The 41802-nt window shown below is 69.5% G+C and carries 28 protein-coding genes and 1 pseudogene; 11 read left to right on the top strand and 18 right to left on the bottom strand.

Annotated elements, in window-relative coordinates; all coding sequences use genetic code 11:
• Nucleotides 1-62 precede the first annotated feature (62 nt).
• Both PMI01_RS08005 and PMI01_RS08000 read right to left on the bottom strand, forming a co-directional pair.
• A complete protein-coding gene (locus PMI01_RS08005) occupies nt 63-275 on the bottom strand; it encodes a hypothetical protein (protein ID WP_007666547.1) in 213 nt (70 codons plus the stop codon).
• A gap of 103 nt (nt 276-378) precedes the next feature.
• On the bottom strand, nt 379-1863 hold the full coding sequence (locus PMI01_RS08000) for an amidohydrolase (protein WP_007666546.1): 1485 nt from the start codon (nt 1861-1863) through the stop codon (nt 379-381).
• Nucleotides 1864-2075: 212 nt separating this feature from the next.
• On the opposite strand from PMI01_RS08000, the gene PMI01_RS07995 reads away from it, so the two are divergent.
• A complete protein-coding gene (locus tag PMI01_RS07995; protein ID WP_007666545.1) occupies nt 2076-4883 on the top strand; it encodes a M14 family metallopeptidase in 2808 nt (935 codons plus the stop codon).
• 9 nt (nt 4884-4892) lie between these two features.
• Here the strand turns inward: PMI01_RS07995 and PMI01_RS27795 are convergent.
• The 3 genes and pseudogenes from PMI01_RS27795 to PMI01_RS07985 form a co-directional block, all read right to left on the bottom strand.
• Nucleotides 4893-5013: pseudogene (locus tag PMI01_RS27795) on the bottom strand (hypothetical protein).
• A gap of 58 nt (nt 5014-5071) precedes the next feature.
• Nucleotides 5072-6100 (bottom strand): FecR family protein, encoded by a 1029-nt coding sequence (locus PMI01_RS07990; RefSeq protein WP_007666544.1) that lies wholly within the window; start codon nt 6098-6100, stop codon nt 5072-5074.
• A complete protein-coding gene (locus PMI01_RS07985; RefSeq protein WP_238537023.1) occupies nt 6054-6629 on the bottom strand; it encodes an RNA polymerase sigma factor in 576 nt (191 codons plus the stop codon). Before PMI01_RS07985 ends, PMI01_RS07990 begins: the two co-directional genes overlap by 47 nt.
• Nucleotides 6630-6897: 268 nt before the next feature.
• Here PMI01_RS07985 and PMI01_RS07980 point away from each other — a divergent pair, with 268 nt between their 5' ends.
• The 3 genes from PMI01_RS07980 (at nt 6898) to PMI01_RS07970 (ending at nt 13375) form a co-directional block, all read left to right on the top strand.
• Complete coding sequence (locus tag PMI01_RS07980; RefSeq protein ID WP_007666538.1) at nt 6898-9450, top strand: TonB-dependent receptor plug domain-containing protein; 2553 nt, start codon at nt 6898-6900, stop codon at nt 9448-9450.
• A 408-nt stretch (nt 9451-9858) separates the two neighbouring features.
• Complete coding sequence (locus PMI01_RS07975) at nt 9859-10908, top strand: aspartate-semialdehyde dehydrogenase (RefSeq protein WP_007666536.1); 1050 nt, start codon at nt 9859-9861, stop codon at nt 10906-10908.
• A 145-nt stretch (nt 10909-11053) separates the two neighbouring features.
• On the top strand, nt 11054-13375 hold the full coding sequence (locus tag PMI01_RS07970) for a TonB-dependent receptor (RefSeq protein WP_007666534.1): 2322 nt from the start codon (nt 11054-11056) through the stop codon (nt 13373-13375).
• A 255-nt stretch (nt 13376-13630) separates the two neighbouring features.
• Here PMI01_RS07970 and PMI01_RS07965 read toward each other — a convergent pair whose 3' ends face one another.
• Both PMI01_RS07965 and PMI01_RS07960 read right to left on the bottom strand, forming a co-directional pair.
• A complete protein-coding gene (locus PMI01_RS07965; RefSeq protein WP_007666532.1) occupies nt 13631-14503 on the bottom strand; it encodes an alpha/beta fold hydrolase in 873 nt (290 codons plus the stop codon).
• Nucleotides 14504-14505: 2 nt separating this feature from the next.
• Nucleotides 14506-16815, bottom strand: coding sequence for a TonB-dependent receptor (locus PMI01_RS07960; RefSeq protein ID WP_007666530.1), 2310 nt, complete (start codon nt 16813-16815; stop codon nt 14506-14508).
• A 182-nt stretch (nt 16816-16997) separates the two neighbouring features.
• Between PMI01_RS07960 and PMI01_RS07955 the strand changes: the two genes are divergently transcribed.
• Nucleotides 16998-17633, top strand: a complete 636-nt coding sequence (locus PMI01_RS07955) for a TetR/AcrR family transcriptional regulator (RefSeq protein WP_035035293.1) — start codon at nt 16998-17000, stop codon at nt 17631-17633.
• On the opposite strand, the gene PMI01_RS07950 is transcribed toward PMI01_RS07955, so the two are convergent.
• Complete coding sequence (locus PMI01_RS07950; RefSeq protein WP_007666526.1) at nt 17630-19351, bottom strand: PAS domain S-box protein; 1722 nt, start codon at nt 19349-19351, stop codon at nt 17630-17632. The genes PMI01_RS07955 and PMI01_RS07950 overlap by 4 nt on opposite strands.
• A gap of 211 nt (nt 19352-19562) precedes the next feature.
• Between PMI01_RS07950 and PMI01_RS07945 the strand changes: the two genes are divergently transcribed.
• Nucleotides 19563-19955 (top strand): hypothetical protein, encoded by a 393-nt coding sequence (locus PMI01_RS07945; protein ID WP_007666524.1) that lies wholly within the window; start codon nt 19563-19565, stop codon nt 19953-19955.
• Between the two features lie 42 nt (nt 19956-19997).
• On the top strand, nt 19998-20429 hold the full coding sequence (locus PMI01_RS07940; protein WP_007666522.1) for a response regulator transcription factor: 432 nt from the start codon (nt 19998-20000) through the stop codon (nt 20427-20429).
• A 22-nt stretch (nt 20430-20451) separates the two neighbouring features.
• Here the strand turns inward: PMI01_RS07940 and PMI01_RS07935 are convergent, their stop codons facing one another.
• Nucleotides 20452-22419 (bottom strand): glycoside hydrolase family 3 protein, encoded by a 1968-nt coding sequence (locus PMI01_RS07935; protein WP_035035291.1) that lies wholly within the window; start codon nt 22417-22419, stop codon nt 20452-20454.
• Between the two features lie 83 nt (nt 22420-22502).
• Complete coding sequence (locus PMI01_RS07930; RefSeq protein ID WP_007666518.1) at nt 22503-24737, bottom strand: TonB-dependent receptor; 2235 nt, start codon at nt 24735-24737, stop codon at nt 22503-22505.
• Nucleotides 24738-24945: 208 nt separating this feature from the next.
• On the opposite strand from PMI01_RS07930, the gene PMI01_RS07925 reads away from it, so the two are divergent.
• Nucleotides 24946-25965 (top strand): LacI family DNA-binding transcriptional regulator, encoded by a 1020-nt coding sequence (locus PMI01_RS07925; protein WP_007666517.1) that lies wholly within the window; start codon nt 24946-24948, stop codon nt 25963-25965.
• Here PMI01_RS07925 and PMI01_RS07920 read toward each other — a convergent pair.
• From PMI01_RS07920 to PMI01_RS07885, 8 genes are all read right to left on the bottom strand, one after another.
• Complete coding sequence (locus tag PMI01_RS07920; RefSeq protein WP_007666516.1) at nt 25962-26975, bottom strand: LacI family DNA-binding transcriptional regulator; 1014 nt, start codon at nt 26973-26975, stop codon at nt 25962-25964. The genes PMI01_RS07925 and PMI01_RS07920 overlap by 4 nt on opposite strands.
• Before the next feature lie 115 nt (nt 26976-27090).
• The gene (locus PMI01_RS07915; RefSeq protein WP_007666515.1) at nt 27091-28698 is read right to left on the bottom strand and encodes a carboxylesterase/lipase family protein; all 1608 of its coding nucleotides are present in this window, start codon (nt 28696-28698) and stop codon (nt 27091-27093) included.
• A 283-nt stretch (nt 28699-28981) separates the two neighbouring features.
• On the bottom strand, nt 28982-30250 hold the full coding sequence (gene pelA / locus PMI01_RS07910; protein ID WP_007666514.1) for a pectate lyase: 1269 nt from the start codon (nt 30248-30250) through the stop codon (nt 28982-28984).
• On the bottom strand, nt 30250-31227 hold the full coding sequence (locus PMI01_RS07905; protein WP_007666513.1) for a pectinesterase family protein: 978 nt from the start codon (nt 31225-31227) through the stop codon (nt 30250-30252). Before PMI01_RS07905 ends, pelA begins: the two co-directional genes overlap by 1 nt.
• Nucleotides 31228-31232: 5 nt before the next feature.
• Nucleotides 31233-33584, bottom strand: a complete 2352-nt coding sequence (locus tag PMI01_RS07900) for a glycoside hydrolase family 95 protein (RefSeq protein ID WP_007666510.1) — start codon at nt 33582-33584, stop codon at nt 31233-31235.
• A 22-nt stretch (nt 33585-33606) separates the two neighbouring features.
• Nucleotides 33607-34470, bottom strand: a complete 864-nt coding sequence (locus PMI01_RS07895; protein WP_007666509.1) for a rhamnogalacturonan acetylesterase — start codon at nt 34468-34470, stop codon at nt 33607-33609.
• A gap of 2 nt (nt 34471-34472) precedes the next feature.
• Entirely contained in the window at nt 34473-36110 is a 1638-nt protein-coding gene (locus tag PMI01_RS07890) for a family 43 glycosylhydrolase (RefSeq protein WP_007666508.1), read from the bottom strand.
• A gap of 108 nt (nt 36111-36218) precedes the next feature.
• On the bottom strand, nt 36219-39728 hold the full coding sequence (locus PMI01_RS07885; protein WP_007666507.1) for a TonB-dependent receptor domain-containing protein: 3510 nt from the start codon (nt 39726-39728) through the stop codon (nt 36219-36221).
• A 329-nt stretch (nt 39729-40057) separates the two neighbouring features.
• Between PMI01_RS07885 and PMI01_RS07880 the strand changes: the two genes are divergently transcribed.
• The 3 genes from PMI01_RS07880 (at nt 40058) to PMI01_RS07865 (ending at nt 41665) form a co-directional block, all read left to right on the top strand.
• A complete protein-coding gene (locus tag PMI01_RS07880) occupies nt 40058-40615 on the top strand; it encodes a hypothetical protein (RefSeq protein ID WP_007666505.1) in 558 nt (185 codons plus the stop codon).
• 4 nt (nt 40616-40619) lie between these two features.
• Nucleotides 40620-41396: a hypothetical protein gene (locus PMI01_RS27605; RefSeq protein WP_007666503.1), complete on the top strand. Its 777-nt coding sequence runs from the start codon at nt 40620-40622 to the stop codon at nt 41394-41396.
• 74 nt (nt 41397-41470) lie between these two features.
• A complete protein-coding gene (locus PMI01_RS07865) occupies nt 41471-41665 on the top strand; it encodes a hypothetical protein (protein WP_007666502.1) in 195 nt (64 codons plus the stop codon).
• The last annotated feature ends 137 nt before the right edge of the window (nt 41666-41802 follow it).

Below are 41802 nucleotides of genomic sequence, written 5' to 3'. Positions count from 1 at the left end.
GATAGGCAAAACGTTTGTTCATGAAGGCTTTCGGACTTTGCTCGGGAAAACGGCCGGCGCCGTCAGGCGGCCTTGGCCAGGGTCGAGCATACCCGCTCGTAGCGCATCTGGATGCGCTGCCAGGTGCTGAGCTTGATCGGCTCGCCCTTGCGCAGCTTGCCCCAGGTGGTTTCGCTGATGCCGTAGACGCTGAACAGATGCTCGCGCGTAATGGCGGGCAGAGCGCCCTTCAGCATCTCGAAACGCTCCTGGGGAACGGTAATGGCCTCCGCCATGAAGGGTCTCCGCGGTGTGGAAGGGTGAGGGCGCGGCCGGCGCCAAAACCGGGGGGAACCGGCGCCGGCCGCTAACGGTCGATCGGGGGGGAAGGACCGACCGTTATTCGTGGCCGCCGGCGGCGGGCTTGCGGTAGTCGAGGGCCGGCGGGCGGTCGCCCAGCATGGCCTTGTAGGTGAAGTCCGGGCCCCGGCGCTGGTCGAGCTCGGCCTTGGCCTTCTTGACGATGTCGGGGTTGGAGAACAGGTCGGCGCCGGTCAGGGCCAGGGTCTTGGCGGCGTTGACCGCGCCCTTGACGCCGATCGACGAGCCGGCCGCCGCCACGTTCTGCCAGCTGTGGCCGGCCGAACCCGGCACGAAGGTCGCCGTGCCCAGGCCGACGGTCGGGGTCACCCAGCTGATGTCCGAGACGTCGGTCGAGCCGCCGCCGCCTTCCATCTCGATCTTGTAGGGCGCGACGGTCTTGACGGTGTCGATCGACGGCGCGCCCGGCAGGGATTCCTGCATCTTCTTGGCGAAGGCGATCTCCTCCGGCGTCCAGGCGACGCCGCCGACCTTGCGCAGGTTGGCGTCCATCACCTTGCCCAGGGTGTCGTTGGGCAACAGGGCGTAGACCCCGCCGGTGATCTCGCTGTCCATGGTCGTGCCCGTCGCCAGGGCCGCGCCCTGGGCGGCCTTCTCGACCCGCGCCCAGACGTCCTTGACCACCGCCGGATCGGGGTGGCGGACGTAGTAATAGACCTCGGCGAAGTCGGGGACGACGTTGGGCGCCGTGCCGCCGGCGGTGATCACGTAGTGGATGCGGGTCTTGTCGGGCGTGTGCTCGCGCAGGAAGTTGGTGGCCACGTCCATGACCTCGACGCCGTCCAGGGCCGAACGGCCCTTCTCGGGCGCGCCGGCCGCGTGGGCCGAGACGCCGTGGAAGCGGAACTTGCCGCTGATATTGGCCATCGACACGCCCTGGACGGCGGTGTTGGCGTTGTTGGGGTGCCAGTGCAGGGTCACGTCGACGTCCTTGAACAGGCCCGAACGCACCAGATAGACCTTGCCCGAACCGCCCTCCTCGGCCGGCGAGCCGTAGACGCGCAGTTCGCCCTTGACGTTGTTCTTGACCATCCACTCCTTCAGCGCGACGGCCGCCCCGACCGAGGCGGCGCCGAACAGGTTGTGGCCGCAGCCGTGGCCGGCGACCTGGCCGGGGATGCCGGTCTTCACCGGATCGTGGGTCTGGGCCAGGCCCGGCAGGGCGTCGTACTCGGCCAGGATGGCGATCACCGGGCCGGCGCCGTTCTTGTAGCTGGCGACGAAGGCGGTCGGCATGCCGGCCACGCCGGCCTGGACCTCGAAGCCCGCCGTCTTCAACTGGTCCTGCAGCAGGGCCGAGCTCTTGGTCTCCTGGTAGCCGACCTCGGCGAAGCCCCAGATCTTCAGCGCGGCGTCCGAGATCTGCCCCGCATCGGCGTCGACGGCCTTGAGGATCTGGGCGCGGTCGGCCTCGGTGATCGGCTTGGCGTTGGCCTGGGCCGCGAAGACGCCGGTCGCCATGGCGGCGGACAGCAGGGCGAGCTTCAAGGTCGAAAGCTTCATTATGGACGTTCCCCAGGTAAGCGGATGACGGCGCCGGTCGGGCGACTGTCCAATGAGACGTAAGGGAACGCCCGCCCCTCATCGCGGCGGCGTCAAAAAATTCCCTGTAATAATGTAACGCTTTTCGGTTTTTGACGGTGAGGAAGATTCCACCGCCGACGTCTTGAGATCGAGGACCGCCGTGGGGGTGGATCCGAGGGGTTTCACCAACCATGCGCAGACCGCTTCTGGCGACCGCCGCCATCTTCCTTGCCCTACAGGCCGCGGGGCCCGTCCTCGCCCAGGCCCCCGTCGCCAAAGCCGCCGCCGCCCCGGCGCCGGTCGCCGTCAACGCCGCCATCACCACGCCCAAGCAGGCCTGGGGCCACGAGGCCGGCGAGGACTATTTCCTGGCCAACTACACCCAGCTGGTCAGCTACTGGAAAACCCTGGCGGGCCAGTCCGACCGCCTGAAGATGATCGCCATCGGCCAGACCGAGGAAGGCCGCACCCAGTACATGATGGCCGTCTCCAGCCCGGAGAACCTGGCCAAGCTGGACCACTATCGCGGCATCGCCGGCAAGCTGGCCCTGGCCAAGGGCGTCGACGAGGCCCAGGCCCGCGCCCTGTCGCAGGAAGGCAAGGCGATCGTCTGGATCGACGGCGGCCTGCACGCCAACGAGATCGTCCCGCCCCAGCACCTGGCCCAGATCACCTACGAGCTGGCCAGCCACGACGACGCCGAGACCCGGCGCTTCCTCGACAACGCCATCATCCTGATCGGCCAGGCCAATCCGGACGGCATGGAGTACGTCTCCAACTGGTACATGCGCATCCCCGAACCGGCCAAGCGCGAGGCCAACTGGGACAGCCTGCCGCGCCTGTACAACAAGTATGTCGGCCACGATAACAACCGCGACTTCTACATGGTGAGCCAGAAGGAGACCGAGAACCTCAGCCGGGTGTTCTTCCGCGAGTGGTTCCCGCAGATCATCTACAACCAGCACCAGCCCAACAGCCCCGGCACGGTGGTGTTCGTCCCGCCGTTCCGCGACCCGTTCAACTACAACTACGACCCGCTGATCATGAGCCAGCTCAGCGAGGTCGGGGCGGCGATGCACAGCCGGCTGATCGCCGAGGGCAAGGCCGGCAGCGCCATGCGCAGCGAGGCCTCGTACTCGACCTGGACCAACGGCATCGAGCGGACGGTCACCTATTTCCACAACGCCGTGGGCCTGCTGACCGAGATCATCGGCCACCCGACGCCGATGAAGCTGGGCATGGTCCCCGACCGCCAGCTGCCGCACAACGACCTGCCCTACCCGGTCGCGCCCCAGACCTGGCATCTGAAGTCGTCGATCGACTACAGCCTGACCCTGGACCGCGCGGTGATCGACTACGCCGTGCGCAACCGCGAGCGCCTGCTGTTCAACGCCTGGCGCATGGGTCAGGACTCCGTCGAGCGGGGCCAGACCGACAGCTGGACCGTCACCCCCAAGCGCATCGAGGCCCTGAAGGCCGCCGCCGGCGCCCACGAGAAGGTCGACGCCTGGTCCTACGGCGCCAAGGGCGTTGATCCCGCCCTCTACGACACCGTGCTGCACGACCCGGCCTATCGCGACGCCCGGGGCTACGTGATCCCCGCCGACCAGGCCGACCTGCCCACGGCGGTCAATTTCCTCAACGCTCTGATCAAGAGCGGCGTCCAGGTCCAGCGCGCGACCGTCGCCTTCAGCGTCGGCGGCAAGACCTATCCGGCCGGCTCGTTCGTGGTGAAGACCGACCAGGCCTATCGCCCGCACGTGCTGGACATGTTCGAGCCCCAGGACCACCCGCACGACCTGGAATATCCGGGCGGCCCGCCCAAGCCGCCCTATGACGCTACCGGCTACACCCTGGCCATGCAGATGGGCGTCGGCTTCGACCGGGTGGTCGAGGGCTTCGACGGGCCGTTCGAGACCGTTCCCGACCTGATCGCCGTCGCGCCAGGCCAGGTGGTCGGTCATGCCGGGGCCGGCTGGCTGGTCAGCCACGCCCCCAACAACGCCTTCATCCTGACCAACCGGCTGGTGAAGGCCGGCGCGCCGGTGTTCTGGCTCAAAGCCCCGACCACCGCCCAGGGCCAGGCGTTCGCGGAAGGGACCCTGTGGATCCCGGCCTCGACCAAGGCCGACGCCATCGTCAAGCAGGCCTCCAAGGAACTGGGGCTGAACGCCTATGGCGTCGACGCCAGGCCGGCCGGCGAGACGATCAAGCTGAAGCCCACCCGCGTCGGGCTGGTCGACCTCTATGGCGGCCTGATGCCCAGCGGCTGGACCCGCTGGCTGTTCGAGAAGTACGAGATGCCCTACACGGTCGTGCGCCCGCAGCGGCTGGACGCGGGCAAGCTGGCCAAGGACTACGACGTCATCCTGTTCCCGGACGGCGCCTATACCGCCCCGGTCGCCGGCACGCGGTTCGCCTTCAAGACCAAGCAGCCGGAGCCGGCCGAGATCCCCGCCGAATTCCGCTCCTGGCTGGGGACCATCACCCCGGACAAGACCCTGCCGCAGATCGACCGCTTCGTGCGGGACGGCGGGGCGGTGATCGCCGTGGGCAGCTCCAGCGCCATGGGCTCGCTGCTGGGCCTGCCAGTCCGCAACGTGCTGGTCGACGACAAGGACGGCAAGCCGACCGCGCCCTCGACCAAGGACTTCTACATCCCCGGCTCGATCCTGCGGGCCCAGGTCGATCCGACCCAGCCCCTGGCCTACGGCATGACCAGCGGCGCGGACGTCTATTACGACAACAACCCCGCCTTCGCGGCGACCGACAGCGCCGATCTCAAGCGCGTGGCCTGGTTCAGCGGCGACCTGCTGCGCAGCGGTTGGGCGCTGGGCGAAAAGCGCCTGGACGGGACGGCCAGCGTCATCGACGCCAAGCTGGGCAAGGGTCGGGTGATGCTGATGGGGCCGGTGGTCACCCAGCGCGCCCAGAGCGCCGGCACGTTCAAGCTGCTGTTCAACGGGCTCTACTATGGGCCGGCGGTGTCGGGGCGGTAGGGGCCCATATCAGTTGTCATCCCGGACGGCCGAAGGCCGATCCGGGACCCAGGGGCCGGCGCATCGCGGCTGTCCCTGGGTCCCGGCTCTCCGCTTCGCTGCGGCCGGGATGACAACACTTTGTGGTCAAATGAAAAGGGCGGGTGTCTCACGACACCCGCCCTTCTTATTGTAACGATCGGCGCAGATCAGGCCCGAGGACTGATCAACTCGATCTGCGTCGCGTCGACCGCGCCCACGTCCGCCAGGCCATAGCTGCGCAGCGCCGCCACGAAGGCGTCGACCTGGCCGGTCTTGAACACGCCGCTGACCGGGGTGGCGGCGACCTTGGCGTCGGAGACCCGCAGCTTGCGCACCGAGAAGCGGTTCATCTCGGCGACGACGGCCGACAGGGGTTCGCCGTCGAACACCAGGCGGCCCTGCAGCCAGCTGGATTCCTTGGCCGTGTCGACGCTGGCGATGTTCCAGTCGGCGGCGTCGGCGGCGACGAACCGCGAGCCCGCCGACATCTCGACCATGCGGTCGCCGCGCGGCGACGGGCCGGCGATCCGCACCCGGCCCTCGACCAGGGTCACCGACAACCGGCCGGAATCCATGCGCACGTCGAAGGCGGTGCCTACGGCGGTGACCAGCTTGTCGCCGACCGCGACCACGAAAGGCCGGGCGGCGTCCTTGGCCACCTTGAAGAAGGCCTGGCCGCGCACCAGCGTCAGGCGGCGCTCGCGGTCCCAGGGGTTCACCTTGACCGCGGAGTCGGTGCTCAGGGTCACCACCGAGCCATCGGCCAGATGGAAGGTCGCCAGTTCGCCCACGGCGGTGGTGAAGGTCGGTTCGGCCGAAGCGCCCCCGGCCAGGCTTCCGGTCTTGGTCAGCAGGTTGCGGCCCAGGATCGCGCCAGTCCCGACCACCGCGACCACCCCGGCGGCGACGGCCAGCAGGCCGCGGCGGTCCAGGCGGCGCGGGGCGTCGACGCCGGCCCCGAGCGCGTCGGCGCGCAGGGCGTCGAGGGCGGGATTGGAGTCCAGCAGGCTCAGGTCGCTCCAGACCCGACGGCAGCGGTCCCAGGCCTCGGCGTTGCACGGGTCGGCGGCCAGCCAGCGCTCGAACGCCCGGCGCTCTTCCACCAGGACGGCGTCGCCCTGCAGGCGCGCGAACCAGGTCGCCGCGGCGCTATCCGGGTCGTCGTGTGTCTTGTTGACCGGCGTGGTCGGCGTCATTCTGGTCCCGCAGACGCGCGTTCAAGTGACGCAACGCCTTCATCACATGTTTCTCGACAGCGCTGACGGAGACGCCCAGGCGCTGGGCGACGAGCTTGTAGCTCATCTCCTCGAAGCGCACGAGGACGAAAACCCGCCGGGTCCGCTCTGGCAGCTCGTTCAGGGCCGCCAAGGCTCGCGCCATTTGTTCTCGAGCCTGTAAGACGCGCTCGGGAGACATTTCATCAACGGGGTGATGAATTTCTTGAAATTCGCAGTGGGCGGACCGGCAGCGGGTGCGGTCGGCGCGGCCCCGATCGATCAGCACATTGGCGGCGACTTCGAAGAGGTAGCCCTCGACATTGTTCACCACCGCCTCGGGCTGGCGCTTCTGGATGCGGAGCAAAACCTCCTGCACGAGGTCCTCGACATCGTTGATGGAAGCCCGACGCGAGAAGAACGCCCGCAACGCCGGCGTGAAGCGGGCGCCCATCTCCACCAGCGCCTGGCCGCCTCCTGAGGGCGTCGCCGCCCTACCGATACGCATCATTACCCGCCCCGACTTTTTTGTGACGGCGAGGTGAAAGGGCGTTCGCCTCCATGTCAAGCGGGACCGCAGCCTGGGAACCGAGCACACGCTACCTTGAGTGCGTTGCCTAAAGGGTGTGCAAGAGGCGATCTTAGGAAGCGGTGGCGAACCATGATCGGTGGCCTTCGGGTGGATTGGGGCATAGTCCCCACCCCCGAGGCGCGCGTTCGCGGCCGGTCGGGGGAGGTCGAGAGTCGCTGTGTCGGGGTCAAGCAGGTCGAGGGCGTCCTTGAGGCGCGGCGCCTTCGCGGCCGTGCTCTGCGCGGCCAGCGGCCTGGCCCTCGCCGTGTCGACGCCGAAGCCCGCCGAGGCCGCGAGCTCCACGACCACCCTGAGCTTCGACCTTCCCGCCCAACCGCTCAGCCAGGCCCTCAACCAGCTGGCGCTGCAGAGCAACCGCGAGATCCTGTTCTCGCCCAACCTGACAGCCGGGCGGCGCAGCCCGGCCCTGAGGGGCGTCTTCACCCCCGAGGAGGCCCTGTCGCGCCTGCTGGCCGGATCGGGCCTGACCGTGCGCCTGGAGGGTCGCAGCTTCCTGGTCCAGGCGAGACGGCCCGCCGCGCCGCCGCCTGCCCGGCCCACGCCCGCCCCGGCGCCCCCGCCGCCCGCCGACATCGACACGCCGCTGGATTCCGTGGTGGTGACGGCGCTCAAGCGCAGCACCGAGATGCAGAAGACCCCGGTCAGCATGACCGTGCTGACCGGCGAGCAGCTGTCGCGGCTGGGCATGGTCGACCTGGAGCGCGCCGCCCCGCTGCTGCCTGGCCTGAAGCTGGTCTCCACCCCCTTCGGCCGCCGGCTGGTGCTGCGCGGCGTGTACGGGGCCGGCGAGGCGACCACGGGGCTCTATTACGACGAGACCCCGATGACCGGCCCGGTCGGCACCACCGCCGACCCGGGCCAGATGACGCCGGAACTGTCGCTGATCGACGTCGACCGGATCGAGCTGCTGCGGGGCCCGCAAGGCACGCTGTACGGGGCGGGGTCGATGGGCGGGGCGCTGCGGGTGCTGTTCAAGCGCCCGGACCTGACGCGGAGCGGCGGTTTCGTCAGCGCCAACGCCGCCAGCGTCGCGCACGGGGAACAGGTCGGCGGGTTCACCGCGGCGCTCAATCGCGTGATCGTTCCCGAGGTGCTGGCCGCCCGCTTGACGGTCTACGACCAGAGGACGCCGGGCGCGATCGACAACGTCCGGCTGGGCCTGTCCGACGTCGACTCCACGCGGATCAAGGGCGCGCGCCTGGGCGTGCGGTGGGAGCCGACGCCACGGCTGTCGCTGCTGCTGACCGGCACCGTCCAGGACAGCCATCGCGACGACATCTCGGCCTGGCACGACATAGCGGGCCCCTGGCGCACACGCCACGCCGCCCGCGCGCCGTTCGACGGCAAGATCTCCCTGGCCAACACCACGCTGCACTGGAAGGGCGACGCCGTCGAGGTCACCGCCACCTCGTCCTGGTATCGCTGGAAGCTGATCCGACGCTCCGACTACAGCGGCGTGCTGCTGGGCGAGCGCGACAATCCGGCGGGGTGCGCGCGCTACTTCTCGCTGGGCGGAACCTGCGACAACGGCCAGATGCGGACCTACACCGCCTATGTCGACAGCCTCTATCCCGCCATCCTCCGCCAGCCGGCCAACCTGACCTCGTCGATCCAGGAGGTCCGCGCCGCGTCGGCCGGCGAAGGCCCGGTCAGCTGGACGGTCGGCGCCTATCACGAGGTCCGGGACGACCTGATCGACAGCCAGGTGCCGCACGTCGATCCGCTGACGGGCGCGGTGGGTGACCCGGTGATCCTGATCGGCCGGCGCAGCATCGACAACCACATCCGCCAGGAGGCGGCGTTCGGCGAGGTCTCCTATGATCCCGCGCCCCAGACGCGGCTGACCCTGGGCGCCCGGTGGTTCGAATACGCCAAGCGCGACCGGGGCGAGGTGCAGATCCCCAACGTGGTGTCCGGCACCTGGGCCGACTATCGGATCGACGCCCGCACCCGGGAACAGGGCTGGAGCCTGAAGGCCTTGGCCAGCCAGCAGATCACCCCGGACATCCTCGGCTACGTCCAGGTGTCCCAGGGCTTCCGCCCCGGCGGGGTCAATGTGGTGCCCGGCCTGGCCGACACCCTGGCCCCCTACCGTTCGGACCGCCTGACCAACTACGAAGCCGGGCTCAAGAGCCAGTTCGCCGACCGGCGCGTCACGGCCAATGTCGCCGTCTACCAGATCGACTGGCGCGACATGCAGTACAGCGCCCAGACCCAGAACCGCGCCTTCTCGTTCCTGACCAATATCGGCGCCAGCCGCATCCGCGGGTTCGAGAGCGAGTTCGCCGTCCGCCGCCTGTGGGGCTGGGACGCCGCCGCCAGCGCCACCTTCACCGACGCGCGCCTGACCGCCGACCAGGTCACCAACACCGCCATCGGCCTGGGCCTGAGGGGCGACCGCCTGCCGGTGGTCCCCAAGTTCGCGGGCGCGGCCTCGCTGGAGCGCCAATGGGCGCTGACCGACACCCTCGACGGCCGCTTCCGGATCGACGCGGCCTATACTGGGACGTCGCGCTCGGCGTTCAACCGGGGCAACGCCGACTATCTGAAGATGGGCGGCTACGCGACGTTCGGCCTGAGCTTCGGCGTCAAGCAGGACGACTGGCGGGCCGACCTGGCGATCGACAACCTGCTGGATCGGGCCGGCCGCGCCTCGGCCCAGCGCAACACGGCCGGGCCGGTCGACTATTTCGGCATCGCGCCCCGCACACTGCGGCTGACGCTGGAGCGCGGGTTCTAAGGGACGTGCACAGCCAGCCCTGGCCGGCGGGCGCTCGTTACAACTCAAAGACTTCGTCATCCCCCGCTTTATGCGGGGGACCCAAGCCGAGTTGGGTGGTGATCATCGGAAACGCCGCTTGGGTCCCCCGAACAAGTCGGGGGATGACGAATGTGTGTGGGCTCAAGTGTCGAACGCCTCTCGCCCGAGGCGGTTTACATCCACCGCGTTCGCCCCTAGAAGCCGCGCCATGTCCGTCGTCATGACCAAAGTCATTACCCGCAAAACGACCCGCTTCGGCGGGGCGTGTGCGGGTGTGCGCGAGGTCTGACCCGCGACCACCCGGACAGAAGCCCCGCCGATGCGCGGGGCCGCTCTCTTCCAGACCGGCACAATCCCGCGCCTCCGCACTCCAAGGAGACGTAAGACATGCCCCCGGCATTTTCCCCTTCCAACCCGCCCCGCGTGGGCGTCGTCGGCGCCACCGGCCTCGTCGGCGAGATGATGCGCGCCTTGCTGGCCGAGCGGAATTTCCCGCTCCGGTCCCTGCGCCTGTTCGCCTCGGCGCGATCGGCCGGGACGCGGCTGAAGTGGGGCGACGACGAGATCGTCGTGGAGGACGCCGACACCGCCGACTACGCCGGTCTCGACCTGGTCTTCTTCTCCGCGGGCGGCGCGGCCTCGCTGCGGCTGGCGCCGAAGGTCGCCGAGGCCGGAGCGATCGTCATCGACAACTCCTCGGCCTGGCGCGAGGACCCGGACGTGCCGTTGGTGGTGGCCGAGGTCAATCCGCACGCCCTGGCCTCGATCCCCAAGGGCATCGTCGCCAACCCCAACTGCACCACGATGGCGGCCATGCCGGCGCTGAAGCCGCTGCACGCGGCCGCCGGCCTGAAGCGGCTGGTGGTCAGCACCTACCAGGCGGTGTCGGGCGGCGGGACGGCGGGCATCCGCGAGCTGGAGGCCCAGGTCCGCGCGGCCGCCGACGGCGGCGCCGCCCTGGCCCGCGCCGGCGACGCGGTGGCCTTTCCGCCGCCGGAAAAGTGGGCCGTTCCCATCGCCTTCAACGTCGTGCCGCTGAACTACGTGGTCGGTGAGGACGGTTACACCGAAGAGGAAAACAAGCTGCGCGACGAGAGCCGCAAGATCCTGGAAATTCCGGGACTTCCGGTGTCGGGCACCTGCGTGCGCGTGCCGGTCTATTCCGGCCACTCGCTGTCCATCAACGCCGAGTTCGAGCGGGAAATCTCGGTGGCCACCGCGCTGGAGCTGCTGGGCCGGGCGCCGGGCGTGGTGCTGGCCGAGGTTCCCAATCCGCTGGACGCCACGGGACGAGATCCGGTGTTCGTGGGGCGCGTTCGCCCGGATCCGACGGTGAAGCACGGCCTGGCGCTGTTCGTGACCGGCGACAACCTCCGCAAGGGCGCCGCCCTCAACGCGGTCCAGATCGCTGAAGTGCTGCTCCACCAGGGGGCGTAGCGACCGAAGGGGGTGTTCGGCGATCGCCCCGGACTCCCCCAACCGTCAGCATTCACCCATTTTTTCGCGACCCGATGAGGACCCCCCGCCCCTCTACGTCTGAACCTACAGGCCGTCGCCGAACGGTCGAGACGAGGGGATAATCATGAGACTGCAGTTTCGAGGCCTGAAGGCCCTGGCCCTGGGCGCGACGGCGCTGACCGCCCTGGGCGCGAGCCCCGCCTTCGCCCAGGACGCGACCCCACAGCCGGCCGACACCACCACGTTCGAGGAAGTGGTCGTCACCGCGCTGAAGCGTTCGACCACCATCCAGACCACGCCCATCAGCATCAGCGCGGTCACCGAGAAATCGCTGCAAGGCCTGGGAGCGTCGGGCATCCAGGACTATTTCCGCACGGTTCCGAACCTGCAGGTCGAAGGCAACTCGCCGACCAATCGCCGCCTGACCCTGCGCGGCGTGCGCAGCGCCGGCGAGGCGACGGTCGGCCTCTACTACGACGAAATCCCGCTGACCGGCCCGGCCGGCACCACCGCCGACGCCAGCTCGACCAGCGCCGACGTCAACCTGTTCGACGTCGAGCGCGTCGAGGTCCTGCGCGGCCCGCAAGGCACGCTGTACGGCTCCGGCTCGATGGGCGGCACCCTGCGGGTGATCCTCAACAAGCCCAACAGCAGCCAGTATTCCGGCGCGGTCGAGGCCGGCGGCACGATCACCAAGGACGGCGGCCCCGGCTATTCGGTCAAGGGCATGGTCAACGTGCCGCTGATCGAGGACAAGCTGGCCGCTCGCGTGGTGCTGTATAAGGCCGAGCAGGACGGCTACGTCGACGACGTCCTGTTGAACAAGAAGGACATCAACAGCCAGCACTCGTCCGGCGGCCGCCTGATGCTGGGCTTCACCCCGACCGAGAACCTGACGATCAACGCCACGGGCCTGTTCCAGAAGACCACCCTGGACGGTCAGAACAGCTGGTACCCGGCCCTCGGCGCCAAGGACTATTCGACCAACGCCCGCACGATCGCCCCGACCGACGACAACCTGCGCGTCTACAACGTCACGGCGAAGTGGGACCTGGGCTTCGCCACCCTCACCGGGACCTCGTCCTACTACAAGTGGACCCTGCTGCGGAATTCCGACTACAGCCCCACCCTGTCGGCCAACCGCGCCAACGCCACCTCGTGCCGCAACTACATCGCCGGCGCGCCGCCCGCGGCGGGGGCTCCGGCCAATCCGGCCTGCACCCCGGCCCAGATGACGCAGTACACCGCCTATGCCGACAGCCGCACGCCGGGCGCGCTGTACCAGCCGATGGGCCTGACCTCGTGGAACCACGAGCTGCGGATGAACGGCTCGCTGTTCGACGACAAGATCGACTGGACCGCGGGCGTCTATTACGAGGACCGCTCGGACTATATCGAAAGCCAGGTCGCCAAGGCCAACACCACCACCGGCGCGATCAATCCCAGCGACCTGACCGCCTGGCGCCATGTCGGCACCGACACCAAGCAGACGGCCTTCTTCGGCGAGATCACCTACAAGCCGGTCGAGAAGCTGAGCCTGACCGGCGGTATCCGCCGCTTCAACTACGACAAGACCGTCTCGGGCCAGGTGCTGATCAGCAACTTCATCACCCAGTCCTATGTCGGTCCGGCCGCCCAGGTCGACGCCAGCGCCGACGGCTGGGTCAGCAAGCTCAACGTCAGCTACCAGTTCACGCCCACCGTCATGGCCTACGCCCTGGCGGCCAAGGGCTTCCGCCCGGGCGGCGCCAACAACGTGCCGGGCCTGGCCTCGGCCCTGCTGGCCTACCAGCCCGACAGCCTGTGGAACTACGAGGCCGGCGTGAAGAGCCAGTGGTTCGACCGTCGCCTGACCCTGAACGCCGCTGCGTACCAGATCGACTGGAGCAACATGCAGATCTCGGCGACCAGCGCCAACGGGGCCTTCGGCTACCTGACCAACGCCGGCACGGCGCGGATCAAGGGCTTCGAACTGGAAGCCGTGGCCCGTCCGATGCCCGGCCTGACCCTGAACGCCACGGCCGCCTTCGTCGACGCCAAGCTGACCGAGGACCAGGCCAATTCGGCCGTCCTGATCACCGGCTCGACCGGCCTGCGCGGCGACAGCTTCCCGAACGTCGCCGATTTCAGCGGTTCGGCCTCGGTCGAATATACCTGGCCGCTGATGGGCGACATCAACGGCCTGGTGCGCGCCGACTACGCCTATGTCGGCGAGTCCGCCTCGCAGTTCCGCCCGACCTACGTCTATTACGAAAAGCAGGGCGACTACGGCTACGCCAACCTGCGCGGCGGCGTCGAGGGTCCGGACTGGGGCGCCTATCTGTTCATCAACAACGTCGGCAACGAAGTCGGCCTGATGAGCGTCACCTCGGCCCTCAACAACAAGCAGCAGGCGGTCAGCATCAACCCGCGCACCGCCGGCTTCTCGATCCGCAAGCGCTTCTAGCCTGTTCTAGACCCACGCATGGGAACGGCCCCGAAGCGATGCTTCGGGGCCGTTTTCTTGTGGGCTTTCGACCCAGGCGCCTAGAGGCCTGGCTCAACTCCCCCCTCGTTGTCATCCCGGCCGTAGGGCCGCGCAGCGGACCGCAGAGCCGGGACCCAGGGCAACCGCAGTGCGCCGGCCCCTGGGTTCCGGCTCTTCGCTTCGCTACGGCCGGGATGACAACCGTGGGAGGGTCTTCAATTCAGTGCAGCCCTCCTACGGCGCCCTCTCCAGAAACGCCGCCAGCGCCTGCCGCGCGGCCGGTTCGGTCAGCAGCGGGGCGTGGCCGACGCGCGGCACTTCGGCGACCGCCATGCCCGGCGCCGCGCGCCGCATGCTGGCGACGGTCCGGGCCGACAGCAGGTCCGAGAGCGCGCCGCGCAGCAGCAGCGTCGGGCGGCCGCGCGCCAGCCGGACGAACAGCAGCCAGGCCAGCAGCGATCGCCGCTTGGGCGGCCTGGCCCTCAGCGGCACGGCGATCGACAGGTCGTAGTCGAGGGCCGGCCGGCCGGCCTCGTCCTCGCGGAACCATTGCCGCGCGAAGACCCGCCAGTCCTCCGGACCGAAGTCTGGAAACGCCACGCCGCTGGTGGCCGCCAGGTAGTCGGCGGCCGCGGCCCAGTCGGCGGCCGCGAACGGCTTGCCGGCATAGGCGGCGATCCGCTCCAGGCCTTCGCGCGCGATCTCGGGCCCGACGTCGTTGAGCACCGCCCCCGCCACGGCGCGCGGCCGCAGCCAGGCCAGCAACAGGGTGATCAGGCCGCCCATCGAGGTGCCCACGAACACCGCCCGGCCGATCCCCAGGCCGTCCATCAGCGCCAGCACGTCACGGGCATAGACCGGCGGCTGGTAGCGCATCGGGTCCGGCGACGGGTCGGACCGCCCCCGTCCTCGCACGTCGAGGACCAGCACCCGCCGCCCCTGCCCGGCGATCCACGGCGCGACGTCCGCGAAGTCCTTCGAATTGCGGGTCAGGCCGTGGAGGCAGATCACCGGCAACCGCGCGGGTCCGGGGCCGGCCGGATAGTCCCGCGCGTAGAGCGACAGGCCATCGGCCGAACACCAGCGTCTTTCGACAAACCCGGCCATGCCTAGAAGCGACGCTCGACCGCCACCTTGAACGTCCGGGGCGGGCCGTAGAAGCCGATCACCGACTGGGCGAACTGGTTGGACGGGAAGTTGTAGCCGCCGGTCCGGTAGCGCTCGTTGGTCAGGTTGCGGCCATGGGCGCCGATCCGCCAGCTGGCGTCGGCCGAGGTCCAGACCACGCTGAGGTCGGCCAGGGTGAAGCCCTTCTGGTCGATGCTCGGGATCGGCGTCTCGAACAGGTGGACGCTGGAGCGGTAGGACAGCGCCGGCAGGATGGCCAGCTGGCCGCCGGCCAGGTCGGTCCGCCAGTTGAGCGTGGCGCTGGCGTTGTACTTCGGGGTGTTCTGGAAGCGCCGGGTGCTGGCCACGTCGACGGTCTTGCCGGTGGCCAGGTCGAACACCGGGAACTTCTCGAACTTGGCGTCGATATAGCCGAAGGTCAGGTCCAGGCTGAGGTCCTTGCTGAACACCGCGCTGGCCTCGACCTCGGCGCCGCGGATCCGCGAGCTGCCGACATTGTCGACGAAGCTGACCACGCCGGGCGGCGGGGTGAGCTTGGGGACCTGGGTCGTGACCTGCTGGCCCTTGTAGTCGGTGTTGAAGATGGCGGCGTTGGCGCGCAGGCGGCGGTCGAGGAAGTCGCCCTTCAGGCCGATCTCGTAGGAATTGACGATCTCGGAATCGTAGCCGTTCTTGGTGCCCGGCGTGGCGGTGGCGTCGCCGCGCATGTCGAAACCGCCCGACTTGAAGCCCCGGCCATAGGCTGCATAGACGTTGACGTCGTCGTTCAGCTCATAGCTGACGCTGAGCCTCGGCGTGAACTCCTCGAAGGTCTTGCGGTTGGCGTAGTTGGTGAGGATCTGCGGCACGTTGAACGGGAACGGCAGCGGCGTGACGTAGGGTTTGACCAGCGGGCTGCCGAGGGTCCCCAGATAGTTGGCCTTGAACACCGTCCCGGCCTTCTCGTCGCGGGTCCAGCGCGCGCCCAGCGACACCTTCAGGCGGTCGCTGAGGTCGTAGTTGAGGTCGCCGAACACCGCGTAGCTTTCAGTGTCGACCGAGCCGCTGGTCAGCTGGGTCAGGGCGGTGGCGGCCGACGGACTGGGCACGAGCGCGGCTTCGGGCACGAGCCCCCGGCCCAGGATGGTGTCGAACGCCCCGCTGGCGCGGGCGTCCATGAAATAGACCCCCACCACGCCCTGCAGGCGGTCGGCCTCGATCTGGGCCTGGAACTCCTGGCTGAACTGGCGGTCCTTGTAGATCTTGCCGTTGCCGCCGATGTCGAGGAACGGCTGGGCCAGGCCGTCGAAGTCGATGCCCTTGCCGCTGGAGGCGCCTTCCCGCCAGGCGGTGATCGACTTGAGGGTGACGACGTCGCTGACCGACCATTCGCCGGTCAGCGACGCGCCCTGGGTCATCACCTTGTTGTCGTCGCCGATCCCGGCGAGGGTGTCGTAGACGCCGGGCAGGACGGCGGTGTTGGTGTTGGGCTCGCGCACCTCGCGGTGGCCGTGGTTGGCGTTGGAGCGGTCCTCGGTCCGGTCGAGGGCCAGGCGGACGAACAGCTTGTCCGACGGCGTCAGCTCGACCGAGATCCGGCCCGCCAGCACGTCCTTGTTGTTGGTTTCCGCGCCGGTGGTGAAGTTCTTGCCGTAACCGTCGCGATTGTACCAGGCCAGGGCCCCGCCGATCGCCACCCCATCCGCCACCGGCAGGACGACCGAGCCGACCAGGTTGCGCTCGTTGTAGTTGCCCAGCTCGGCGCGCAGCTTGCCGCTGTAGTCGTCGCCCAGCCGCTTGGTCACGTACTTGACCGCGCCGCCGATGGTGTTGCGGCCGTACAGCGTGCCCTGCGGCCCGCGCAGCACCTCGATGCGCTCGATGTCGAAGATGTCCAGCACCGCGCCCTGCGGCCGGGCCAGGTAGACGTCGTCGACATAGAGGCCGACGCCGGGCTCGAAGCCCCACAGCGGGTCCTGCTGGCCGATGCCGCGGATGAAGGCGGTCAGGGTCGAGTTGGTGCCGCGCGACACCTGCAGGGTCAGGTTGGGGGTCGAGCGTTGCAGGGCGGTGATGTCGGGCGCGCCGCGAACGTCCAGCTTCTCGGCGCTGAAGGCGGTCACCGAGATCGGCACGTCCTGCAGGCTCTCTTCGCGCCGGCGGGCGGTGACCACGACGTCTTCCACCTGGGTCACGGCCGTGTCGGCCGCGGCGACCTGGCTGTCCTGGGTCTGGGCCTGAGCGACGCCGCCCATCGCGCAAAGCGCCGTCCCCGCCAGCAGCGCCCGTCGCATCATCGAACGATTGATCATCTTCGCCTCCCCAATGGCCGGACGTTATCTCATCCTGGCTCGTATGAGTTATGGATAGGCGGCAAGGCTCGTTCCCGTCAATCATTGAAAGGCAGGAATCCGCGCAAGCTATAAAATACGTACCGATGTGGATGTATCGCAGGGACGTTGACGCTGCGGGCGTCAGGCCCTACCCATCGATCGTGGCAAAGTCCGATGAGAGGGCGTCGATCGACGCCGCCGCGCCCGCGCCGAAGGCCAGGCCGCTCCGCCCGCGCAAGGGCGCCAAGCCCGGCCCCAAGCGGCGGCTTGGCGAAGAGGCGTGGTTCGAGGCCGCCCTCGAACTGCTGACCGAAGGCGGCATCCAGGAGGTGCGCGTCGACGCCCTGGCCCAGAGGCTGGGGGTGACCAAGGGCATGTTCTATGTCCGCTTCGAGTCGCGCGACGCCTTTCTCGACGGCCTGCTGGACCACTGGCGCCGGCGCTCCACGGTCACGCGGGTGGCCGAACTCGGCGCGGTGGACGAACCGCCGGCCGACCGCCTGCTGCGGATCTTCGCGCTGTCACGGACCGAGCGCGCCCAGACCGGGGCCTGGATCGAGGCCGCCCTGCGTGTCTGGGCCCAGCGCGACCCTCGGCCGGCCCGGGTGCTGGAGGAGATCGACCAGCTGCGGCTGATGTATTTCGAGCAGGTGCTGGTCGCCAACGGCGTGCCGCGCCCCCAGGCGACCGCGCGCAGCTTCGTGATCTATTCCTACCTGATCTGCGACACCATGCTGCCGGGCGACCGCGACGGCCTGCGCGAGCTGTGCCGCTCCTTCCTGGCCAACGGGACCTAGGGCGCGAAGCGCACCGGCAGGAAGGCCTCGACGCCGGTGGGCGCGAAGACCAGCCTGGGCTTGCCGCCCAGGTCGGCGGCCAGGCCGCCGTCCAGGAGGCGGGAGCCGAAGCCCTTGCGGCTCGGCGCCTGGACGGCCGGACCGTCGGTCTCCTTCCACCGCACGACACTCTGCGCGCCGTCGGCCGGCTCCCAGGCGATCGTGATCTTCCCGACCGGTGTCGAAAGCGCGCCGTACTTCACCGCGTTGGTGCCCAGTTCGTGGATGGCCAGCGCCAGGGCCAGGGCCGCGCTGGGTCCGACCCGCAGGCCGGGTCCTCGAATTTCGATCCGTTCCAGGTCCCGGTCGTCGGTGAACGGGCGCATGCCCTGGCGGATGATGTCGTCGATGGCCGCGCTCTCCCAGCTCTCGCGGGTGAGGATGTCGTGGGCGGCCGACATCGCCAGCAGGCGATCCACCAGCCGCTCGCGCACGTGCGCCGGCGTCTCGTCGGCCCGCAAGGTCTGCCGGGCGATCGACTGGACCGACGAAAGCGTGTTCTTCACCCGGTGGTTGAGTTCGTTGATCAGCAGGCGCTGCCGCAACTCCGCGGCCTTGATGTCGGTCAGGTCCATGGCCATGCCGATATAGCCGAGGAACTGGCCGTCCCCGCCGATCCGGGGCTTGGCGCTGGCCAGCATCCAGCGGTAGGCGCCGACGTCGTTGCGGAACCGCGCCTCGAACTTGTAGGGCAGCAGCCCCGCCCGCGACGTCATCCGCTGGGCCAGGACGCCGGGGATGTCGTCGGGGTGGATGAGGTCGATCCAGATGTCGCCCAGCAGGGCGTCGCGCTCCAGGCCGGCGAATTCGGCGAAGGCCTGGTTGACGAAATCTATGCCGCCGACGGCGGACGTCATCCAGACGGGCGCCGGCGCCGCGTCGGCCATGGCCCGGAAGCGGGCTTCGCTTTCGCGCAACTGTTCCTCGGCGTCCCTCCGCTCGGTGACGTCGGTGTGGACGCCGATCCATTCGCGGATCGCCCCGTCGTCCTCCAGCGCTGGCACGGCCCGGACCGTGAAGACGCGCCAGGCGCCGTCGTGACGCCGCACGCGATGCTCGAAGATGAAGGGCCGCCGCTCGCGCACCGCTTCGTTCCAGGCCTGGACGGTGGGTTCGGCGTCGTCGGGGTGAACGGCCTTGGACCAGCCGTACCCTTGGTACTCGGCCCGGGATTGGCCGGTCAGCGCGGCCCATCCCGGCTGTTCGCCGACCATCTCGCCGGCGGCGTTGTTGGTCCACAGCACCCCTTGGACGGCGTCGATCGCCGCCCGGAACCGGGCCTCGCTCACCGCCAGCCTGGCGATCGCCTCGCGACGTTCGGAGATGTCGCGAATGAAGCCCAGGAAGATCTGGGAGGGCGCCTCGCCATAGGCCGTGATCGAAAGCTCGATCGGAAACTCCGACTGATCCTGCCGGACGGCGCCGAGCTCGAGGAGGCGACCGAGCACCGCCCCCTCGCCCGTCGCCAGGAAGCGCGTCAGGCCCCGCTTGTGCGCTTCGCGCAGTTGGGGCGGCACGATGGTGTCGCCCAGCTGCCGGCCCAGCACCTCGTCTCGCCGCCACCCGAAGATCCGCTCGGCGCGCGCGTTCCAATCGATGATGGCCCCGCCGGCGTCCATCACCACGACGGCGTCGATCGCCGTGTTCAAGATCGGCTGAAGCGCGACAAGGTCGAACACGGTGATTCCAACCCGCTACTACGTGGCGAACCACTGCTACATGACACCAGGACGACTGTGAACGGTCACCAACCAACGCGGGGCGATCCGGATTCGGTTCACGCAGGCCTCGTGACGCCCACTGCGCGACGTTGTCGCAAGGCGCTCTGAGTTTATCCGCCGTTAAGCCCGCTCTCACCTAACTCCAAGGGTAGACCGGAGATCACTGTCCATGAGCGTCCATACGCAGGCGGAAGACACGCTGCAGGCCAGCGTCGCCACGACCTTCGGCGTGCTCGCCTGGGAAATGGAGCTGGCGGGCGCGCGCTGCATCCTCCTCGATTCCATCATCGGCGAGATGATGAAGAGCATCCCGACGGACAAGCGCGAGGCCCTGGTCGAAGGCATGCACACGGTCGACCTGCTGAGCCAGCAACTGACCAGCCTGTCGGCCTTCGCGCGGCGGATGAGCGGCACGATCGCGGACGACGTCTCGGCTTCGGTCGGCCATGCCCTGGGCGACATCACGCTCGGGGCCCTCGCCGACCGGATGTGCTCGGCCCTTGGCGGCGAAGAGCGGGGTGTCGACGATCGCGATGGGGCGGGCGACCTTGACCTGTTCTGACCGCCCTTCCCTCGACCGCCGCGACACAGGGAGGCCGCGCCGATGATCCAGGATTTCCGAGGCCTGAAGGTCGTCGTCGGTGACAGCGACCGCACCGTTCTGGAACTGCTGCAGATCCGGCTGGACCTGGCCGGCTACCACGCCTGTGTCGCGCGCACCGGCACGGCGGTCCTGGACACCCTGAAACAGGTCCGCCCCAGCGCCATGATCATCGACCTCGGCCTGGCCGACACCAACGGGTTCGAAGTGCTTGAAGCGCTGAACCGGCGGGGGGAGAAGCCGCACTACCCGATCCTGGTCATCGGCCGGAAGCTGAGCCCGGAAGACATCCAGCGCGCCGTCAAGCTGGGGGCCCGCGACTGCATGACCAAGCCGTTCAGCGGCGCCGACGTGCTGGAGCGGGTGGCGCGCCTGCTGCGCCCGCCGACCCCACGCCCAGCGACCGCTTCCGCCGCCTCGGCGGTGTTCGTCTAGACCGACCACCGCCTCGCCCGCCCTACCGACCCAGGGCGTAGCCGAACGGGTAGAGCGGCTTGTCGCTGTCGTGCGGCTTGTCGGAGGCCTGCGCCCTGACCGCCGCCATCGAGGACGGCAGCTCGAACGGCAGCCGCCCCTCGGCCTTCGCCCCGCCCGCCAGGACGTTGAGCAGCACGGCGTCGCTGACCCCGAAATCGCCGATCAGCACGCTGGCGTGATCCTTGACGTTGGTCAGTATGGCCGGCCGGTCCAGGAACACCACGACGACGGTCGGGACCTTGGCGCTGGCCTGCAGGATGGCCTGGTAGTCGGGGTCGGTGTCCTTGAAGTCGAGGTCGCCCTCGTGCTGCATCAGGCCGAACAGGTGGCCGGGATGCAGAAGCTGGTGCGGCGCGCCGGTGCGGATGATCGCGATGTCGGCCTTTTCCGGGGTGTCCACCACCACCAGGCCCCGCGCGGTCGCGGCGGCGGCGTCCAGGCCGCGCAGATAGACTTTCCGGCCCGTCGCCAGCGGCAGGACGCTGTCCTTGCGCTCCAGCATCACCAGGGACCGGGCCTGGGCCGCGTCGCCCTCGGCCTGGAAGGCTTGGGAGCCGACGATCCGCCCGGCGACCTCGGGATCGACATAGGGGTTCTCGAACAGGCCTAGCTCGAACTTCTGGATCAGGATCCGCCGCACCGACTGGTCGAGGCGCGCCTCCTTGGCCTGGCCGGACCTGACGATCTCGACCAGCCGCTCGGAGTGCTCGGTGCCACCGAACTGGTCGACACCGGCGTCCAGGGCCTTGGCGAAGCGCTGGGTCTCGGTCAGGTCGTCCACGCCCCAGGGCATGCCGATCACCGGCGGCTGGCCAGGCTTCCAGTCGCCCCGGCAGGCGGCCGGGCAGTCGTTGGTGATCGCCCAGTCGGAGACGACCACGCCGTCGAAGCCGTACCGGCCGCGCAGCAGGTCGGTCAGCAGGTACTTGTTGAACCCGGCCCCGACCTGCTCCACCGGCTTGCCGTCCAGGGTCAGGTCCTGGAGGATCGAATAGGTCGGCATCATGCCCGCCGCCTTGGCCGCGAAGGCCCCTTCGAACGGCTTGACGTGATAGGCGAAGTTGCCGGTCGGGAAGCTGGCGTAGCGGCCATAGGGGTTGTGGCTGTCCCAGCCTTCCTTGGCCGCGCCGTAGCCGACCCAGTGCTTGACCACGGCGATGACGCTGTCCTGGGTGAGGCCGCCCTCGCCCGCCTGGAAGCCGGCCACATAGGCCCGCACCATGCGCGAGGCCAGGTCGGCGTCCTCGCCGAAGGTGCCGGTGATCCGCGACCAGCGCGGCTCGGTGGCCAGGTCGGCCTGCGGCGACAGGGCCATGTGGATGCCGGTCGCGCGATACTCCTGGCGGGCGACCTCGCCGAACCGGCGCATCAGCGCCTCGTCGCCGATCGCCGCGAAGCCCAGGCTCTCGGGCCACTTGGAAAAGCCGCCCGCGGCGACCCCGGCCCCGGCCGTGTGCTGGAAATGGTTGCGCGGGTCGGTGCTGATGGTCAGCGGCACGCCCAGCCGGGTCTGCTCGGCCACGGCCTGCAATCGGTTGTTCTGCGTCGCGATGCCGTCGCCCGAACCGCTCAGGCGGGTGATGAAGCTGGTCACCCGCTTGTCGTTGATCAGCTTGGCGGCGCCGTCGAGGTCATAGGTCTGACCCGACCCGAAAGGGTTCTTCGGCGCCGGCGCGGTGCCGTGCATCATCGTCCCGGCCTTCTCCTCCAGCGTCATGCGGCCGACCAGGTCGGCGGCGCGGGCCTGGGGCGTCAGCCGCCAGTCCTCGTAGGGCTGCAGCTTGCCGTCGCGGTCGAGGTCCTTGAAGGTCAGCCCGTCGACCTGGATCAGCGGCGCGGAACGCACCCCCAGCTTGGGCTGCTCCACCGCCCAGGCCGGAGCCGCCGTGATCAACGCCAGCGCCACGGCGGCGCTCCAAGCCTGTCGTCCCATGCGGACCTCACTCATGTCTGATCTTCTTCTGGTTCCGCGCGGGGCGGACGGCGGGACGACCAGGCGGCCCCCGGCTTCGGGGACCGCCTGGTTTCGGGCTAGAACTTGGCCGACAGCTGCACGCCGTAGAGCCGGGGCGGCGCATAGACGCCGGAGCCGCCGAAGCGGTTGGCGTTCTGGGCGTCGGGGCTGGCCTGGATCAGCACCGCCTCGTCCTCGAGGTTGCGGCCGTAGGCCATCAGGCTCCACACCCCGCCGGGCGCGTCATAGGTCACCATCAGGTCGGTCTTGGTGTAGGAGCCCTGACGGGTGACCGCGAAGTTGCGGTAGTCGAGGTTCTTGGCGCTCTCGTAGTGGGTCTGGATCCGCGCGCTCAGCTGGCCGTCATTGGCCAGGCGCCAAGTGTGCTGGTAGCCCAGGTTGAAGGTCCATTCCGGCGACTTGGCCAGGGTCAGCCCCGAATAGTCGGCCCGTCCCGGCGAGAAGGAGTCGCCCGTCGCCAGCACGAAATCGTCGTACCGAGCGTGCAGGTAGGACACCGAACCGTCGATGCGGTCGTTCTCGGTGATCAGCAGCAGCCCTTCCAGCTCCGCGCCGTACAGCGTCGCCTTGGGAGCGTTGACGGTCACGGTCGAGGCCTGGCCGGCGACCACGCCGATCGCGCTCACCTGGAAGTCCTGGTAGTCGTAATAGAAGGCCGACAGGTTCAGTTGGGCGCGGTTGTCGAGGAACCGGTTCTTGGCGCCGATCTCGTAGGCGGTCAGCTGTTCGGGGTCGTACTTGTTGTTGGCCGGCGGCAGCCCGTCGCCGTAGCCGCCCGCCTTGTAGCCCGTCGAGGTCGAGGCGTAGAGCAGCGAGGTCGGCGTCAGGTCGAACTCCAGCCCCGCCTTGTAGTCGACCGACTCCCAGGTGAAGTCGGCGAGGTTGGCGTAGAGCAGGCATCCGGACGGCGAGCCGGCGACCGGTCCGGTTATCCCGCCCGGCCGGGTACAGGTCCCGCTGGGGTTCAGTCCGATATAGGTCCCGCCCGTGCGACCCTTGTGGTCGCGGGTGTAGCGCAGGCCGACCGTGGCCCGCAGCCGGTCGCTGAAGCTGTAGGTCCCCTGCGCGAACGCCGCCTTGGAGTCGGCGTAGGTGTCGGGCTGGACGAAGGCCACCGCCGGGAAGAAGTTGGCGTAGACGTCGTTCTTCTCGTCGAAATAGTAGAGCCCGCCGACCCACTTGAACGCGCCGATGGCGTTGCCCAGGCGCAGTTCGTGCGTCTGCTGGCGCTCGTTGGAGTCGAAGTAGGTGGTGTTGCAGCCGAGCGGGATCGTCGGCTCGCAGCGGTTCGACGGCCGGGTTGTGCCGAACGGATAGTTGCGCCCCGCCCCCGCCAGCGTGTGGACGACGTCCTTGCGGACCGACCCCAGATAGGTCAGCACCCCGAACGGCAGTTTCCAGTCGGCCTGAGCGGCGAAGCCGTAGTTCTTCTGGAGGCTGTGGCCCGCGACGGAGATCGGGTAGGCGTAGGGGTCGCCGCCGGCCGAATACACACCCAGGGGCGCCGACGCCGAACCGTTCCGGTCATTGCGGAAATAGTCGCCGCTCAGCAGCAGCGTGAAGTCGTCGGTCGGCTGGAACAGGACGTGCAGGCGCAGGGCCACGGCGTCCTCGTCGTTGTAGTCGTTGGCCGGCGCGTTGTCGGTATAGGCGTCGCGCTTGGAGATCTGGAAGGCTCCGCGCGCCATCACCTTGTCCGAGATCGGCACGTTCAGCGCGCCGCTGGCGCGGACCAGCGCGAAGTTGCCCAGCTCGACCTCGGCCGTCGCCTCGCGCTCGGCGGTCGGCTTCTTGGTGATCACGTTCAGGCTGCCGGCCGTGGCGTTGCGGCCGTACAGCGTGCCCTGCGGTCCGCGCAGCACCTCAACGCGGTCCAGGTCGAAGAACAGGCCGGCGGCCGAGCGCGGACGGGCCATGTAGACCCCGTCGACATTGAAGGCCACCGCCGGGTCGCCGACCTCAGTGTTGTTGGTGCTGCCGATGCCGCGCACCGAGATTTCGACCGATCCCCCGACCGTGCCGATCTGGATGCCGGGCGTCACCGTCGTCAGGTCCGTCGCCGTGCGCACGCCCTGCTTTTCCAGCTGGTCGGCCGACAGCGCGGTGATGGCCAGCGCCGTGCGCTGGGCGGTCTGCTCGCGCCGTTCGGCGGTGACCACGACTTCCTCGATCTCGACCGAGGAGCTAGTCGCCCCCGCCGGAGCCGAAGGCGCCGACTGCGCCTGGGCCTGGCCCGCGAAAATCAAAACCGAGACAGCCGCGCTCGCGGCCAGAATTGCCCGTGTCGACATCGTTTCCTCCCCTGCGTGGCCGAGTCGCGCCCGGCCATCTGCTTTGTTCTTGGGTCCGTCCGGCGGATCGCGCCGGGTCGGTCTCCTAAGGGAAAACGAATGCGATAACGTTGTCAATTCAATTATGACAACGTTATCACTCCCTAAAGCTCTGGTTGCGCGAACCGATTGTCACTAGACCTCGTAGGCGCGCCGGCGGGAGTTTGGCTTGAACCGTTCACCGACGATCAAAGACGTCGCCAGCAAGGCGCAGGTCTCCTTCAAGACGGTGTCGCGGGTGCTGAACGGCGAGCCGCATGTCCGCGAATCGGTCCGCGACCGGGTCCTGACCGCCGCCGACGCCCTGGGCTACCGCCCCAACATCGCCGCCCGCGGCCTGACCGGCGCGCCGTCGCGACTGATCGGCCTGCTCTACGACACCGCCAACTACGGCTTCGTCACCGAGGCGGAGATCGGCGCCCTGCTCCGCTGCCGCGAGGCCGGCTACCACCTCGCCATCGAGCCGGTGGACGCCCGGGACGACGTCGGCCAGCAGATCGAGCACATCCTCTCGAGCCTGCGGCTGGACGGCCTGATCCTGACCCCGCCGCTTTCCGACGATCCCGTCGTGATCGCCACGCTGGAGCGACTCAAGGTGCGCCATGTGCGGGTCGCGCCCCACGCGGATCGCGACCGCTCGCCCTGCGTCTTCATCGACGACGCCGAGGCCGCTTTCGCGCTCACCGGCTATCTGCTGGCCCTGGGCCACGCGACGATCGGCTTCGTCCAGGGGCCGCCGGGACACGCCGCCGCCGGTCCGCGCCTGGCGGGCTTCCGGCGGGCGATGGACCAGGCCGGCCTCGTCCCCTCGCCGGACCATGTCGTCCCGGGCGACTTCACCTTCGAGTCCGGCATTCAGGCCGGTCGCCGGCTGCTGACGCGCGACGACCGCCCCACCGCGATCTTCGCCGCCAACGACAGGATGGCGCTGGGCGTCACGGCCGCGGCGCGGGAACTGGGCCTGAGCATCCCGGACGCGGTCTCGGTGGCCGGTTTCGACGACACCTGGGCGGCGCGGAGGAGCTGGCTGCCGCTGACCACGGTCCGCCAGCCGATCGAGGAGATGTGCGCGGCCGCCACCGACATGCTGATCGCCGCCACCGCGGGCGAAACGCCGGAGCCCGCGGCCCGCGGCTTCGATTTCCAGGTCATGCCCCGCGACTCGACGGCGCCGCCGAAGGGTGTCTAGGGCCGGGGCGCCCCGATGGTGTCGCGGAGCATCAGGTCGAAATCCAGCCGCCGGTGTTCGATGCGCCGGGTTCCGGCCTCGGCCTGGGCGATGACCAGCTCGGCGGCCGCCCCCGCCATGGCGAAGATGGGCTGGCGCACCGTGGTCAAGGCCGGCCAGGACAGCCGCGAGAGCTCGCTGTCGTCGAAGCCGGCGACCGAGAGATCTCCGGGCACGGACAGGCCCAACCGATAGGCCACGGCCATGACGGCCAGCGCGATCTCGTCGTTGAACGCGAAGATGGCGCTGGGCCGGTCGGGGCCGGTCAGCAAGGCCACGACCTCGGTCTCGTCGCCGTCGAAGACGCCCTCGCCTTCGCGCACCAGCCGGGTATCGACCGCCAGCCCGCGCTCCTGGAGCGCGCGGCGATAGCCTTCCAGCCGCCAGACGGAGGCGGCGTGGTCGGGCGGTCCGGTGAAGAAGCCTATCCGCCCGTGACCAAGGTCAAGCAGCGCCGCCGTCATCCTTCGGGCGGCCTCGGCGTCGTCCATCGAGATCGATGACGCCCGCTCAAGCTCGGTCAGCGGCGCCATCCGGACATAGGGGGTTTCCGACCGGTCCAGCACGTCCAGCACCGCCTGGTCGTCGGTGATCGGCGGTAGCAGCAGGAAGCCGTCCGGCCGCAGCGAGGCCACCGCGCCCGCCACCACGCCGGCCGCGGCGTCCGCGCCGGTCTCATAGGGCAGCACCACCAGGTGGTAGCCCTTGGCGCGACAGGACTCGATCGCGCCGTGCTGGAACTCCGCCACATAGGCCGGGATCATTTCCGGGATCACCAGGCAGATCAGGAACGACCGCGAACCCGGAAGGCCGCGCGCGAAGGTGTTGCGCCGGAAGTCGAGCGCCTCGATGGCGTCCTGCACCTTGGCGCGGGCCTCGGCGCTGACGTGGCGCTCGCCGTTCAGCACCCGCGACACCGTCATCACCGACAGGCCGGCTCGGGCGGCCACGTCCTTGATCGTCGTCGTCACGCGCGAACGCCCTCCTCCCACCGGCCAGGCAGGCGCGGCGGTTCTTGGATGCAGATATAGCGCGGATTCGAAAAGGAAGCGGCCCCGTCCGGAGGGGGGACGAGGCCGCACCTTCCTAGGGCTTGGCGCTGTCGGCCACCTGCTGCGTCAGGTCCAGCCGCGCCTTCCACGGATCGGCCTTGGCCGCGACCCCGTCATTGGCGAAGTCGAGGATCTGGTCGCCGGCCGCGTCGTAGACCGGCCAGGTCGGCAGGCCGGCCCCGTTCGGGTCGCCGGTCTTGGCGAAGGCGACCCAGTAGCTGTTGGTGAGCCGCGCCATCTGGGCGTCGGCCGGCGTCAGGGCCGCGCCGTACTTGGCCTTGACCGTGTCGAACACGTACGGAATCTCGGTGGCGTGCGGCGCGCCCGGCCATTCCTTGCGCATGGACTCGGCCACATAGGAGAAGCGGAAGGCGTAGACCGGCCGCTTGTCCGCCGCCCAGGCCCTGGCCATGAACCGCGCCGGCTCGACCATCATCCGGTCGCTGGCCGTCAGGGTCCCGATGGCCCGCAGGTTGTTGGAGCCCGTGGGATCATAGGCGGCCTGCGCCGCCGCCCGCCGCTCAGGCCCGAACGGGGCGTAGACCTCGTCAAGGCTGCGGGCGAAGGAGAAGCCGATGTCCATGCTGGTGGCGCCGACCATCAGCGGCACATTGGCCCCGCCACCGGCCCGGTAGATCGTCTCGGGCTCGTCGACCACGATCTGGCCGTCGGTCATCGGCCCGGCATAGGTCGGATTGCCGAACATGCTCATCATGTTCAGGCCGTCGACCACCTTGTCGGCGGGCAAGGCGCGCAGGGCGGCCAAGGCGGCGGCGTCTTCGCCGGAGACCCCGGCCTTCTGGGCGAAGGCCACCCCGATCGACTCGCCGGAGGCTGGCCCGCCCGGAGCCTGGCCGCTGACCTTGCGGCCGGGCGTCATGGTGCCGCGCCCGCCGCCGGACTCGATGATCGCCTTGTGGAACAGGCCCTTGGCGGCCGGCGAGGTCAGCAGGGTGTGGACGGAGAAGCCGCCGGCCGACTCGCCGACGATGGTGACATTGGCCGGGTCGCCCCCGAAGGCGGCGATGTTGCGCTGCACCCATTTCAGGGCCGCGATCTGATCCATGAACCCGTAGTTGCCCAGCGGCCCCTTGGGGTTCTCCTTGGTCAGGGCCGGGTGGGCGAAGAAGCCGAAGCGGCCGACCCGGTAGTTGAAGCTGACGAAGACCACGCCCTGCTTGGCGAACTGGTCGCCGGCATAGACCTCGGGCGAGGACCCGCCGTTGACGAAGCCGCCGCCATAGATCCAGACCATCACCGGCCGCTTGGCCGCGGCGGGCGCCGTCGGGCGCCAGACGTTCATCACTAGGCAATCCTCGGCCGGCTCCGTGCCCAGCGGCGCGGCGTCGCTGGGGAACGGCTTCTGGGCGCAGTCGTGGCCGTACTGGGTCGCCACGCGCACGCCGCTCCAGGCCGGAGCCGGCGCCGGGGCCCGCCAGCGCAGGTCGCCGACCGGCGGCGCGGCGAAGGGCACGCCCTTGAACGCCTCGACCCCGTCCTTGACCACGCCCTGCAGCCGCCCGCTGTCGATCTTGACCACGCCCGCCGGCGCGTCGGCCGCCCAAGCCGGCGCGCCCGCCAAGCCCGTGGCCAAGGCCGCGACCAGGACGCTCGTCCGGCCGATTGCTGACTTGCCCGTCATTGATTTCCTCCCAGCGGCCTGGCGCCGCATTTTGTTATGGCTTCTCTTGGCTTCGGCAAGGTCGCGGCGATGCGTGCGCCATGGCCAGCCTCGACTGAACCCGGGTTTCGCCATCTCCACATCGTCGCCGTCGGCACGCGACCCCTTCCCCGGCCAGCTTCCGCCGGCCATCGAAACGCCCGGTGACGCGTGACATTGAGCGCACACTGATAACGTTGTCAATTCAACTCGACGTCCGACGAGCGGCGAGGCGAAGCTGTCGCCGCGGAACCCGAAACCCGGGCTAGGGGTGGGTCGCGGCCCACCGGCGGTAGGCTTCGGCCACCTTCAGGGGCGCGGTGTTGAACCAGGCATAGCCGTTGCGGCGCTCCAGGCTCAGGTCGTTGACGTCGTCATGGACCGACCTGTCGCGATCGCCATAGACCGGCTTGCCGCTGGCGATGTCGTAGTACCGGGCCCACAGCGGACCGGCCCCGGGCTGGGCGACGAGACGGCGCCCCAGGGTCGGATCGGCCGGGGTCCAGGCGACGTCGCGCAGGGCGGCGTCGGACAGCCACCGAGCCCCGCCCCGGATCGCGGCGGCGACCTCGGGCGACGGGTCGGGCAGGCTCATCAGATAGACCAGGATGTCGGCGCTTTCGGCGCTCGACAGCGCGCCCGGCTCGAAGTTGCGGGCCCCGACCGGCCCCAGGGTCAGGGCGTCGTGCTGCTGGGCCCAGACCGTCCGGCGCCCGTCGACCACCACCTGACTCGCCAGGATGCAGGCGACGGCGCGATCCTTCGCGGCGGCGGCCCGCGCCCGGAATTCAGCGGGAACGAAGGCGTAGTCGCCCTGCCCCGCCGCGACCGTCTCCAGGAGCCTGACCGCCGCGACCATCGCGCCGTCATTGTAGGTGACGGCGTCATGATAGGCGCCCTGCAAAGGCCAGACCTGCGGCCAGCCGCCGTTCGGGTACTGGGCCTCCAGCAGGTAGCCGACGCCACGCAGCAGGCTGGCGCGGTAGGCCTTGCCGTCGGCCTCGGAAGCCTGGCCGGCGACGCGGGCCAGGAACCGCAGCTCGGTCACCGTGGCGTCGTTGTCCAACGTGCCGACATAGCCCTCGCCGTGCGACACATAAGCCTGGCCGGGCTGGCGCAGCGCGCCGGCCCGGGACTGGTTCTTGCCCCAGCCGCCGGCCGGGGTCTGGAAGCTGACGATCACGTCGGCGACGTGGCGCGCCTCGGCCGTCCCGTACCAGGCCGCCGGGCGGTCCAGCGGCATGGACTTGGCTCCACCGCCCTCGGCGGGCGGCGGCGGCGCGGGCTGGCCGCCGCGTTCGGCGACCAGCGCGTCTTCGTCGGCCTTCATCCGCGAAAGCGACCGCTTGAGGTAGTCCCGCCAGGCGGCCTGCTCGGGTGCGGGAAGCGTGGCGATCCGCTCGGCGGTCAGCGGCTGGGCGGGTACGACCTCGCCCACCACGCCCGCCTGGGCGGAGCCTTGAATGGCCAGGGACAGGGCGACCAGCAAGGCGGCGGTCTTCAAGCTTGGCATGCTCATCGTCCGTTTCAGCATCAGGGTCGCCAGCCGTCCGGGCCGGCCAGGAAGACGCGCCGCGACCACCGCTTGGCCTCGGCCTTGGTCAGGGCGTGACTGCGGGGCTCGCGCGCGGCCGGGTTCGCGCCCGGGCCGCTCGAGGCGTATTCGGCGTAGTAGGCGGTGGAGAAGGTGTCGGTCTTGCCGGGCGTCCACTCGCGCCAGCCGGCCGGCTCGAGCGGCGCGTCGATCCGGGTGCGCAGGAAGACCACGGTGGCGTAGGGCCGCCAGGCGCGGCCGAAATAGATGTCGCGCGCCGCCGGGTCGGCGGTGATCCGACAACGGTCGAACACGTAGCCGCTGTCCTGGTCCGGACTGTTCTTGCTCTGGGCGGTCAGCAACACCCCGTCATGGGCGATCCCGTGGATCGTGCAGCGGTCGAAGAACGCCTTGGCGTCGCCGAAGATGAAATCGACGTGGCCCTCGATATAGCAGTCGCGGAAATACTGCCGGCTGGGCCGGCCCTTCCTGCTGGCGGCGTAGAGGGTGTCCTGCGCGCCCAGCAGCCGCACGTTCCGCAGCACGGCGCGGTCGGCGGTGATGGCCAGGGCCACCGCCTGCGAGGCTCTTGTGTCCTTCAGGTGGAAGTCGTTCTGGATGGTCAGGTCGCGGGCCGAGAAGCCGTCGCCGGACACCGTGACCGACGCCGACTTGATCGTGCCGCCCGCCGTGACCGAGGCGTCGCTCCACACCAGCACCACGTCCGACGCCGCCCTGCCCTTGCCGACCAGGCGCACCCCCGGCTTGGCGATGGCCAGCTTCTCGCGATATTCGCCCGGCGCGATCTCGACGGTCCCGCCCGCCGCCGGCAAGGCGTCGACGGCCGCCTGGACGGTCGCGTGGTCCGCGTGGGCGCCCCCGACCCGCAGCTTGACGGCCGCCAAAGCCGGCCCGGCGCCCAGGGCGAGCAGCAGGGCGACGGCCAGGACCGCGCGGCGCGCCAGGGGGACCGTCATCGCGTTCAGGCCTTTCTCAGAACGCCGTCGCGGGCCGTCAGCCGGACGCGCTGGCCCGCCTTCAGGTCCAGGTCGATCGCCCCGCCGGCGTAGCGGACATGGTGGCGGCCGTCGGCGGCGGCGGTGAACACCGCCGACTCCAGCCGGCCGCGCGCCCAGACCACGTCGACCCCGACCGCCCCCCGGGCCCGCAGGCCGGTCAGCCGTCCGCTGGGCCAGGCCGAGGGCAAGGCGGGCAGCAGCAGGATCTCGCCGTTGCGGCTCTGCAGGATCATCTCGGTCATCCCCGAGGTCCCGCCGAAATTGCCGTCGATCTGGAACGGCGGATGGGCGTCGAACATGTTGGGATAGGTGCGCTCGGGACCCAGCAGCAGGCCGAGGATGCCGTGCGCGTGATCCCCCTCCCCCAGCCGCGCCCACAGGTTCAGCCGCCAGGCGATGGCCCAGCCGGTCGACAGGTCGCCCCGGATCTCGAGAGACCTGCGCGCCGCCGCCGCCAGGGCGGGCGTCTTGTCGATGGCGATCTGGTCGCTGGGGAACAGGCCGTACAGGTGCGAGACGTGCCGGTGGTGGATCTCCTTGGCGTCGGCGTCCCAGTCGTCCTGCCATTCCTGGAGCTGGCCGTCCTTGCCGATCTTGTAAGGCGCCAGCCGGTCGCGGGCGGCGGCCAGTATGGCCGCCAAGGGCGCGTCGGTCCCGAGGATCGCGGCGGCGGCGATGCAGCTGGAGAACAGGTCGCGGATGATGGCCTGGTCCATGGTCGGTCCGGCGACCAGCGACCCGCCGTGGCCGTGGTCGTTCTCCGGCGAGATCGACGGGCTGGTGACCACCTGGCCGGTCCGGGGGTCGCGCACCAGGGTGTCGACGAAGAACAGCGCCGCGCCCCTCATCAGCGGATAGACGTCGGCCAGATAGGCTTGGTCGCGGCCGTAGTCGTAATGGTCCCACAGGTGCTTGCAGAGCCAGGCCCCGCCGGTGGGCCAGACGCCGTACTTGGCGCCGTCGATCGGGGCCGTGGCCCGCCACAGGTCGGTGTTGTGGTGGGCGACCCAGCCGCGCGCGCCGTACATCGCCTGGGCGGTGCGGGCCCCGGTGACCGACAGGTCGCGGACCATCTCGACCAGCGGCGCGACGCACTCGGCCAAGCCGGTCGGCTCGGCCGGCCAGTAGTTCATCTCGGTGTTGATGTTGATCGTGTACTTGCTGCCCCAGGGCGGCGCGGCCTGGTCGTTCCACAGGCCCTGCAGGTTGGCCGGCTGGCCGCCCGGGCGCGAGCAGGCGATCAGCAGGTAGCGGCCGTACTGGTAGTAGAGGGCGGCCAGGGCCGGGTCGTCGGTGGTCGGCGACGCCTTGATGCGTTCGTCGGTCGGCTTGAGCGCCGCCGAGGTGGTCCCGAGGTCGACGGCGACGCGGCGGAACAGCTTGCGGTGATCGGCCTGGTGGCGGGCCAGCAGGTCTCGCCACGGCCTGGCCGACGCGGCCTCGACCGCCGTGCGGTTGATCGCAGCCGGATCGCCGCCGACATCGTCGAACCGGCGATAGCTGGTGGCCGAGGCGATCAGCAGCAGCACCTCGTCGGCGCCCCGCACGGCCAAGCCCGCGCCGTCGGCGACGACCGTTCCGCCCTTGTTGAGCACCCGCACCCGGCACTCGAACTTCAGCGCCGCCTCGACGCCGTTCTGGGCCTCGCCGGTTCCGGCCAGCACCAGGGTGTCGGCGCCCTCGGCGCGCGCCGTGGGCCGCGAGTTCAACGGGCTGGCGAACGACAGGTCCAGCGACAAGGCCTTGGCCTTGTCGGCCGTCAGGCGCACGGCGATCACCCGGTCCGGCGCGCTGGCGATCACCTCGCGGGTGAAGCGCGTCGCGCCGGCCGAGAACCGGGTCGTGGCGATCGCCCCGTCCAGGTCGAGGTCGCGCACATAGTCGTCCGCCGTCTCCGGCAGGCCCGGGAAGGCCAGCCGCAGGTCGCCGATCGTCTGGTAAGACATCTGGTATCGGGGCGTGGCCAGGAAGCGGGCGTCGGCGACCTTGGTGGCCTCGGCGATATCGCCGGCCGCGATCAGCCGGCGGATCTCCGGCAGGGCGGCGCGGGCCTGCGGGTTGACCGGGTCATAGGGTCCGCCGGCCCACAGGGTGTCGTCGTTGAGCTGCAGGCGCTCCTCGGCGACGCCGCCGAACACCATCGCGCCGATGCGCCCCGTTCCGACCGGCAGGGCCTCGACCCATTCCTTGGCGGGCTGGCGATACCACAGCCGGTGGGGCGACGCGGCCGCAGGCGCGGCGACCGACCGCGCGGCGCCCAGGGCGGTCGCGCCGGCGGTCAGGGCGCCGAGGGTGGTCCTTCGTGTCACGGTCATGGTCGAGGCCTTTCCGGCGCGATCAGGGAATCAGATAGCGTCGCAGGGCGGGCACGGCCCTGGCCAGATCGCCCGCGACCTGCACCGCGAAATAGTCCGCCCCGGCCTCGCCCAGATGGGTGTAGTCGAACGCCAGCTTGGCCTGGCCCATGGGCTCGACGGCGGTGTTGTTCTGCGACGGAGCGGGTGTCGGCGCCGCGGCTGGAACCGGCGCCGGCGTCGGGTTGGCGGCGATCGTCGTGCCCGTCCGGGCGGCGGCCAGCACCTCGGGCGGGGGCGGCTTCTGGGCCAGGCGGGCAGCCTCGGCGGCCCCCATCGCCTGCACGGCCGCGAAGCTGTCGGCGTGGAGATCGACCAGCGGCGCCCCGGTCTCGGCGGCCACCTTGCGGACGGCCAGGGCCCAGGGGCCCAGGTCGTCGATCAGTTGGCCGTCCTTGAACTGGCGACGGGTCAGGGGCGTGACCAGCACCGGCTTGCCGCCGGCCGCCCTCACCTCCTCGACATAGCGCTTCATGTTGGCCGGAAACTCGGTGGCCAGGTCGGTCGAACGGCCCGGCTTGCCCGGCTGGTCGTTGTGGCCGAACTGGATCAGCACATAGGTGTCCATGAACCCGCCCGAGCCGATCTCGCGCAGCGCCAGGGCCCAGGAGCCCTCGGCGCGGTAGCTGCCGCTGCTGCGGCCGCCGCGCGCCAGGTTGATGCAGGCGGCGAACGAGGTGACGTGCTTGCCGCAGAAGCTGGAGCCCCAGCCGCTCTGGACCGCCGTGGTCGAGTCGCCGACCAGCACGATCTTCACCGCCCTGAACGGCGGCGGCTCGGCGGGGACCTGGGCCGTCGCGGCGACCGGCGCCGCCAGCAGCGCGGCGGCGAGGAGGAGGTGTTTCATGCTCACGCCAGCGCCCGGTACTTGAAGTTCCGGAACCGCGCCGAGCCCTTGCCCGCCGCGTAGAGACCCGGCTTCAGCATCAGGAAGCCGCCGCGCACATTGTGGTGGTAGCCCGAGACCTCCATGCCCCGGTCGAAGCGCTTCCAGGTGACGCCGCCGTCTCCGCTGGTGTGGAAGCTGACGATGTGGCGGTTGTTGCGCAGCCGCATCAGCATCTTCGCCCCATGCGGATTGGCCGGCCGGCCGCGCTCGATGCCGTACTGGTGGGTGACGAAGTTCTTGGCGTCGAAGCCCAGGCCGCAATAGAGCTGGCGGTCGTAGAACAGGATCAGGCCGGCCCGGGTGTCGGGGTCGATGTCGATCTCGCACTCGATCTCATAGGCCTGGTCGCCGGCCACGAAGATCAGCGGCGCGCCGGTCGACGGGGCCTCGCCCGCCCCCTTCAGGGTCAGCACGCCGCCGGCCCGCGACATCCGCGCCTGCTCGCCCGGCTTGGGGTCGAAGAAGTTCCACTGCACGCCGTACTTGTCGGCGCTGAAGTCGTCCGACAGCGCCATGCCGTGCGGCCCGGCCTTGCCGCCCCCCTTTGCCGTGCCTTGGGGCTTGGCCAACGGCTTGGACAGGTCACCACCGCCGACCTCGAACCAGCCGTCCTTGGTCCAGGTCACCGGGGCCAGCAGGGTCTGGCGGCCCAGGGTGTAGAAGCCGTTCTCGTAGCCGTGATAGACGGTCCACCAGTCGCCGGCCGGACCCTCGACCAGGGTGGCGTGGCCGCGCGACCACCACTTCTCGGAATTGTTCGTCGTGCGCACGACCGGGTTCCGGGGATCGTCCTCCCACGGACCGGCCAGGGACTTGGATCGCGCGACGATGACCATGTGGCCGGTCGGCGGGCCGGCCGTGCCGCCCACCGCGGTGACCAGGTAATAGTACTCGCCGCGCTTCATCACCTTGGGGCCCTCGGGCGAGAAGCCCTCGACGTCCCAGTCCTCAGGGTAATGCCACGGGTCGTAGACGTGCTCGGGCTTGCCGACCGTCGACAGGCCGTCGGGGGCCAGCTGGATGCGGTCGCCGCCCGACAGGAACAGCCAGCGCACGCCGTGCTCGTCGACCACGTGGCCGGGGTCGATGTAGCGGGGCAGCTTCAGGTCGACCGGCTCGGACCACGGGCCCTCGATCCTGTCGGCCCAGATCACGTAGCTGGTGTTGTTGTTGGGGTACTTGGCCGGGATGTAGATGTAGTAGCGGCCCTTGTGCTTGCAGATCTCGGGCGCCCAGACCGAACCGATGTTGGTCTTCAGCGACGCCACGACCGGAGCCCAGTTGACCAGGTCGGTCGAGCGCCAGATCAGCAGGCCCGGATAGGCGTCGAACGACGAGTGGGTCATGTAGTAGACGTCGCCGTCCTTGAGGATCGACGGGTCGGGGCGGTCGCCGGCCAGGACCGGATTGAGGAAGGTCCCGTTGCCCAGGTCGGCCTTGCGCTGGCCCTCGATCCCCTTGGCCCATTCGGCGCCGCCGGTGTCGGGCGCCGCCGGCGACGCGGCCAGGCCGGCCGCCTCCGACAACGACGGCGTCGCCGCGACGGCGGCCCCGGTGAGCAGCGAACCCAGGGCCAGTCGACGAGTGGGATGGGGCATCGGGAACTCCAGAACAGTTGACGCGAACGCGACTATGGACGCTCGAAAAGAGATGGGCGACGCCAGGGGACAAATCCCGACGCCGCCCGAGTGCTCCCCGGGGGAGGGCTAGAAGACCATCCGCATGCCGACGAAGACCTGCCGGCCGGTGGAGCCGTATTGGGTGACCACCGGGTCTTCGGCGTAGCCGAAGCGGTTGGTGGTCTGGTTGGTCAGGTTCAGGGCCTCGACGTTCAGCGACACGTTCTTGGTGAACTTGTAGGAGGCCGAGAAGTCGACATTGGTCGTCGCCTTGCTGCCGACGAAGTCGTTGACCAGCGGCGAGTCGCAGAAGCCCGGATCGCAGGTGCCCGAGGCGATCGGATAGGTCGTGTAGTACTTGGCGCGGTAGGCGGTGGAGACCCGCGCCGCCCATTTTCCGGTGTCGTAATAGACCGTGAAGTTGAAGGCGTCCGGCGAGGCGCCGGTGAACGGCCCCGGGGCCACGATCAGGGCCCGGGCCGGTGTGGTGACGACGCCGGCGGCGTTCTTCACGGCCGGCGCGCCCGGATCGATGATGTATTTCAGCTCGGATTCCAGGTGGGTGTAGTTGGCCTGGACGCCCAGCTTGTCGAGGAACCACGGCAGGAAGGTCAGGTTCTGCTGGTAGCTGAGCTCGACGCCGCGGATATAGCCGCCCGGCGCGTCGCGGAACTGGCGGATGTTGAACGAATTGTTGGCGTCGATATAGGCCAGGGAATTGACGTTGGTCTGCGACGCCCGCAGCTCGGCGATGGCCGCGGAGTCGAGGATCGAGGTCAGCGGCCCGGCGCCGATGACGGTCTGCGGGAAGCTGCTGATGTCCTTGTCGAACACCGCCACCGAGAACAGGGCGCCCTGGGTGAAGTACCACTCGAAGCTGAGGTCGTAATTGATCGCCCGGAACGGCGCCAGCTTGGGGTTGCCCAGGGTGATTCCGCCGCCGTCGCTGACGCCGGCGGTGGTCGGCACCGTGAAGGCGGTGATCGACGGGGCCAGGTTGCCCAGCAGGGGCCGCGCCATGACCTTGGCCGCGCCGAAGCGGACCATCATGGTGTCGGAGACCTCGTAGGCCAGGTTCAGGGCCGGCAGGATGTCGTGGTACTTGTTGGTCGCCGACACCACCCGCGAGGTGTTGGTCAGGCCGTTGGCCTCGACCTCGGTCTGGGCGTAGCGGATGCCGAAGTTGCCGCGCAGGGTGCGGTCGAAGACCTCGGTATTGCCGTCGAACTGCACGTAGGCGCCGGTGTCGGTCTCATCGACCGAATAGGTTTCCGAGGCGTTGGTCTGGTACGAGGTGCGCCAGTCGCCCCACTTGTTGATGCAGTTGCAGTCGAAGTCGAGCAGGTCGAGGAACTTCTGGTTGTCGGGCGCGATGAAGCTGGTCGGCGTGCCGGTGGGAACGTCCAGCCCCTTGCCCCAGCTGATGGTCCGGCTGGTCGCGGCGACCGAACTGCCCGCCTCCTTGAGGCTGGGATTGATGGTTTCGGTGCCGGTGCGGCGGTACTGGGTGGTCGCGAACTGGTACTTGCGCTGGTTGAAGCCGACCTTGACCGTCAGGTTGTCGTCCGCCTCGTAGGACAGGTCGAACTTGCCGCCTTCGTAGTGGTTGTCGGCCACCCGCTTGAAGACCCGCACGGCCGAATAGCCTTTGACGAAGTCCCAGTTGGCCGGATTGGCGGTGTCGAAGCCGAAGTTCAGCAACGGCATGTCGCCGTCGCCGCGCGCGTCGTAGATCAGGTAGTCGTTGCCGGCCACGCCCTTGCCGGAGTCGAGGCGGTTGTACTCCGTCAGCAGTCCGGTGCTCTTGTTGACCGAGCGCGACCGGCCGTACAGGGCGACCACCTTCAGGCGATCGCTGAACTCGTGCTCGATGTTGATCGAGCCCTGCTGGAAGAAGGTCGTGTAGGTCTGCTGGTCGTCGGCCGAGCGGACGTCGATATTGCCCAGCTTCAGATAGTCGGCGTTCTGGCCGCCCGGGCTGAGGGCGGCGTCGATCAGATAGGTGCTGTTGCGGCCGATCAGGGCGTTGCGGTAGCTCATGCCCAGCGGGTCGTAGCCGGGCTGGCCCGGGGCGATGTAACCCACCGAGCTGGGGCTGTTGTAATAGTCGTAGGGCTCGAGGTTGTTGGGGTTGAAGCTGGCGACCGTACCGGCGACCGGGGAGGTTCCGTTCAGCGACTGCCCGCAGTCGATGCCGCCCAGGATCGGCGTCGCGTCGCGCTGCACGCAGGTGTCGTAGAAGCCGCGGCGCGTGGCCGGGGTCGTGGCCGCCGTGGCGGTCTGGTAGCCGACCGCGGCGCCGCGACGGTTGAGGCCGACGGTGCTGATCTGGAAGTTCTGCGAGTCGTTGTAGAAGCGCGAATAGACGCCGTCGACGCTGACCGTGGTGCGGTCGGTCGGCCGCCATTGCAGCGAGGCGTTCATGCCCAGGCGGTCCTGCTCCAGCTGCTGCTGGTTGAGGGTGGCCAGGGCCGGGATGCGGATCAGCGAGCCGGGGCCGGTGGTGGTGGTGACGTTGGTGAAGGCGCCGGTCGGATTGCCGTTGGCGTCCAGCACCGGGGTGCGGACGGTGGTCAGGGTCTGGCCGATCGGGTTGTTGATCAGGGCGTAGGCGGCGGGGTTGGAGCCGATCATCGCCGCGCAGGCGCCCAGGTTGGTGACGTTCAGGCCAGGAACCAGGCCGTTGAGCCCGCCGGCCACGCCGTTGCAGACCGTGCCGATCGGCGCCGCGAAGCCCATGCGGTTCTGGGTCGAGACCGAGGGATTGGTGGCGCTCGCGGTCGGGTTCGGCGTCGTGTTGAACGGCGACTGCCGGTAGGTGTAGTCCTGCACGCCGGGGCTGCGCAGATAGCTGTCGGTGGTCTGCTTGCGCTTGTTGTAGGCCAGCGAGAACAGGGCCCCGAACTGGCCCCAGTTGGTGTCCCAGCGGTCCGAGACCAGGGTCGCCACGCGCGGGCTGTGATGGCCGCCGTTCTCGTAATAGGCGTCCTGCAGCGACAGGGCCAGGCGGCGGCCCTTGAAGTTGAGGGGCCGGCCGGTGATCAGGTCGACGGTGGCGCCCAGCGAGCCCTCGTCGGTCTCGGCCGACTGGGTCTTACGCACTTGCAGCGAGCTGAACAGCTCCGAGGCGAAGACGCTGAAGTCGAAGCCGCGGCTGCGGTTGGGGCTGGTGCCCGAGTCGTTGGACCCGGCGGTCGACAGCGCCTCCAGGCCGTTCAGCCGCACGCGGGTGAAGTCGCTGCCCAGGCCGCGCACGGTGATGGTGCGGCCTTCGCCGTTGTCGCGGTCGATCGAGACGCCCGGCAGGCGCTGCAGCGACTCGGCCAGGTTGGCGTCGGGAAAGTCGGCGATGTCCTCGGCGTTGATGGCGTCGATCATCACGTTCGAACGCCGCTTGAGGTTCAGGGCGCTTTCCAGCGCGGCGCGATAGCCGGTGACCACCACCTCCTCGACGGTGGCGGCGTCGTTCGCGGCCGGCGTGGTGATCTGGGCCTGGGCCGCGTTCGCTGAAAGGGCCAGGGTCCCGGCCGCCGCCAGGGCGATCCAGGAGGCCTGGCGCAGCAACGCGCGGGCGTGCGGAATCTTCCTCTGAGTCATGTCTTTCCTCCCCATTTGTCTCGGTTGGCGGTTCGAAGGCCGCCATTGGCCCGGTGTTATGCCACCGGTGTCATCAACATAGACACGTCGTTACGTGGACGAAAAGAAAAAAGTTAGCGGTATCATTTTCAGGCCATCCAAAGGGCGTATTTGCATGGCCGTCACCGGGCGTTCCGGCCTTGTGGGCAAGGCGGTCGAGAGACCCGGCGGCTTCGCCCCATGCGAGACGGCGTCCCCTCTTTCGCCGGCCGTCGCGAAATGCTCCACAGGTCCTGGCGTCGAATTCCGGATTCGCGGCAACGCTTCGAGCCCGAGCGAGTTCTAGGCCCATGATCAAGACGGTGACCGCCGGCCTGCTGGCCCTGGCGATGACGATGACGATGACGGGGCCGCTCGCGGCGATGGCGCGCGAGGACGAGGACTTCGATCCCGCCACCGTCGACCTGGCCAAGCTGGTCGAATGCCAGACCTACGACGTGCCCAGCTACAACGGCTTCGCCTTCTGGCTGGCCGGCGAGGACGGCGCGGCCGCCCGCGCGCATCTGGGCCTGACCGAGGTGGAATCGGCCAACTTCCTGCTCAAGGAGTACCGCCTGGCCGCGCCGATCACGGTGTTCGGCCGCGCGACCCGCCGCGTCGCCTTCAACAGTTCCGGTCCGCTGGCCATTCTCGACGAGGCCGACCCGCATCCCCTGGCCAGGCAGCTGGAGATCGTTCCGGCGATCGACACGCCCGGCAAGTTCCTCGGCGACCGGCTGATCGCCGAGACCACCGAGAAGGTCGGCGACAGCACCTTCGCCACGCGGATCACCCTGAACGTCTCGACCGTCACCTCGCACCCCGGCCAGGTCCTGGCCGGCTGCAGCTATCGTCTCGAAGTGGAATAGGCCGATGCCCCGCCAACGCCTCGTGACCCCGCTTCTGTCGCTGGCCCTGTTGACGGTCGCCGCGACGGCCCAGGCTCAGGACCTCTACATCGGCACGGTCAAGGTCGAGCGCGACCAGGTCGTGCTGACCCGCTGCGACCTGGTCGAGAACCGCTACGTGCTCAAGGACAGCGCGCCGGAAGAGCCCGTGGCCGCCCTGGCGGCGCGCCTGGCCACCCTGAAGGCGCCGGTCTACGCCGAGGTGATCGGCGAGTACGAGGAGGACGGCGACGGCAACGCCCTGCGGGTCATCGACATCCAGAACGTCCAGGCCGACAAGAGCTGCCATCTGCTCGACGCGGCCTCCGCGCCCGGGGGCGATGTGAATCCGCCCGACGGCGCCCCCGAGCTCCCGGCGCCCAGCGCCGACACGTTCAGTGAGCGGAGACACGCGGCGCTGGGCGCGGCGCTGGTTCCGCCGCGCGACTACGCCAAGGGCCCCCAGAGTCCCGACCCGGCCGACTACGACCCAAACACCTCGGGGATCATCTATGACGTGGCCTTCGCGGGGCTCGCCGACGGCAAGGTGCGGTTCGAGGTGCGCGGCTATTCGGGCGACGACTACGTCAATCCGGCCAGCGGCCAGACCCAGGATTTCCCGGAGGCGCTGAAGGTCGTCAATGTCCGCGACCTGGCCATCCAGATCGACGAGGTCACGCCCGACATGATCACCTACCGCGTCAAGATCGAGCCCGAGGAGCCGGGCGCGATTCCCTCCGACCCCAACGCCCCGCCGCGCTGACCACGGCGGGAGCGCGGCCTTGGGAACCGGGGGCCCGGGGGATCGGTTCAAGGGGGCAGACATGGAGGAAACCGATGTCCAAGGCTCCGCCCATTCCCCCCGAACAACGCGCCTTCAAGGGCCAGAAGCCCGAGATCGCCGGCCGCGGCGGCCATGACGGCCTGCAGTCGCACGATCCCGGCAACGCCGACGTGAACCTGGCCGAGCAGGGCCGCCACGGCAACCTGGCCCAGAACACCAGCCGCTCCGGCAACGTCCAGGACCGCTGACATGCCCGACAAGAACCCCGCCGCCGACCGCTGGGGCGGCCCTGGCGGCGGCGACAACACCAAGCATCAGTGGCCCGAGCCGAGGGTCTCGGACGACGGCGAAGGCAAGGCCGGCGCCAAAAATAACACCCTCTCCC

The sequence above is a fragment of the Caulobacter sp. AP07 genome (assembly GCF_000281955.1).
In the GTDB taxonomy this organism is placed as follows: Bacteria; Pseudomonadota; Alphaproteobacteria; order Caulobacterales; family Caulobacteraceae; genus Caulobacter.
This window is presented reverse-complemented; position numbering and strand designations above follow the sequence as displayed.

Bases quoted from the DNA above. Each gene is read 5' to 3' on its own strand.
- PMI01_RS08005 (WP_007666547.1), bottom strand. From the start codon at position 275: ATGGCGGAGGCCATTACCGTTCCCCAGGAGCGTTTCGAGATGCTGAAG.
- PMI01_RS08000 (WP_007666546.1), bottom strand. From the start codon at position 1,863: ATGAAGCTTTCGACCTTGAAGCTCGCCCTGCTGTCCGCCGCCATGGCG.
- PMI01_RS07995 (WP_007666545.1), top strand. From the start codon at position 2,076: ATGCGCAGACCGCTTCTGGCGACCGCCGCCATCTTCCTTGCCCTACAG.
- PMI01_RS07990 (WP_007666544.1), bottom strand. From the start codon at position 6,100: ATGACGCCGACCACGCCGGTCAACAAGACACACGACGACCCGGATAGC.
- PMI01_RS07985 (WP_238537023.1), bottom strand. From the start codon at position 6,629: ATGATGCGTATCGGTAGGGCGGCGACGCCCTCAGGAGGCGGCCAGGCG.
- PMI01_RS07975 (WP_007666536.1), top strand. From the start codon at position 9,859: ATGCCCCCGGCATTTTCCCCTTCCAACCCGCCCCGCGTGGGCGTCGTC.
- PMI01_RS07970 (WP_007666534.1), top strand. From the start codon at position 11,054: ATGAGACTGCAGTTTCGAGGCCTGAAGGCCCTGGCCCTGGGCGCGACG.
- PMI01_RS07965 (WP_007666532.1), bottom strand. From the start codon at position 14,503: ATGGCCGGGTTTGTCGAAAGACGCTGGTGTTCGGCCGATGGCCTGTCG.
- PMI01_RS07960 (WP_007666530.1), bottom strand. From the start codon at position 16,815: ATGATCAATCGTTCGATGATGCGACGGGCGCTGCTGGCGGGGACGGCG.
- PMI01_RS07945 (WP_007666524.1), top strand. From the start codon at position 19,563: ATGAGCGTCCATACGCAGGCGGAAGACACGCTGCAGGCCAGCGTCGCC.
- PMI01_RS07940 (WP_007666522.1), top strand. From the start codon at position 19,998: ATGATCCAGGATTTCCGAGGCCTGAAGGTCGTCGTCGGTGACAGCGAC.
- PMI01_RS07935 (WP_035035291.1), bottom strand. From the start codon at position 22,419: ATGAGTGAGGTCCGCATGGGACGACAGGCTTGGAGCGCCGCCGTGGCG.
- PMI01_RS07930 (WP_007666518.1), bottom strand. From the start codon at position 24,737: ATGTCGACACGGGCAATTCTGGCCGCGAGCGCGGCTGTCTCGGTTTTG.
- PMI01_RS07915 (WP_007666515.1), bottom strand. From the start codon at position 28,698: ATGACGGGCAAGTCAGCAATCGGCCGGACGAGCGTCCTGGTCGCGGCC.
- pelA (WP_007666514.1), bottom strand. From the start codon at position 30,250: ATGCTGAAACGGACGATGAGCATGCCAAGCTTGAAGACCGCCGCCTTG.
- PMI01_RS07905 (WP_007666513.1), bottom strand. From the start codon at position 31,227: ATGACGGTCCCCCTGGCGCGCCGCGCGGTCCTGGCCGTCGCCCTGCTG.
- PMI01_RS07900 (WP_007666510.1), bottom strand. From the start codon at position 33,584: ATGACCGTGACACGAAGGACCACCCTCGGCGCCCTGACCGCCGGCGCG.
- PMI01_RS07895 (WP_007666509.1), bottom strand. From the start codon at position 34,470: ATGAAACACCTCCTCCTCGCCGCCGCGCTGCTGGCGGCGCCGGTCGCC.
- PMI01_RS07890 (WP_007666508.1), bottom strand. From the start codon at position 36,110: ATGCCCCATCCCACTCGTCGACTGGCCCTGGGTTCGCTGCTCACCGGG.
- PMI01_RS07885 (WP_007666507.1), bottom strand. From the start codon at position 39,728: ATGACTCAGAGGAAGATTCCGCACGCCCGCGCGTTGCTGCGCCAGGCC.
- PMI01_RS07880 (WP_007666505.1), top strand. From the start codon at position 40,058: ATGATCAAGACGGTGACCGCCGGCCTGCTGGCCCTGGCGATGACGATG.
- PMI01_RS27605 (WP_007666503.1), top strand. From the start codon at position 40,620: ATGCCCCGCCAACGCCTCGTGACCCCGCTTCTGTCGCTGGCCCTGTTG.
- PMI01_RS07865 (WP_007666502.1), top strand. From the start codon at position 41,471: ATGTCCAAGGCTCCGCCCATTCCCCCCGAACAACGCGCCTTCAAGGGC.